Source organism: Shinella sp. OV683 (genome assembly GCF_057787725.1).
In genome coordinates this window covers 4,879,677-4,933,472 of the sequence record NZ_CM173543.1, presented here as the reverse complement: position 1 = coordinate 4,933,472, position 53,796 = coordinate 4,879,677, and the positions used below count along the sequence as shown (strand labels likewise).

Sequence of the window (53,796 nt, the reverse complement as noted above, 5' to 3'; positions counted from 1 at the left end):
GGATTTGCGCCAGGCACTCAGTGAGGTTACGCATCTCGTGCAGTCGATCTCGCCCGAGGCGGACGGCGACGGCTTTCTGAAGCTCGCACCCTCGCTGAAGGCACTGATGCCAAGGCTTGAATGGGGTGGCTATCTCTCGACCATCGGTGTTTACGGCAATCATGATGGTGCCTGGGTCGATGAAACCGCGCCGCCGACGCCGCTGTCTGCACGGTCGCGCGAACGAGTGGTGGCCGAAAACCAGTGGCTGGAGGCGGGAGAGCGGGAGAATATCCCCGTCGCGGTGCTGCGCCTTTCCGGTATTTACGGGCCTGGCCGCAATGCCTTCGTCAATCTGGAAAACGGCACCGCGCGCCGTTTGGTCAAGAAGGATCAGGTCTTCAGCCGCATCCGCGTCGAGGACATTGCCCGCGCCGCGCGGTTCCTGATCGAGCGCCAGTTGGGTGGCATATATAATGTCACCGACCATCGTCCCGCGCCCGCCCAGGATGTCATCGAATACGCCGCGGGGCTCATGGGTGTGCCGGTGCCGCCGGATGTGCCCTTCGAAACGGCCGACCTCAGCCCGATGGCGCGCTCCTTTTACGGCGAGAACAAGCGCGTCAAGAACGCCAAAATCCGCGCCCTCGGTTTTGACTTTTCCTACCCCGATTACGAGATGTCGCTGGACGAGATGTGGAAAGCCGGAAGCTGGAAAGGCTGAAATGTGGCATTTGTTGCCACATTTCAGCCACAAATGGTGAAAGGAATCCGAAAAATCCGGGTTAAGATGTGGTTAAAACGAAAATAATGAGCAAAATCCGTGAGGTCGGCTCGAATAAATTGAAAAGCCTCGACGTCTTGCGTTAATGGCTGATTCATAGGCATAAATAACTTACGGTTGTATTTTTGATAGCGCAGTAAAGTTCCATTTCCTCCGTTAATATTACATTTTTAACATTCCGTGATGGAACAAAGCACGTTTCTGCCATTTTTGACCCGAAATAACTCCTCCCTAGAAATAAACGTTCTAGGAAGTTCATATGTTTGTAAAAAAGTACCGCGTTGGCATCATGACCGTGTCGGCAATTCTCGCCTCCAGTTTCGTCTCTGACGTTGCGCTGGCAAAAAATGGTTGTGGAGGTGCCTCCTGGTACGCACTGCATTCGAAAACTGCTTCCGGTGAACGGATGAACCCGTCCAAGCTGACCGCCGCACACAAGTCGCTGCGCTTCGGTACCAAGCTTCGTGTTACCAACAACCGCAATGGCAAGGCCGTCATCGTGCGTGTCAATGACCGCGGTCCTTTCATCCGCGGCCGTGTGCTCGATCTCTCCCGTGCAGCCGCCACCCAGATCGGCATGGTTCGGTCGGGCACTGCCAAGGTCTGCTACGAGATCATCGGCTAATTTGGCCTCTGGCCTGCCCAAGCGCTTGCTCTTCAGGCCAATCGCGGCTACCACGCCCGAAGTGCTAATGAAGAGACAAAGCTAGATGCGGTTGGGCGGGCGACTATCCGGGGCGATCGAGGTCCTCAATGATATTGAGACACGCCGTCGCCCCGTCGCTGATGCGCTGAAGGACTGGGGACTGTCCCGGCGCTTCGCCGGCTCGGGCGACCGGGCCGCCGTCGGCAACATCGTCTACGACGCCCTGCGCATGAAACTTTCGCATGCCTGGCTGATGGACAGCGCGTCGGCTTCGGCGCTGGCCCACGCGGTGATGTTCCGCCAGTGGGGTTTTACCGCCGAAAGCCTCGCCGCTGAATTCGAGGGCGACAAGTTCGCGCCCGAACCGCTCGACGAGCAATGTCTTTCCGCTTTCAAGACCCGCAGGCTCGAAGACGCCGAGGATTACATCCGCGGCGATATCCCTGAATGGGTTGTTCCCAACTTCCAGCGAAACTTCCGTGATGCCTGGCTTGCCGAGGCCCAGGCACTTGCAGCCCGACCCTCGCTCGATCTCCGCGCCAATAGCTTGAAGGCAGACCGCGAAAAGGTCATCCGGGCGCTCGAGGATGCGCATGCGCAGGCCTCGTCCATCGCCCGCCAGGGCATTCGCATTCCTTCTGGCGAAGGCCCGTCGCGATTGCCGAATGTGACCGCAGAGCTTTCTTTTGCCAAGGGCTGGTTCGAGGTACAGGACGAGGGATCGCAGATCGTTGCCGATCTGGTCATGGCTGCCGAGGGCGAGCAGGTTCTCGATTACTGCGCCGGCGGTGGCGGCAAGACCCTGGCACTCGCCGCAACCATGGCCAACAAGGGCCAGGTGCATGCCTATGATTCCGACCGCAAGCGGCTGGCGCCGATCATCGAGCGGCTGCGGCGCGCCGGCACCCGCAATGTCCAGGTCCATGAGAGCGAGAAATCGCTGAAGCCGTTGCTGGCCAAGTTCGACCGCGTGCTCGTGGATGCACCCTGCACCGGCACCGGCACATGGCGCAGGCGCCCGGATACCAAATGGCGCCTGACAGAGAAGAACCTGCAGGAACGCATTGGCCAGCAGCGCGACGCGCTTGAAAAGGCCGCACAATATGTGCGCCCGGGCGGCACACTCTGCTATGTCACCTGTTCGGTTCTGCCGGATGAGAACCAGGACCAGATCGCCTCGTTTCTCGAGGCCGATCGTTCCTTTGAAATGGTCTCCGCCCTTGAGAGCTGGCAAAAGCTTTTCGGCCACCTCGAGATCAAGCCGCACAGTCCCGATGGACTATCCGTCACTTTGTCGCCGGCAGCCACCGACACCGACGGTTTTTATTTCGCCATGCTACGGAAAGCGTGACTGTCGGATACGCCGTAAATACTTGTAATCATTCTAAACTAGACCATTTGACACTAGTTTAATTCTGAGGCATGACACCCCCAACTGCACGCTGTTCTTTAGGGGAGTGACCATGATCAGCAGACCTTTCGCCCGCCTCACGCTAATCCTGGCTTCCGCCACCGCAATGCTCAGCGCGGGTTCGGCCTTTGCCGCCACTGATCCGGCCGCTGTCGTCAAGAACTACGTTGAGCTCGCGCATGCCAAATATGAAGATGCGCTGATTACCGCCAAGACCCTGGACAAGGCGATCAATGCCTTTCTAGCCAGCCCCTCCGACGAGACGCTGAAGGCTGCCAAGGACGCCTGGATCAAGGCGAGGGTGCCCTATCAGCAGACGGAAGCCTACCGCTTCGGCAATCCGATCGTTGACGACTGGGAAGGCAAGGTCAATTCCTGGCCGCTCGACGAAGGCCTCATCGACTATGTCGACAAGTCCTACGGCACGGAAAGCGACGAGAACGAGCAATATACGCTCAACGTCATCGCCAACCCGAAATTCACCATCGGCGGCAAGGAAATCGATGCCACCAAGATCACGCCCGAACTTCTGTCCAGCACGCTGCAGTCCGCTGGCGAGACCGATGCGAATGTCGCGACCGGCTACCACGCCATTGAATTCCTGCTCTGGGGCCAGGACCTTAACGGTACGGGCCCCGGAGCTGGCGCTCGACCCGTCAGCGACTACGATCTCAAGAATTGCACCAACGGCAATTGCGATCGTCGTGCCGAATATCTGAAGGTGGCATCCGGCCTGCTGGTCAGCGATCTCGAAGACATGGCCAAGGAATGGACGCCGGAAGGCGATGCCGCCAAGGCCGTGCTTGCCGACCCCAAGAAAGGCATCTCCACCATGCTGACCGGCATGGGCTCGCTTTCCTATGGCGAACTCGCCGGCGAGCGCATGAAGCTCGGCTTGCTGCTGCACGATCCCGAGGAAGAGCACGATTGCTTCTCCGACAACACCTACAATTCGCATCTCAATGACGCGATCGGCATCGCCGACACCTATTGGGGCAAGTACACGCGTGTTGACGGCACCAAGATTGAAGGCCCGTCGCTGTCCCAGCTCGTTGCCGAGAAGGATCCTGCCATCGACAAGGAAATGACCGCCAAGCTCAACATGACGCTCGACGCCATGCACGCCATGGCCAAGCGCGGCGAGACAATGGAGAAATACGACCAGATGATCGGTGAAGGCAATAAGGAAGGCAACGCCGTCGTCCAGGCAGCCATCGATGGTCTTGTCGATCAGACCAAGACTATCGAGCGCGTCATTACGGCGCTGGATCTCGGTGCGATTAAGCTTGAAGGTTCCGACAGCCTGGATAATCCTAACGCCGTGTTCAAATAATCAAGGCGGAAGGGCGCGAGCCCAAGGCGCGCGTCCCTTCGAACGGCTGATGACAACAAGGTCAAATCAAACGCTCCTGCTGGCGGCACTTCTGCTCGCCTGTTCGGGAGCGTTTGTAGTTTCGGCGGACAGCGAACCCGCCCGGCCGGATCTCGATGCCAAGACCCGGTTGCGTGTCGAAACTGTTACCCGGCCAACCAAGGATTTCACCAAGCCGGAAGCCTACGAGACGATGCAGGCCGGCGCCGCAACGTCGATCGAGGAACCCGACCGTAAAGCCTTCTCGCATTTCACTGCCAATCTCGATGCCGGCGACGAAATGAACTTCCGGCTGGGCAATGCGCTGTTTCGCAAGTTGTGGGTGCCGGCGCCGTCCTCCACGCAGGCGTCGGATGGCCTGGGACCTTTCTACAATGCCCGCTCCTGCGAGGAGTGCCACAAGGAGGATGGTCGCGGCCATCCGCCCGAAGGCAAGCCGGATGCGACCTCGATGTTCCTGCGGCTGGCGCGGACTGCGAACTCGGACGCCGATAAAAAGGCGCTGGCGGATCACTTTGGCCTCAACCTGCCCGATCCGGTCTATGGCAAGCAGCTACAGGACAAGGCGACGCCCGGCCTGATCGCTGAAGGACAGATGGCCATCTCCTACGCGGAGCAGCCGTTCAAGTTTCCCGATGGCTCGGTGACCACATTGCGAAAGCCAACCTACGCGGCTGCCGACCTGCGCTACGGGCCGCTCGACAGGCATACGACGCTCTCCGCCCGTGTGGCGCCCGCAATGATCGGGCTCGGGCTGATCGAGGCGATTGCCGACAGCGACATCCTCGTGCATGCCGACCCGGAGGATCGCAACGCAGACGGAATTTCGGGCCAGCCGCAGATGCTTCGCAACCCCAAGGGCGAAGTGCATGTCGGTCGCTTTGGCTGGAAGGCCGAGAATTTCTCCATCCGCGAGCAATCGGCGCAGGCGCTGGTGGGCGATGTCGGCATTTCCACGCCCGAACTTGAGTTTCCGCAAGGCGATTGCACCGCGGCGCAGGCGGATTGCCTTGCTCGCCCGAATGGTGAACAGGCTCGGCTCGGTAAAAGTGAAGCTCCGGATCCGATTCTATCGTTGATCACCTTCTATTCGCAAAATCTCGCCGTCCCGGCCCGCCGCAAGGCGAGTTTCGACGAAACACTTGCGGGCAAGAAGCTGTTCTACGAATCCGGCTGCATTTCCTGCCATCAGCCGAAATACGTCACGCGCAAGGATTGGCCGGAAAAGTCGCTACGCTTCCAGCTGATCTGGCCCTATTCCGATTTCCTGCTGCATGACATGGGCGATGGATTGGCAGATGGCCAGCAGGTCGGTGCGGCAACTGGAAAGGAGTGGCGGACGCCCCCGCTCTGGGGTATTGGCCTCACCAAGACGGTCAGCGGCCACACTTTCTTCCTGCATGACGGCCGGGCGCGATCGCTGGAGGAAGCCATCCTCTGGCATGGCGGCGAGGCGGCCAAGGCGCGGGACAATTATACGGCACTGCAAAAAGCCGACCGGCAAAAACTGATTTCATTCCTGGAGTCCCTTTGATGCGAATACTCCCCGCCTTTTCAGCGCTGGTCGTTCTTTTGGCGAGCAGCCTTCCGGCACTGGCGCTCGACAATGCGGCCGCCAAAGGCGTGATGGAACGGGCGGTCGATCTCTACATCAAACCCGGCTATGCGGATTTCCACCTCAAGGCCAAGGCATTGGCCGATCAGACCGAGAAGCTGTGCGCTGCGCCCTCGGACGAGCAGTTGCAGGTCGTCGCGGATCGCTTCGCCGATGCGATCCACAGCTGGTCGAAGATCGAAATCCTGCGCGATGGGCCAGTTATGCAGGAAAACCGCTTCGAGCGCGTGCTGTTCTATCCCGATCGCAAGGCCACCGGCCTCAAGCAGGTGCAGGCGCTGATCGCCGATCCGGATGAGGCGGCCACCGATCCCGTCGCACTCAAGGGCCGTAGCGTCGCCATGCAGGGGCTCGGTGCTTTTGAATATGTGTTCTTCGGCTCCTATCCGGAAAGCGTGGTCGGCGAGAAGGAGAGTTTCCGTTGCCGCTATGGCCTGGCGATCGCCCGCAATGTCGAAAGCATCGCCGGTGAGTTGGAGGCGGCGTGGAATGCGCCCGATGGCGTGCAGAAGGACTGGAAGAACCCGTCCGCAGACAATCCCGTCTACCGCGACGAGGCGGAAGCCATGCAGGCGCTGATCGGCCTGCATGTCCATGGCGCCGAGATGGTGCGCGATCAGCGCATCAAGCCGTTCTACAAGGGCCGTGATGCCAAGCTGTCTCCCAAGCTGGCCGTCTTCTGGCGGTCCGGCAACACCTCGAGAATGATATCAGGCAATATCGAGGGGCTTGAGACGCTCTGGAAGGTCTCGGAAATGGGCGCGCTGCTTGACAGCCAGTCGAGCGCGACGGCAAATTCGATTTTCTTCAAATACAAGTCGGCGCAGCTCGCCGCCGACAAGCTCACACAGCCAACCGCGGATGCGCTGAAGGACGAGGCCTATCTCAAGCACCTCGACTATATCGAGGTAACGCTGAAAGACGCGATCAACCACGTCAACGGCGACATAGGGGCAGCCGTCGGGCTTGAAGCCGGGTTTTCCTTTGCGGACGGAGATTGAGCCATGCTGTTTACCGCACCCATCAACAAGCGCTCGTTCCTGAAGGCCGCAGGCCTCACCTTCGCAGCCAGCCTGTTGCCGCGTGGAGCCGAAGCACTTGAGCGCTCCGAGGCCATCTTCGCCAGCGCCTTCATGGCCGAGGACAAAAGCTACGGCATCGCGCTGGTCACCGAGACCGGCAAGGAGATCTCGCGCGTGGCACTGCCCGATCGCGGCCATGACGTCTCGTTCGATCCGATGTCGCACCGCGCCGTAGCCTTTGCGCGCCGACCGGGCACGTTCGCGCTGGTCTTCGACACACGGAGCGGTGCGCCGATCAAGCTGATCGAGGCAGCCGAAGACCGCCATTTCTTCGGTCACGGCGCTTTCACTGCCGATGGCAAGATACTCTACATCGCCGAGAACGATTTCGACAACTATGCTGGCATGATCGGCATCTACGAGACCGGCGCCGGCTACCGTAAGGTCGGCGAATTTCCGGCCCATGGCATGGACACCCACGATATCCAGATGATCGAAGGCGGCCGCTATCTGGCCATCGCCAATGGCGGCATCAAGCAGCATCCCAATTCCGGTCGGGCCAAGCTCAATATCGATCACATGGAGCCGTCGCTGGTCATCGTCGATCTTCTGAACGGCCAGCTCATCGAAAAGCACGACATGCCCGCCGACATCCGCCAATTGTCAACCCGGCACATGGACATCGATGATAGAGGTCGTGTCTGGTTCGGCTGCCAGTTCGAGGGCGCACGCAACCGGCACCCGCAACTGCTCGGTAATTTCCGCCGTGGCGAAGGCGTCAACTTCATCGCAATGCCGGAAAATGTGCTCGACGGCTTCGACAATTACATCGGCTCGGTCACCGTCAATCAAAGCGCGGGCCTCGTCGCGGTCTCCTCTCCCAAAGGCGGCCAGTGGGCGGCCTTCGATGTCGAGAGTGGCAAGCTCGCCTATGAAGAAAAGATCGCCGGCGTCTGCGGCCTGGCGACGGAAAAGCAGCTTTTCAGCCGCTCGACGGAAAGCGGCTGGTTTGACAAACAGAAGTCCTCGCTCGCCTGGGACAATCACATAACGCGCCTGGGCTGAACGGCGACCAATCGGGAGGATATGATGTCGATCTACCAAACACTGGAAAAACCGCCCTTCCGTCTCGACACCAGAGCCATCGACTGGGTCCGCGAAAAGTTCGCCACCCTGTCACTGGATGAGAAGGTAAGCCAGCTTTTCGTGCTGATAATGATGGGCACGGACGAACAGGAATTTGCGCGCATCCGGGCATTGAAGCCGGGCGGCATCACGCGCTTTTACACCTCGGATCTGGATTTTGAGCGCCGCGTCCTACAGGAGATGATCGACGCCAATCCGGTGCCGCTGCTCATTACGGCGGATCTCGAAGGCAGCCGCCACTCCTTCTCCTTCGGCACGCCGGTGCTCGGCCAGCTCGGCCTTGCTGCGGTCGATGATCTCGAGGCAACCGAGAAATCGGCCGAAATCCTCGCCAAGGAAGGAAGGGCGATGGGGGTCACCTGGTCGTTCACGCCCGTCATCGATATCAACAAGGCCTTTCGCTCGGCAATCGTCGGTACGCGCTCGTATGGTTCCGATATCGATCGGGTTGAACGGCATGCCCTTGCCCATATAAGAGGCTTGCAGAACAATGGCGTCGCGGCCACCGTCAAGCACTGGCCGGGCGAAGGCTATGACGATCGCGACCAGCATCTGGTGACGACCATCAATCCGCTCGGCGTGGCCGAGTGGATGGCGACGTTCGGTCGGCTGTACAAACGGATGTTTGCGGAAGGCGTGATGTCCGTCATGTCTGCCCACATCGCCTTTCCGGCCTATGTCAGGTCGAAGATGGCGGATCCCGGCATCGAAGCCTTTCGTCCGGCGTCGGTCTCGCATCTTCTCAACACGGTGCTGCTGCGCGAAGAACTCGGCTTCAACGGTATCGTCGTCTCCGATGCGACTCCCATGGGCGGGCTGTCCGCCTGGGGCCATCACAGCGACACGATGCCGGAGCTGATCTCGTCGGGCTGCGATGTGATCCTGTTCAGCGATGCACCGGAGGCCGACATGGCATCGGTGAAGCAAGCCGTCCTTGATGGACGGATCAGCGAAACCCGGCTCGAAGAAGCCGTCGTCAGGATACTGGCACTGAAAGCCAAGCTCGGACTGTTCGACAAATCAGACGTGCTGCCCGACGCAGGCAGTGCCAGGGCAGCGCTCGCAACGCCCGAAAATGTCGCGGTTTCAAAGGATATGATCGATCGGTCCCCGACTTTGGTCAAGGACGTGGACGGCATCTTCCCGCTCGATCCGAAGAAGCATAAGCGCATCCTGTTCGTCGACGGCGGCATCAACCATCCGCTCATTCCGGCGCCGATGAAATTCATTCTGCCAGACCTGCTGCGCCAGGAAGGCTTCGGTGTCACTTTCGACACGCCCGAGATCGTTCCGGATCCGAAAGATTTCGACCTTGTTCTCTACGCAATGGGCGACGAGTCGCTGCTGGTGCGCGGCCGCATCTTCGTCGATTGGCACAAGATGGGTGGTGGCGGGCTGTTCAAGGCAATGTACCGGCCTTGGACGACAATCCCATCGGCAATGATCTCCTTCGGGCATCCCTATTATCTCTACGATGCGCCGCGCGTACCGGCCTATGTCAATGCCTATTCGACGATGGAGAGTGTGCAGCAAGCGGTCGTCGATTGCATGCTGGGACGCAAGCCCTTCAATCAAACAAGCCCAGTGGACCCGTTCTGTGAACTGGAGGATGCGAAGTATTAGGCGGGCGCGCCGATCCGCTTGATCGAGTCCAGCAATGCCTCTGCATGCAGCAGCGCCGTGCCTGTGGCATTCAGCATTTGCGGCAGGATCAGCCATTCCAGCGTCCAAGCGGCACCCGAGCGCTCCTGCTCGTGGACGAGCGACTGATGAAGACCGGACAGCTGAACCGCATTGAAGCGGGCGAGCGAGACGAGCACCTCGGCACGCACCGGGTTCTGCTTGTGGGCCATGGCCGAAGAAGTCCCGGCGCCGGAGAGCTCAATTTCAGCGATCTCGTTCTGGGCCATTAACGCCACATCCTGGCCGATCTTCCCGAGGGCACCCGTAACCTGACTCAGCCAGCTGCCCAAGGCGGCGATACGGTCACGGGCGGCATGGGGCACGTAATCGGGTACAGTAAGCCCCAGTGAGCCGGCTAATGAATGCCGAACCGCATCGATCCTGTCACCGAACTTTTCTGACGTACCTGCAGCGCCCGCAAGCGACACGACCAGCATATGGGACCGCACCGGCCCGAGCGCCGCATGTGCGCGGCTGACCAGTCCACGCCACACGGCGAGCCGATCAGCAACCGTGATCGGAATGGCTGCCTGCATGCGTGTCCGGCCCATCAGCGTGGCTTTGCCGTGCTCGTCCGTCAGACGATCCAGTGTGTCCAGAAGACCGGCTAACCGCTGGTCAAAGAGATCAAACACGGTCCGCAGTTTCATCGCCAGTGCAGTGTCGATCACATCCTGGCTGGTGGCGCCGAAATGCACCGACTCGTTCTGTGGCGCGCCGATATGCGCCTTGAGTTGCTTGACGAAATTGGGGGCAGCCACCCCGTCCCTCAACGTCGCTTCGGCCAATTCACCGAGATCAGGCTGAAAACCGTGCCCGACCCTGACGATTTCGGAAGCGGCTTCCCTGCTGATCACGCCACACTCCGCTTCGGCTTCGGCAAGGCCGATCTCGAAGCTCAGCATGGCTTGCAGTTCGACCTTGGTGCCGATCAGCTCAAGCATAGCATGATCGGTCAGCAGCGGATCGAGGAACTCAGCAAGGAAAGCGGCCATTTCAAACCCGTTCGAGCGCGATTGAAATCCCCTGACCGACACCGATGCACATTGTGGAGACGGCGTATCTGCCTCCGGTCAGCGACAGTTCCAAGGCCGCCGTGCCGGCAATGCGGGCGCCGGACATGCCGAGGGGATGACCGAGCGAGATCGCACCGCCATTCCTGTTGACCCGCGCGTCGTCGTCGGCGATGCCCAGATCGCGAAGTGTTGCAAGGCCTTGGCTGGCAAAAGCTTCGTTGAGTTCGATCACGTCAAGCTGCTCCTGTTTCAAGCCGAGGCGAGCCAGCAATTTCTTGGTGGCCGGCGCCGGGCCGATACCCATGATCCGTGGCGGCACGCCGGCGGTCGCACCGCCCAGCACGCGGGCGATTGGCGTAAGCCCATGCTTCTTGGCGGCCGCTTCCGAGGCCACGATCAGGGCGGCGGCACCGTCATTGACGCCCGAGGCATTGCCGGCCGTCACCGTGCCGTCGGCGCGGACGATCGGCTTGAGCTTGGCAAGCGCCTCCATATTGGTCGCGCGCGGATGCTCGTCTTTGTCGACAACGATCGGGTCACCCTTGCGCTGCGGGATCGTGACTGGCGTGATTTCCTTGCCAAGCCGGCCGTTTGCCTGCGCGGCAGCAGCCTTGGCTTGCGAGCGAACCGCGAAAGCGTCCTGGTCTTCGCGGGAGACCTTGAACTCGTCGGCGACATTCTCGCCGGTTTCCGGCATCGAGTCGACACCATACTGCTTCTTCATCAGCGGGTTGATGAAGCGCCAGCCGATTGTCGTGTCGTGGATCTCTGCATTGCGCGAAAACGCGCTTTCCGCCTTGGGAATGACGAAGGGCGCGCGGCTCATGCTTTCGACGCCGCCGGCAATCATCAGCTCGGCTTCACCGGCCTTGATGGCGCGCGCAGCCGCAATCACGGCGTCCATGCCCGAGCCGCAGAGGCGGTTCATCGTGGTGCCGGTAACGCCAACCGGCAGCCCGGCCAACAGCGCCGACATGCGCGCGACATTGCGATTGTCTTCGCCAGCCTGGTTGGCGCAGCCGAAGATAACGTCTTCGACCGCCTCGAAATCCACCGATGGATTGGCCGCCATCAGCGCTTTGAGAGGAATGGCGCCGAGGTCGTCGGTGCGGACCGCGGCGAGCGATCCGCCAAAACGGCCGATGGGAGTTCTGATGTAAGCGCAGATATAGGCCTCGGCCATCCCTAGATTCCTCTTCTCGTCGATACCTTACTGACCCTTGTGGGCGGCATCGGTGCGGGCCTTGAGGTCCCGCAATGTTGTCAGTTCGAGCTCGTCCGGCGCCGGCGTTTCCTCGAGCGTGTCGGCGAATTTCACCGGCCAGCCGCAGGTCTCCTGCACCTTCTCCCGCGTCACGCCCGGATGGAGCGAAACCACGGTGAATTCCTTGGTTACCGGATCAGGCTTCCAGATGGCAAGGTCGGTGACCAGCAAAGTCGGCCCTTTGGTTGATATGCCGAGCCGCTGGCGATGGTCGCCGCCCTCGCCGTGACCGAAGGAGGTGACGAAATCGATCTTCTCGACCATGCCGCGGGTGGATTGCGCCATGGTGATGAAGATCTCGCCGCAGGACGAGGCGATCTCCGGAGCGCCACCACCACCGGGCAGGCGGGTCTTCGGCTTGTCGTAGCTGCCGATCACCGTCGTGTTGATATTGCCGAATTTGTCGAGCTGGGCAGCGCCCAGAAAGCCGACGGTCACGCGGCCGCCTTGTAGCCAGTAGCGGAACATCTCCGGCACCGAAACCGTCGTTACCGAGGTCTCGCTCAGTTCACCGTCGCCGATCGACAGTGGCAACACGGTCGGCGCCGTGCCGATCGTGCCCGATTCATAGATCAGCGTGATCTCGGGCGCATGCGTCAGCCGCGCGACGTTGCAAGCAGCGGACGGCGCACCGATGCCGACAAAGCAGACGTCGGAATTCGACAGAGCACGCGAGGCGGCGATGGTCATCATTTCATTGGGGGTAAAGTTCTGGCTCATTTGGAAGGCCTCAGATGCGCGACCCGGCGGGCAAAATCCTCGGGAGTGGCGTCAAGCACGTTTTCTTTCATCCAGGTCTGGAATTTCTCCCGGTCTGCCGAGATGTCGTCCCATTCGAGATAGGAGGCATTGTCCCGGGCATAGTAGCCCTGCGCATAAGAGGGATGAGCGCCGCCGGGCACGACGGCGATGTTGGTGATCGTCCAACCGGGAATGATGCAGGCATTGACGCTGATATCGTCAAAATTATCGACGATCTCCTCGACCGTCACCACGGCACGCTTGGCCGCCAGCACCGCTTCCTTCTGGATACCGATAATCCCTTCGACCAGCACGTCGCCCTTCTTGTTGGCCTTCTGGGCGTGAATAAAGGACACGTCGGGGCGCACGGCGGGCACCGCTGCCAGCTTCTCGCCGGTAAACGGGCAGATCACCGACTTGATGTTCGGATTGACGCGCGCAAGCTCGGCTCCGAGATAGCCGCGAAAGATCGCGCAGGGGAGGCCAGCGGCGCCCGCTTCGTAGGCATTGGCCATCGCCGCGTGACTGTGCTCCTCGAGCTCCAGCTTGTGCGGATAGTGGTTCTCCACGGCATCGCGAAAGCGACGGAGCAAGCCGACACCGGGATTGCCGGCATAGGAAAAGATTACCTTCCTGACCATGCCGAGCCCGATCATCTGGTCGTAGATGCCGTCGGGCGTCATGCGGATCAGGGTGAGATCCTTGAACCCCTGCCGGATCGCCTCGTGGGCGGCAGCATGCGGAATGAGATGGGTAAACCCTTCGAAGGCGGCCGTATCCCCATCGTGGAGATTGTTTGCCACGGCCTCCTTCAGCGTCACTATCTTGGCCACGTCTGGACCTCGCGTTCGTCGTTGTAAATCATGGGTGGAGCACCATCGCTCACATGTCGAAGAAGATGGTTTCGTTTTCGCCCTGGAGATGGATGTTGAACGTCACCGTATCGCCCTCGCGCTTGCCGATCAGGGTCGGCACGCGGACGCGATGCTCGATCCGGCTCAGGATCGGGTCTTCCGCGTTGGCGGCTTCCTCGTCGGAGAAATACATTCGCGTCTGCAGGCCGATATTGATGCCGCGCGCCACGATCCAGAACAGGATATGCGGGGCCATCAAGCGCGGGTCGCTGTCACGAAATGGCGCTCGTCCTGGCTTGATCGTCTCGAAGGCGAATTCTCCTGTGTTCATGTCGCCGGGCTGGCGGCCCCAGCCGATGAAGTTGGGATCAGACTTACCCCGCGTTTCCGACGGACTGTTGTAGAAGCCATCCGCATCGGCCTGCCAGATTTCGACCATCGCGTCCTTGAGTGGCGTGCCGGTGCCGTCAAACACGAAGCCGCGCACCACGATCCGCTCGCCCTTGGCATTGTCGTTATAGAGCGGGCCGGAACCGAGATCGACAGGGAAAACACCCTCGATGCCGACGAAATTCGGCGTGCAGCCAATGTGGACATAGGGGCCTGCTGTCTGCGAGGCGGTTTCCTTGAGATAATTGAGCGGTTGCACCATGGTCAGTTGCCCTCCTTGCGGTTCTCGAAGAAGGTCGACCGGCGGCCGCGCAGCACGATGTCGAACTTGTAGGCGCGCATATCCATGGGGATCGTCGCGTTCCAGTCGAGCGGCGCGATCAACTGGTCGATCGCTGCCTGATCGGGGATCGTCTTGACGATGGGACATTTGGCAATCATCGGATCGCCCTCGAAATACATCTGGGTGATCAGCCGTTGGGCGAAGCCGTAGCCAAACACCGAGAAATGAATATGCGCCGGTCGCCAGTCGTTGGTCCAGTTCATCCACGGATAGGCGCCGGGCTTGACGGTCTTGAACCAGTAATAGCCGTCCTCGTCGGTGATCGTCCGGCCGACGCCACCGAAATTGGGGTCGACGGCCGCGAGATACATCTCCTTCTTGTGGCGATAGCGGCCGCCGGCATTGGCCTGCCAGAATTCGACCAGCGTGTTGCTTACACCACGGCCGCGCTCGTCCAGTATGCGCCCGTGCACGAGAATGCGCTGGCCGATGGCCATCTCGCCGGGCCTGGCATAGTTGACGATCAGGTCGTTATCGAGCGGGCCGAGAATGTTGTGGCCGAAGACAGGCCCGGTGATCTCCGTCTTCGTGCCCTCGAAGGACAGCAAAGCCCGTTGTGGCGAACGCGCCACCGAAGTCTTGTATATTGGCGTCAGCGCCGGCGGATGCATGGCGCGGTCGCGCGCGAAAAACGCGCCGGTTTCGGGCGGTGTATTCTTCATGCCTTTCCTCCCGCGGTCTGCGCCGCCGCGTCCATCTGCTCGTAGGTCTGCTTGATGATCTTGATGGCGTGATTGGCGGCCGGCACGCCGGCATAGATTGCCACATGCAGCATCGCTTCCCGCAGGTCCTCGGCGGTCGCGCCGGTATTGGCGGTGGCGCGCACGTGCATCGCCACCTCCTCGTCGTGGCCGAGTGCGGCCAGCAGCGCGATGGTGACGATCGAGCGCTGCCGATGGCTCCATTCCGGCCGCGACCAGACATGGCCCCAGGCCGCCTCGGTGATCAGCGCCTGGAATGGCTCGTCGAACGCCGTCTTGGCTGCTTCCGCAGCATCGACATGTGGCCCGCCGAGCACCTCCCGGCGGGTCTGCATGCCTTGTTCAAGACGGCTCGTCGGCACCTCGTCTGCCATGTTAATCCTCGTTGATGAATCCGGCTAACAATTCAGCCAGCGCCGCAGGCTGCTCGACGCAGGGAATGTGTCCCGCGCCCTTGATGACCTCGAATTCCGAGCCCGGAATGAGATCGGCGGTCGACTTGACGAGTTCGGGTGGCGTGGACCCGTCCTGGTCGCCGACGATGCACAGGACCGGAACCTTGATCTTCGGCGCATGCGCGGTGAAATCGGCATCGCGTATGGCCGCGCAGGTATTGGCGTAACCCTCGGGCGATTGCCGGCTCAGCATATTGCGATAGCCGGCGAGATCGGCCTTGCGCCTGTCATGGAAATCCCTTGTGAACCAGCGTTCGAGAATGGCATCCGCCATCGAGCCAATGCCGGACGTCTTCGCGGTCTCGATGCGGCCGTTCCAAAAGTCTGGAGTACCGATTTTGTGCGCTGTATCGCAGAGCACGATCTTCTCGACCAGGCCGGGCTTTTTCACATAGAGGCTCTGGACGATCAACCCGCCGACGGAGAGGCCGCAAAAGATCGCCTTCTTGATGCCGAGATGGGCAAGCAGGGCGATGAGGTCGTCCGCGTGATCCTCGATCGTCGATGACGCCTGGCCGATATCGGACAGACCGTGGCCACGCTTGTCATAGAGCAGCATAGACCAATTGTCGGTGAGTTCATCGATCAGCGGCAACCAGATACGGAAATCGGTGCCCAGCGAGTTGGAAAACACCACGACCGGTTCGTCTTCGAATTCCGTCAGATATTCATAGTGCAGATTGATGCCGTTGATTTCAGCAAATGCCATGGTCATTTCCTCTTAAGTCACAATTACAGGATGATTTTCGTCTGTTATAATGATATTTTCGTCCAAATTCATAACGAAATGGATATGTATCTGGATAGCAGGATCAAATTTCGCCATCTCGAGACGTTCATCGAAGTTGCCCGCCAGAGAAGCGTCGGCCGCGCGGCTGACGTGCTTGCGCTCACCCAGCCGGCGGTGACGCGGACGATCCGCGAGCTTGAGGACTATCTTGGCGTCGATCTCTTCGAAAGGGAAGGCCGCGGCATCCGCATCACGCGTTTTGGCGAGGTGTTTCTCCGGCATGCGGGCGAAAGCATCGCCGCCGTTAATCGCGGTGTCGACTCGATTGCCCAAGCGCGGAATTCCATGGGGCCACCACTCAGGATCGGTGCATTGCCCACCGCATCGGCGACCTTCCTGCCTGATGTCGTGGCTGAATTTCTTCAGGCGGGCACCGGCAGTCTGGTCACCATCGTCACCGGTGAGAACCGCTGGCTGCTGGATGCGTTGAGGCTCGGCGACCTCGATCTCGTCGTCGGGCGGCTGGCGGCGCCGGAGCGCATGGTGGGGCTGCATTTCGAGCCGCTTTATTCCGAAGAGATAGGATTTGCGGTGCGCACCGGCCACCCCTTGTTGTCGCGTCGCAATTTCTCGCTGGGCGAACTCGCCAACTACACGGTTCTGATGCCGACCCAGGGAGCAGTGATCCGCCCCTTCGTCGACCGGCTGTTGCTGACCAACGGCATCGCCGAACTGACCAACATAATAGAGACGGTGTCCGACAGTTTCGGCCGAGCTTATATCCAGCGCCATGATGCGATCTGGATCATTTCGCGCGGGGTGGTCTATCCCGAGGTGCAGGCGGGTCGCGTCGCGCTGCTCGATGTCGAAACGTCGGAGACGCGGGGCGCTGTCGGCTTGACAACACGGGCCGACGCCATACCCAGTCTGTCGCTGTCGATCATGATGACAACGATCCGCGAACGTCTGAAGACGAGCGGTCGGGTGCTCTAATCGAGACGAGCGTCTACCGATAGCAATCCGGCGCCGTTCGCCGCGACGTAGAACAAGCCGCCGGCAATCGCGATATCCTTCATGAAGGCCTGGAATTGCATGAGGTCGGCAAAATTGGAATGGCCGATGAAGGCCGCCGCAATGGAAAATAACGCAAGTATCGTGGCGGCAATCCGCGTCTTGAATCCGGTAAGAATTGCCAGGCCGCCGACAATTTCAATCAGGATCACCAGCCATGTCGTCTCTGCCGGCATAGGCAAGCCAACGGATTCGAAGTAGCCGGACGTGCCGCTGATATCGACAAGTTTCGAATATCCCGCCTGGAGAAAGATCGCCGACATCAATAGTCGGCCCAAGAGCATGGCCATACTTGGCATATTCGCCGTCCCGCCTGTAAAAAGATTATGGGCATAACCCGGTAATAACGGAAATATAGACAGTCAATGCGTAATTTTATACCCAATCCTCGGAATTGATAGATCTTTGCTGCACGTGCGATCTTAAAGGCCTGAAACCTTCCAGGCGATGTAGACCAGCGCGACAGCGATGACCCACAGCGCTACTCGTCCCGAACGCGAGTGCCGCGCTTCGGACCTGCCGATCGCTTCGGCCGTCTCGGCATCGAATCGCAGCCCGTTTTCACTCATGGCGGTCACCTGCTGGGCGAACTTTTCGGTCTTCATGGCGATCTCCGGCGCTGCCTCCGCAAGCCGGAAGGCTGCCTTCATGGCGTCGCGGATGTCGCCGACGATGCGCTTCGGTCCAAGATTGTCGCGGATCCAGCCCTCGACCACCGGCGCCGACGCCTTCCACATGTTGAAATGCGGATTGAGCGATCGCGCCACGCCCTCGACCACGACCATGGTCTTCTGCAGCATGATCAGCTCCGGCCGCGTTTCCATGTCGAACAGTTGCGTGACTTCAAACAGCAGCGTCAGCAGCTTGGCCATCGAGATCGTGTCGGCCGGCTGACCATGGATCGGTTCGCCGATCGCCCGGATCGCCTGGGCAAACGAGGCATGGTCGTGATGGGACGGCACGTAGCCAGCTTCGAAATGTACATCGGCGACGCGCTGGTAATCGCGGGTGATGAAGCCGAACAGGATCTCGGCGAGGAAGCGCCGTTCCTTTTTACCGAGGCGACCGACAATGCCCATATCGACGGCCACGACGATTCCCTGGGGATCGACGAACAGATTGCCCTGGTGCATATCTGCATGGAAGAAGCCGTCGCGGAGCGTGTGGCGCAGGAACGACTGCATCAGGTGCTCGGCGAGCATATTGAGATCGTGTCCGGCTGCCCGCAACCCTTCGATATCCGACATCTTGATGCCGTCGATCCATTCCATGGTCACGACATCGCGGCCAGTACGTTCCCAATCCACTTTCGGCACACGGAAACCGGGATCACCAATGGTGTTTTCTCCGAGTTCGGAGAGAGCCGCAGCCTCAAGGCGGAGGTCCATCTCGACCTTGGTCGTCTGCTCCAGCGTCTTGGTAACCTCGACCGGTCTCAGGCGGCGTGACGGCGGATGGAATTTCTCCTGCAGATGTGACACCAGATATTGGGCCTCGAGGTCACGCGCGAAGCGCTCGCGCACGCCGGGGCGGATCACCTTGACGGCGACCTTCTGCGGCACGCCGTCCTTGATGATCACGGCGGGGTGCACCTGCGCAATCGACGCCGCAGCCACCGGCTCGTCGAATTCCACATAGAGCTCGGCGATGCTGCGGCCGAGCGATGCTTCGATCTGCGCCTTCGCCAGCGCCATCGGAAACATCGACATCCGGTCTTGCAGCGTCGACAGGTCAGCGGCGAAATCGGCGCCCACGACATCCGGCCGCGTCGCCAGGAATTGGCCGATCTTCACATAGGAGGGGCCAAGGCGCTCGACGGCGCGCGACAGATTATCGGACTGCGTCGAGGACTTTGCGCGGTTGCGGGCAAACAGCCCGGCGATCGAATGGCCGAAACGAAGAGACAGCGGCAGGTCGTGGGCGGGAAGGGCGGACACAACCCCTTCGCGAACCAGCACCCAGCCGAGATTCATCAGGCGAAAATAGGCTCCAACGGCACTCATAAATTTAGAGTTTCCAGCCGGAATGCAGCGCCGCAACGCCACCGGTGAAATTGGTGAAGGTCGGCCGCGAGAACCCGGCATGGCCGATCATGTCGGCAAAGTCGCGCTGGTTGGGGAACTTGCGGATCGATTCCACCAGATACTGGTAGGGCTCGGCCTCACCGGTCACCGCCTTGCCGATGCGCGGGATCGCATTGAACGACCAGGCATCGTAGAACCGATCGAGCAACGGCATTTCGACTTCGGAGAACTCCAGCACCAGCAGTCGGCCGCCGCGCTTGAGCACCCGATAGGCTTCCGACAGCGCCACATCGATGCGCGGCACGTTGCGAATGCCGAAGGCGATCGTATAGGCGTCGAACGTATTGTTGTCGAAGGGCAGTTCCTCGGCATTGGCCTCGACAAAGGTAAGGTTCGGCGTCAGTCCTTTCTTTTCAGCGCGTTCGGCACCGACAGCCAGCATCGAGCCGTTGATGTCCAGTACCGTCGAATGCGCCTTACGGTCGGAGGCCTCGACGATGCGGAAGGCAATATCGCCTGTGCCGCCAGCCACGTCGAGCGTCCGGTAATCGGCGCTCTTGCGCGGGTTAAGCGCCGAGATCAGCGCGTCCTTCCAGGCGCGATGCATGCCGGCCGACATCAGGTCGTTCATGATGTCGTAGCGCTTGGCGACCTTGTGGAAGACCTCGTTGACCATGGTCTGCTTCTCGCCCGCACCGACGTCGCGAAAACCGTAGGATGTTTCCATCCCGCCTTCGGCCTTGGTGCGTGCTGTCGTCATGTCCGGTACTCCACTCAACGTCTTAATCTTATATGTATTCTTATGTGCGGCGCGACAATAACGGATCGCTCGGCAGGATGCCAGCCGGGTGCGCTGCAAAATGCTGCGTCACTTTGGTTGATCCTTTCGCCAAAGTCCTTATCTTCCCGCCGTTAACAGATCGCCACCCCGCCACCCAATCGAGATCGCCCTGATGCCTGAATTGCCCGAAGTGGAAACCGTTCGCCGTGGCCTTGCGCCGTTCATGGAAGGCGGGCGGATCAACAAGCTGATGCTACGGCGTGGCGACCTGCGCTTTCCGTTTCCAGAGCAGTTCGCCGAGCGGGTCGAAAACAAGGCGATCGTGGCGCTCGGCCGGCGGGCGAAATGCCTGCTGATCAATCTGGAGAGCGATCTCTCCATTATTGCTCATCTCGGCATGTCGGGCTCGTTCCGGATCGAGGCGGAGAAGGACAAGATGCCAGGCGACTTTCACCATCCGCGTTCCAAGGACGAGGCGCATGACCATGTGATTTTCGAGATCGAACGGACGAATGGGCAGGTACGGATTATCTACAACGATCCCCGTCGCTTCGGCTTCATGCATCTGATGGCGACCTCGGAACTCGACACCTATCCGGCCTTTGCCGGCCTGGGTCCGGAACCCACCGGAAATTTTCTCTCGGCCGATTATCTCGCCGCTCGCTTCGAAGGCCGCAAGCAACCGCTCAAAAGCGCGTTGCTTGACCAGAAGGTCATTGCCGGGCTCGGCAACATCTATGTCTGCGAGGCGCTCTATCGCGCTCACCTGCTGCCGACACGGGCAGCTTCGACCATCGTCAAGGCCAACGGCAAGCCGGCCAAGGCACTGGAGCAGCTGACGGGGGATATTCGCGAGGTGATCGCCGAGGCGATCGAGGCCGGCGGCTCGTCCCTACGTGACCATATCCAGACGGATGGCTCGCTCGGCTATTTCCAGCATCGCTTCAAGGTCTACGACCGCGAGGGCCAGCCATGCCAGACACCCGGATGCACGGGAACGATCGAGCGGATTGCCCAAGCTGGCCGGTCGACTTTCTTTTGCCGCACCTGCCAGAAGTAGTCTATAAGTCTGCTGCAGGTGTTCGGCACCCGCGGCGCAGATTCTTTTGCTGAACTGATTGACGTGCAGGCACATAGGGGTTATACGCCGCCCACAGTTTGAAGAGCCGAGACAACAAGGCTTTTCTGAATGCTCCCCTCATTGCCCGGCATTGAGGCCGCCCGCCAAAGGGCTAGCGGCTAGCAGGGGCATGTTGGACAGATCGTTTAAGAGAGGCATACATGGCCAATACACAATCGGCGAAAAAAGCGACCCGCAAGATCGCCCGCCAGACCGAGGTTAACAAGGCTCGTCGTTCGCGCATGCGTTCTTTCATCCGCAAGGTTGAAGAAGCCATTGCATCCGGCGACAAGACTGCAGCCGAAGCCGCATTGAAGGCTGCCCAGCCGGAATTGCAGCGCGCTGCCACCAAGGGCGTGCTTCATCGTAACACCGCATCCCGCAAGGTCTCCCGCCTTGCCAATCGCGTGAATTCGATCGGCGCCTGATCTTATTGAGAAATTTTGCATTGAGCCTGGCGTTTCGCCGGGCTTTTTGCGTTTACTAAAAATGACAGTTTTTTTATAAGAAAATTTAGATTACCGCAAAATAGTATGACAAGAAAAATTTATATTTTTCAATGGTTTACCAAAGGTTTCGTCACATTCCCCGATCTCACCTTACGGCAGTTCGCCTATAAATCGAGTCAAGTGAATTTTTTATTTTTTATTTTCCGAGCGTGTGTTTTTGGTGGAAAAAGGGAATCTCGTTGATTTCCAAGCGATTCTTTTTCGGAAACCTCTTCCCTTTTAGTCGCGTCAGAATTGTCAATGGCTTTCTCTTAAGAATGCGTAAAAAAGGCCATTGATCTTGCCCTCCGATCTTGCCTAAATGCTTTCCACGAGGAACGGGCAAGCGGCCTTTCAATCCTGCCGGAGGGCAGGTAAGAGAGCCGGCCAGCCAAGACTTCGGACTGAAATTTCGGTTTCTTCAATCCCAGTTTGATTGGATTGTGTATGGGATGCCCTTGGCTCCCATCGGGGACGCTTTGTCCTCCAATCCAGCCTGACAATGAAAAGGGAGGAAAGCCGCAAGGAAGGGGCGAGAGCCGAAATGCCAGGGGACAAGTTGGCAGTTCGGAACAAGCAAGGCCAGACGACGTTGGATTTTGATGACGGGGCGACGAGGCCCTCCGTGTGTACTGCTTTTGCAGATGAAGCGGAGGACGTCCCGAGTATCCGGATCCAGCTGATGTGCCGTGGAGCTCAAATGGGCTTCTCACACACAGTACTATTGGAAGATTGCGCGAGGCTTGCGTCATTATGGCAAGCGGCGCGCAAAGCGGGTCGGGTGAATGAATTTGCCCGTGCTCTAAAAGACTGAGATGCAAAGGCGGCGACATGCACATGGCAATAACAGAAAAAGGCGCGTTTTCCGGATTGGAAGCGGCGCAGACCGTTGCGGCAGGCGGTATAAAGACAGATACAGGGGAAACCGGCATGAAACACGACGCCTTGTTCGAGCGCTTTTCCGCGCGACTTAAGGCGAAGGTTGGGCCGGATGTGTTCGCGAGCTGGTTTGGCCGGCTGAAGCTTCATTCGATATCCAAGAGCGTCGTGCGGCTTTCCGTGCCGACGACGTTCCTGAAATCGTGGATCAACAATCGCTATCTCGACATGATGACCGGTCTCTTGCAGGAAGAGGATGCCGATATCCTCAAGGTCGAAATCCTCGTTCGCACCGCTGTGCGGCCAACCCGGCCCGGCGTGGTCGAGGACGCTCCCGTTGCCTTCATTGAAAACACGGTCCAGCAGCCCGCCCGCAAGGCCGGGACACCGTTCTTTGCAACCACCCAGCAGACGCAGCATAGCCAGCCACAGCGGCCCACCGGCAACTCCACGCTATTTGGCTCGCCGCTCGACAGCCGCTACACATTCGCAAGCTTCATTGAAGGTCCGTCGAACCGTGTCGCATTGGCAGCGGCCCGTACGATCGCCGAATCCGGCGCCGGCTCCGTCCGCTTCAATCCGCTCTTCATTCATTCGAGCGTCGGCCTCGGCAAGACGCATCTTTTGCAGGCAATTGCCGCCGCCGCGCTTTCCAATCCGCGCAATCCGCGCGTCGTCTATCTGACGGCTGAATATTTCATGTGGCGCTTTGCCACTGCGATCCGCGACAATGATGCACTGACGCTGAAGGAATCGCTGCGCCACATCGACATCCTGGTGATCGACGACATGCAGTTCCTGCAGGGCAAGCTGATCCAGAACGAGTTCTGTCACCTCCTCAACATGCTGCTCGACAGCGCCAAGCAGGTCGTGGTCGCAGCCGACCGTGCCCCTTGGGAGCTGGAATCGCTCGACCCGCGGGTGCGCTCGCGCCTGCAGGGCGGCGTTGCCATCGAAATGGATGCACCGGATTTCGACATGCGGCTTGAAATGCTCAAGCTTCGCCTCGACCAGGCCCGCGTGGAAGATCCCGGTCTTGATATCCCGCAGGCGATTCTCGAACATGTGGCGACCAACATCACCGCATCGGGCCGCGAGCTCGAAGGCGCGTTCAACCAGCTGATGTTCCGCAAGTCCTTCGAGCCCGATCTGTCGATCGACCGGGTGGACGAACTTCTCGCCCATCTCGTCGGCGCCGGTGAACCCAAGCGGGTGCGCATCGAAGACATCCAGCGTGTCGTGGCGCGTCATTATAATGTCTCGCGGCAGGAGCTGGTCTCCAATCGCCGCACAAGGGTCATCGTCAAGCCGCGCCAGATCGCCATGTATCTTTCCAAGACCATGACGCCGCGCTCCTTCCCCGAAATCGGCCGCAGATTCGGCGGGCGTGATCACACGACGGTTCTGCATGCGGTGCGCAAGATCGAGGAACTGATCTCTGGCGATCAGAAGCTCTCGCATGAAATCGAACTGTTGCGCCGCCTGATCAACGAGTAGCCATGCCGCGTTCAAGCCTTGCAATGTACGATATGCTGGCGCCGGTTCAGGCAGCAAACGATTTGCTGTGGACCGGCATCCGCGACCGGCTTCGGGTTGCCGGCCTTTCGGCGCCCGATTCTCTCGACCGCGACATCAGCTATAGCGGCATCTGGCTGCAGCCGGACCTGATGCTGGCGCAAACCTGCGGCTACCCCTTCATCAGGGAGTTGCAGGGCAAGGTGCGGCTGGTGGCGACTCCCATTTATGACTTTGCCGGCGGCACCGGCACCGAGCGGGCAAGCTTCCTGGTTGCCAGCGACCAGAACGAATTTGCCGATCTCGAGGCGTTCCGTGGCAGCCGTGCCGCGGTCAACGACCATATGTCCAATTCCGGCATGAACCTGTTCCGGGCGGCGCTTGCTCCGATCGCCGGAGGCAAGCCGTTCTTCTCCGAAGTCGTCGTCACCGGCGGCCACCTGCCGTCGATGAAGGCCGTACAGGATGGCATCGCCGACATCGCCTCGATCGATACGGTGTCCTGGGGAATGCTGGCACGCCACGCGCCCGAAATGCTCGACGGTCTGCGAATCGTCGGCGAGACACCGCGTGGACCGGGACTGCCCTATATCACCAGCCTTGCAACTTCAGATGCCGATCTGAAGATCCTGCAGACGGCCATCAAGGATGCGATCGCCGACAAGGATCTGGCCGGGGCCACCCGCGCGCTCGGGCTCATCGGCGTAGAAATCCTCGACGAGGATGATTATGCGCGGCTCGCACAGCTCGGCACGGATGCCGAGCGTCTGGGTTATCCGATCATCGCCTGATCGTTCTGGATCTCGGGCAGATCGGTGCCGGTCACTGTTTCGGGATGCTGCGGATGCACCGGCTCGTGGTGTGGCTTGAAGAAGAAGCGTCGGGCCACTTCCAGATAGCCGTTATAGACCAATCCGCCATTCAGCTTGATGAAGGCATCGCGATTCGCCTTGTAGAGCGCCGGGATCTTGTACCACGGCATCTGCGGACGCGAATGATGGACGATATGCAGGTTGTTGTAGAGAAACAGCAGGCCGAAGGCCGGGGTGTTCTCGACGATGGCCGTCCGTTCTTCCTTCTCGCCGGCATATTGATGCTCGGCAAACGACCTCAATCGCGAAAAGGCGATGCCGGCATAGACAAAGGCCGTAAGATAGATCCATAGCGGCATGTCGCAGACCGCCAGCACCCAGGTCAGCACAAGTGCCGCGCCGATCAGATGCGCGCCCCATATGCCGGCATTGCGGAAATCGCCACGCACGACATGCGTCACTTCATGGCCAAGGAATGTCGCGAGCGACACCAGCGGCCCGATGATCAGCCGGCCGGCCAGCGTGTTGTCGACCCTGGTGATCAGGCGCCCGAGGGCACCGGTGCGTTCCCAGGCGTCGCCGGTGAGATAATAGGATTCCGGATCCTCGATGGGATCGGTCAACCATTCGTCGTTGTGGTGTTTGAGATGGGCGCGTTTGTAAAGCTGGTAGGGCAACCAGAGCGCCAGCGGTGGCCAGCCAACGGCATCATTGATCCGGCGAAACCGGGTGGGGTGTCCATGCAGCACTTCATGCTGCAAGGAGCCATGCCAGGCGAGCAACCAGCCGCCGGCGATGAACAGCAGCACATAGGGGATAGAGGCCCAGAAATAGGTGAGCAGGAACCACGCTGTGTAAATAAATGTCGCAAGGGCAAGGGTGGGCCATTCAATGGTGAAACGGGACTTTTTGAGCCGGTTCACACTTGAACGAGGGTCATCGAAATTAATCGTGGCCATGGTATTCCGCGAATTTCAAAAATCAGGTTCTGAACGCGGAGAGCGGATCGTCCTGGCGCTACCTTATCTTATGTATAGATATATGGCGCCAACCTTGCGCGGACGTCAAGAGGCTTGATCCGGCAAGCGAAAAAATAATCTACGGATTTGGTAGAATTCACTCAGGACGCGAGATCGGCGACCACTGCGTCGAGAATCAGCATGCCCTGCGGCGTGCAGCGGATGCGGGCATTGCCAAGCCGCTCGAGGAAGCCGTGGCCGATCAGGAACTCTTCCTTTTCAGGATCGAGCATGCGGCCGGATTGCTCGCTCCAGCGCACGAGGTCGAGACCCTCGCGCAGCCGCAGGCCCATCAGCAGCATCTCGTCGGCCTGCTCCTCGTGCTCGAGGCTGTCATTGTCGATCATGCCGTGACCTTGAGCGCGCACCGCTTCAAGCCAGGCCTCGGGATTGCGCTCGGTTGATGTGGCATATTTGCGTCCGCCAGACGTCAGCCGTCCATGGGCGCCCGGGCCGATGCCGGCATAGTCGCCATAGCGCCAATAGGTCAGGTTGTGGCGGCTCTCGGCGCCCGGCACGGAATGATTGGACACCTCGTAAGCCGGCATGCCCGCGGCTGATGTCACGTCCTGGGTGATCTCGTAGAGCCGGGCCGAGTCTTCCTGGCTGGGCAGCACGATCTTGCCGTTCTTGTGCAGGCCGTAGAAGGGCGTGCCCTCCTCGATTGTCAGCTGATAGAGCGACAGATGATCGACGGCATAGGAGATCGCCTCGTTGAGTTCATCGATCCAGTCCTGCTCCTGCTGGCCGGGCCGCGCATAGATCAGGTCAAACGACATGCGTGGAAAAATGTCGCGCGCCAGCTTCACGGCTTTGAGCGCATCCTCGACGTTATGCAGCCGCCCGAGGAAACGCAAATCCTTGTCATTAAGCGCCTGCACGCCGAGCGAAACGCGATTGACCCCGGCGGCGCGATAGCCGCGGAACCGCTCCGCCTCGACGCTGGAGGGGTTGGCTTCCATGGTGATTTCGATGCCATCGGGCACATGCCAGTGCCGGGCAATGCCATTGAGGATCGCGTCCACCGTCTGAGGCTTCATCAGCGATGGCGTGCCGCCGCCCATGAAGATCGAGGTGACGGTGCGCGAGCCGCTAATCGCCCGCATTGCCGTCATTTCCTTGAGGAAAGCATCAACGAAGGCGTCCTGGTCGACGGCGACGTGACGCACATGGCTGTTGAAATCGCAATAAGGACACTTGGCCGCGCAGAACGGCCAATGGATGTAGACGCCGAAGCCCGGTTCACCTGTATCCGGAAGCAGTGGGGCTTGGCGGTCCATGGTCTAGAGTTCCAGTCCGGTCTCGACCAGCAGCTTGAAGGCGCGGGCGCGGTGCGACAAAGCCTGCTCGTCGCCCGGCTTCCAGCCATGCTTCTGCTCGGCGCTCATCTCACCGAAGGTGGTGTCGTAGCCCAGGGGCTGGAACACCGGATCGTATCCAAAACCGCTGGTGCCGCGCGGCGGCCAGACGATATGGCCCTCGACATCGCCGCGAAAGATTTCCGTATGGCCATCCGGCCAGGCCAGGCAAAGCACGCTGACGAAGCGGCCCGTCCGCTGCTCGGGTGTTGTGGCGCCCTTCTCAACCAGCGCCTCTTCGACCTTTTCCATCGCCATCTGGAAATCGCGGCTGCCGTCTTCGCGCTCGGCCCAGTTGGCGGTGTAGACACCGGGCGCGCCATCAAGTGCGTCGACGGCGAGGCCCGAATCGTCGGAAAGCGCGGGCAGGCCGGAAGACATCGCCGAGGCCAGCGCCTTGATGCGGGCATTTTCCTCGTAAGTCGTGCCGGTTTCATCCGGCTCGACGAATTTAAGGTCGGCAGCCGACTTCGCGGTAAAACCCAGCGGACCGATCAGGTCGCGGATCTCGGCGATCTTGCCTGAGTTGTGGCTGGCGACGACGATCGTCTTGGTATCAAGCTTGCGCATTCAGAACCTCTTAGATGCCCCAGATCCGCGCTTCGGCAAATTCAAGCGAATTGCCGGCCGGATCGCGGAAATAAATCGAGCGGCCACCACGCGGCCATTCGACGACGGCTTCGATGCCGACGCCGGCATTGGAAAGCCGCTGCGCCCAATCGTCGATCTCGCCGGCAGTGGCCTGGAAACAGAGATGGCCCGGTCCGCGCGAACCATGCGGCGGCACGGCCAGTTGATCTCCGGTCGGCGGCACTTCCGTTTCATCCGGGTTGAAGATCAACAGTACCATTTGGCCACAACGGTAGAAGATGTGGCGGTTGCCGGCACGCATGATTTTCGTCAGGCCGAGCACCTTGCTGTAGAAGATCTCGGCGGCGTCGAGATCATGCGCATAGAGCGACGATTCAAGAATCTGCATGTCCGGTCCTGCCTTTCGGGCTGCTTAGGCGATCGCCTGCTTTTGAAGCTCGACGAGTTCGGCAACGCCGTTCTTGGCTAGGCCCATCAATGTCAGCAACTCTTCCTCGCTGAAGGGTGCGCCCTCCGCAGTGCCCTGGATCTCGACGAAGCCGCCCTTGCCGGTCATGACGAAGTTGGCGTCGGTCTCGGCCGAGGAATCCTCGAGATAATCGAGGTCGATCACCGGCTGGCTGGCGAAGATGCCGCAGGAGATCGCCGCCACATGATCCTTGAGAACCTTCTCAAGGCTCAGCATCTTGCGGTTTTCCATCCACTTCAGGCAATCGTAGAGCGCGATCCAGCCGCCGGTGATGGATGCCGTGCGGGTGCCGCCATCGGCCTGGATGACGTCGCAGTCGACGGTGATCTGGCGTTCGCCGAGCGATTCAAGGCTGACCACGGCGCGCAGCGAGCGGCCGATCAGCCGCTGGATTTCCTGGGTGCGACCGCCCTGCTTGCCGGATGCTGCTTCGCGACGCATGCGGTCGCCGGTGGAGCGCGGCAGCATGCCGTATTCGGCGGTGACCCAACCCTTGCCGCTGTTGCGCAGCCATGCCGGCGGCTTTTCCTCGACGCTTGCGGTGCACAGCACGTGGGTGTCGCCAAACTTCACCAGGCAGGAGCCTTCGGCATGCTTGGAATAGCCGCGCTCGAAACTCACCTTGCGCATTTGGTCGGTTTTCCGTCCGGATGGCCGCATTTTCAAACTCCTTGATCTCGATTGCTGCGTCTTAAGCGGCGCGGCAGCATTTTGCAAAGGAAAAGGGGCGATTTTCCTTTTGCTTAGTCCCATCAAATCCCTATATTTCAGCTTGATCGTCATTTTCGGCGTGTGGATTGCGTACCGATGGGAAGAGCTGCATGAAAGGTCTTGATGACCGCTCGGGAGAAATTTTTCGACGCATTGTCGAAAGCTATCTCGGCAGCGGCGAACCCTTGGGCTCTCGCTCGCTGTCGCGGCTTTTGCCGATGTCGCTGTCGCCGGCTTCCGTGCGCAATGTGATGAGCGATCTCGAGGATCTCGGCCTCATCTATTCGCCGCATGTCTCCGCCGGCCGCCTGCCCACCCAGCAGGGCCTTCGCTTTTTCGTCGATGCCTTCATGCAGGTGGGCTCGCTGTCGGACGAGGAACGCCGCGACATCGACCGGCAGATCCGCCCCGACAATCGTGATGTCCCCGTTGAGACCGCGCTGAATGGCGCAAGCCAGATGCTGTCCTCTGCTTCGCGTGGTGCGGGCCTCGTCATCACCACCAAGAGCGACACGCTGCTCAAGCACGTCGAATTCGTGCGTCTGTCGCCGGAAAAGGCGCTGGTGGTGCTGGTGGGCGAGCGCGACGAGGTCGAAAACCGCATCATTGCCTTGCCGGCGGGGACGACGTCCTCGCAGCTTGTGGCGGCGGCAAATTTCCTCAACGCCCATATGTCCGGCCTGACGCTGAGCGAAGCCAGCGATCGCATCGAGAAACTCAAGGAAACCATCCGCACCGAGCTCGACGCACTCTCCAGCGACCTCGTCGAGCGCGGCCTTGCGACATGGTCGGGTGCCGAGGAAGGCCGGCCGGCGCGTTTGATCGTCCGGGGCCGTTCCAACCTGCTCGATGGCGTTGACGACATGGGCGATCTCGACCGGATACGCATGCTGTTCGACGACCTGGAGAAGAAGGAATCGCTTTCCGACATTCTCGATCTCGCCGAAGGCGGCCAGGGCGTGCGCATCTTCATCGGTTCGGAAAACACGCTGTTTTCGCTGTCCGGCTCCTCGCTGATCGTGGCACCTTACAAGAACAGCGAGGACCGGATCATCGGCGCCGTCGGCGTCATCGGCCCGACGCGGCTCAATTATTCGCGCATTGTGCCGATGGTGGACTATACAGCGCAGCTGATGTCAAAACTCGCCGGCAGCGGCCGATAAGCTGATATTCAGGCAGTTGCGAACACTCAGTATACGGTGCGATGCGCAGAATCTTGACGCAAAGTCTTGATTTTTCCGCTGCAAACCTCGATATCGGCTGCAAATCACGAGAAATTCAGGAATTGCGGAGACCGCCATGACGGATGACAACAAGAACGCGTATCAGACGGACGCCGATGAAAACGCAGCCAATCCGGAAAACGTAGCCGCCGACCAGGCCGATTCTGCCCGGGAACCGGATCCGGTCGAGCTGCTGAAGGCCGAGAACAACGAGATGAAGGACAAGTTCCTGCGGCTGGCCGCCGAGATGGACAATCTGCGCCGTCGTACCGAGCGCGAGATTAAGGACGCCAAGGTCTATTCGGCTGCCGGCTTTGCCCGCGACATGCTATCGGTGTCCGACAACCTGCGCCGCGCGATCGATGCCATCCCGGACGAGGTGCGTGCTGCGGGCGAGGCTGGCCTCATGGCGCTGATCGAAGGTGTTGAGATGACCGAACGCGCAATGCTCGGCGCGCTCGAGCGCCACGGCGTCAAGAAGATCGACCCGAACGGCCAGAAATTCGACCCGAACTTCCACCAGGCGATGTTCGAGGTCCCCAATCCGGAAATTCCGGCAAACACCGTCATCCAGGTGGTACAGGACGGCTATACGATCGGCGATCGCGTGCTGCGCCCGGCCATGGTCGGCGTTTCCAAGGGCGGCCCGAAGGCCGATGCCACCAATCCGGAAACCGCTTCCTGATCGGGCCGCCCGATCATACTGATAGGGCTGACTTGATCATGCAACGACGGCGGCGATGATTGCATTCGCCGCCTTTGCTGCATCTGCAGGCGCAAGATGTACCTGCAGTCCACGCTGGCCACCATTCATGTAGACGCGCTCATGCGCCATCGCTTCTGCTTCGAAGACGGTCGGCACCTGTTTCTTCTGGCCAAACGGCGAGATGCCGCCGACGACATAGCCGGTGGCCTTTTCCGCCAGCGCTGGCTTCATCATATTGGCCGATTTGCCCTTGAAGGCCGCCGCCAGCTTCTTCATGCTGACTTCACGATCCGAAGGCACCACCACGCAGACGGCCTTGCCGTCGACCTCCGCCATCAGCGTCTTGAGCACCATGGACGCCGAAACCCCGATCGCCTCGGCCGCTTGCATGCCGATGCGGTCCGCATCCGGGTCGTAATCATAGGTCAGGACGTCGAACGTGACCTTGGCGGCTGCAAGCGCGAGCGTCGCGCGGGTGGATTTGGACATAGTCTCTCAGTCCTGAAAGGTTGCCGCATAGAGATCCGGCTTGAAGCCGGCCATGGTGGTCTCGTCGGTCACCAGCATCGGCCGCTTGATCATCGTGGGATTGCGCACCATCAGCGCGATCGCCTTTACCTCGTCAAGATCCGCCTTCTCCTCATCCGGCAGTTCCTTGAAGGTCGTGCTCGCCTTGTTGAGCACCTTCTCCCAGCCGAGGATATTGATCCAGGTCTTCACACTCTTGGCGTCGATGCCTTCGGCGCGATAATCATGGAAATTGTAGGCAACGCCGTGGGTGTCAAGCCAGGTGAAGGCCTTCTTCATCGTGTCGCAGTTCTTGATGCCATAGATGGTAACCGGCATGAATTCCGTTCCTCGGATGCGCGTCTTCAGGTTCGTGTATCAAGCCCGTCGCGGATTTGGAATATGTCGCTTTGACACCCCTCCTCGCTCTCCGACGAAATCGGGTGGAAAAACACCGTTTCAGCTGCTTTGCTGTATGACCCAATCGATCTCCAACGAATGATTTCCAATGACCGCATCGCAGCTTTCACTCTACCGAGTAGAAGAACGACACCCAATCGGGCCGATCCTGATCGTCACTAAAAAACGTACACTCGTGGCGCTTGATTTTGGAACGCCGGACGGCCGCTTGTCGCGCCTGCTGCGGACCCGCTTCGGCGATCATGTCTTGCGGGAGGAGCGTGACGACATCAATGACATAGCGCTGGCGCTGCGGGCCTATCTCGAAGGCGATTTCGACACCTTGAATTCGATCCCGGTCGATGGCGGCGGCACGGAATTCCAGCGTCGAGCCTGGGCGGCGCTGCGAACGATCCCGGCTGGCGAGACGCGTACCTATGGGCAGATGACCGATATTCTCGGCAAGCCCAATGCGGCGCGCGCGGTCGGGTTGGCAAATGCGCTCAATCCCATCAGCTTGTTCGTGCCCTGTCATCGGCTGGTCGGCAGCACAGGCGCGCTGACCGGCTATGGCGGTGGCATCGGACGCAAGCGATGGCTGCTCGAACATGAACGCCACTCGCGGTGATGCGCTTTACTGGATATGCGGTTGCTCCGGCCAGAGAATCAGATGCTTCCTTTTGCCGACAAGGCTGCGAATGAGGCAGGCCTCGTTGACGATCCATCGAACCGGCACGTCAAGCATCTGCTCCGCGACGATTTGATCGTCCCACAGCAATGTCATATGCGGGTTGAATGGTCCCTTGATGTCCGTCCCGAGGTCCTTGGCGATCTGACGCGTGAGCTCAAAAAGCGCCTCGTTTGCATTCTTGCCGGCGCAGAGCACCAGCGGCTTGCGTTCTTTGCCTTTGAAACTCACAGCGCGGTCAAACACCAGTTCGAACGGCTCGAACGTGATATGTTCAAGCACCCATCTGACACGCGAAACGATTTCGTCGAAGCGCACGCCGCGGAGGTCAAATCGCAGCATCGACACGTGCAACAAATCTTCCCGCTGAGGATTCGCCAAAAGGTCGTATCGCCGCGCCATGTCGAAGGCGATCTCCATCGCCTGCCGAATAGCCTTTAGATCTGGCCGAGCCGCCACGAAGAGATTGTCTTCCGGAACGAAACGTCGTGTCCGCGGCCGAAGCCCCAGGTCGCCCTCGAATGGAAAGCTGAGTTGTTCACCAATCATAAGCGCCTCCATCAGGTAAATTCGACGGAGGACCATGCAATATGAACGTGAACAAATCAAGAACATTGATTCATTTTTGCTGGTGTGGCAAGTTGGAGTGAAGTGGCCTGAGCGGAAGGGCTGCGGCAAAGTGGGAGACGGCGGGAGGCCAAGGTGAACGATCGGATTGAGGACACCATGGCAAGCGCTTGACCCTGTCTCGTGCAGGGCTCACGACTACCACTTTCCATTGCTTGCCGGAGGAGTGTGTGATCGCCAACAATTCTGACGGCATTTCCATCGACCAGCGAGCCCATGCCGTCATCGCGGCCCTCAAAGCGGACGCCGACGGCAAGGTGCTGGCGGACATGGGACCGCGCTACGGGATCCATACGACAAAGGCGCTTGGCGTCTCGATGGCCGCAATGCAACGGATCGCCAAACCGCTGGCACCGGACCATGACTTGGCCGAAGCGCTGTGGGGCACCGGCTGGTATGAAGCGCGCATCGTTGCCTGCCTCATCGACGATCCCACACGCGTCACATCGGAGCAGATGGACCGCTGGCGGGCCGATTTCGACAATTGGGCGATTGCCGATACGGTCTGTTTCAAGCTGTTCGACCAGGTTCCAGGCGCATTCGCCAAGGTCGAGCAATGGGCCGACTTGAACGACGAGTTCGGGCGGCGGGCCGGGTTCGCGCTGCTGGCCTCGATGGCGCTGCACGGCCGTGGCTCGACCGCCGAGATGGAGCGCGGTCTTCAGCTGATCGAGCAGGCATCGGGTGACGAGCGCAACTTTGTCAGGAAGGCGGTCAATTGGGCGCTGCGGGCCATTGGCAGCCGCAAGGATAGTGCGCTGAAGACGGCCACCCGCGCCCTTGCTGCACGCCTCTCGCAGACGACCGACAAGACTGCGCGCTGGATCGGCAAGGACGCGGCAAAGGCCTTTGCCAAGGCCGACGCGGGAACGAACGCCGCACAAGATTGACTGAGGTTCCTGCTGCCCGGAAATTGTCAGCAACTCGGCCCTGTGCAAGAAACGGGTTGAATTCGGGCTCGACAAGCACGATTTTCATGGCATGAGATATGCAGAGGCAAAGTCATGACCACGATGCATCATTATCAGATCTTCGAAACCGCCGGCGGCTTCTGCGGCATTGCCTGGAGCAAGGCCGGCATCACCCGTTTCCAGCTGCCGACAAAAAGTGCCGGAGAGACCGGGAGGCTGTTGGGGCGGCGTCTGCCGGAGGCCGAGCCCGCTGTTCCGCCGGAAGATGTTGCCGAGGCGATCGCTGCCGTAAAACGCTATTTCGACGGCGAAGAAGTGGATTTTTCCGGATTCCGGGTCGACCTCGGTCATCAGGATGCATTCTTCGAGCAGATCTATGCAGCAGCGCGGCAGATTGGCTGGGGTCATACAACAACCTATGGCGCACTGGCGAAAACACTGGGAGCGGGTCCCGAAGCCGCACGCGATGTTGGCCAGGCGATGGCCAAAAACCCGGTGGCGCTGATCATCCCCTGCCACCGCGTGCTGGCGGCTGGCAACAAGATCGGCGGCTTTTCAGCTCCGGGCGGTTCGATCGCCAAGCAGCATATGCTGGAGTTGGAAGGCGTACATGTCACGCCGCCAAAGCCCGTGCAGCAATCGCTGAATTTCTGACAGGGCGCCGCTGCCGTCAGGTCGCAAACTGAAAGGCCGTAAAGGCCTCGAGGGCATTTTCGATGGCTTGACGCTGCGCAGCGCCACCATCAAAGAATGTCGTCGATTTGTTGATCAACAGCCGCTTGGCCTGCCTGTCGGCCTTGATGTCCAGTGCCGCCACCATGCGGCCATCGTACAGCACCGGCAGTGCGAAATAGCCCAGCACTCGCTTTTCGGCCGGCACGTAGGCCTCAAACCGGTGGACATAGCCAAAGAACAGCTCCAGGCGCTTTCTCTGGATCACCAATGGATCGAATGGCGACAGGATATGGGCCTTGGGCGTAGCACGCGATGATGCCTTGTCGAGCAATTGCGGCGCCAGCCAATGCTCCGTCTTGTCGCCCTTTAGCATCACCGCCACAAGCTGGCCGGCGGCCACACGCTTTTCAATCAGCGCGCGGATGACGGGCTTCCTGCCGGCTTCGAGATGGCAGGTGGAATCGAGGCTGATGATACCCTGTGACCGCAGCGCCCGGTCAAGCACATAGGCGTTCACCTCATCCGTCGAAGCGGGTTCCGGCGGCCGTTCCCATCCGAAATGTCGATCGGTGAGGTCGTAGGCTTTCAGCATGCCCGACCGCGACGAGATCGTCAGCGTTCCGTCGTAGAAGCCCTTCGACAGCACGCGACGGCTGGGTTTCCGGCTCGCCCAGGCGTGGTCCTTCTCGATCAGCACATCGTCATCAATGTCACGCAGCGAGATCGGTCCTTCTTGCTCGATTCGCCTGAGCAGCCGTTCGGTATCCTCCGCAGTCACTTTGGCAAATCCTGCATGCGGGTTGGCGCGGTGGTCTTCCATGGCCGGGACGAAATATCGATAATCCTCCGTGGCGATATAGGCCAGCGCATGCGTCCAATGTTCGAAGACGCTCTTCTTGGCCGACTGCGCCTTGTGAAGATCGCTGCGCTTGTAGTGGGGAAGCCGGGTATAGAGAATGTGGTGATGGCAACGCTCGATAACGTTGATCGTGTCGATCTGTACATAGCCGAGATGATGGACGACATCAGCAACGGCATTCGGGCCGCGACCTGAGGCGATACGGGCGGTAAAGCCCTGTGCGGCAAGCCAGATCTGTCTGGCGCGATGCGGCGTGATGATGCGGATGTCGGTCCTGCTCGTCGCTATCCTTTTCTCTGCTTTCATAATGCCCTTCGTAATGAACCCAGTCGCTCGAATGATCGTCTATCGGGGTAGACTATCCGCACTGTGAAGCGAAACCCGAAAACAAACATGGCCCGCGATGCTTTTGTAATAGCGATGCTGCTGCCAAACAATTGTCAGCAGCGGACGAAAGCGCATGCATGAAAAAGCCCGGAGCAGACGCCCCGGGCTTAGTGGATTCTGATGGGCCAGGCGTGAATGCTCGCCCGACTTAAGTTGGCGGCATCCTGTCGAATTTCGGCAGTGCCGGATCGAGGTGATCCCAGGCATGTCCGGCTGCGGTCCAGGACACCAGTTGCGGTTTATAGCGGCTTGGGTCGTCGAGGCTTGCGGGGGTGACGATGAACACATCCGGCATGTCGGGAAATGTCAGGTGGACGGACGAACCGCATATCGGGCAGAAGCCACGCCGCTTCACGGTTCCGCCATCACCGACGGTCTGCCAATGCGATACTTCTCCCTCGACCTTCACCTCCGCCGCAACAAAAGTCAGGTGCGATTGATGTCCAGTGCCGCTGTCGCGCTGACACTGGCGACACTGGCAATCAATCATGACAACCGGTTCGGCCGAAATCTTGTAGCGAATCGCGCCACATGCGCACCCGCCGGTAAAAGCCTTGCTCATCTCTCATCTCCTCTCGCGATGCGCCATCGGGCATCAGTTCTGTTCGCCAGTGATCGCACCAATGCGTGGGACAATCGTTTTCCAACCGTTGCTCATATTGTTGAAGGCCGTATCGTTCCGGGGCGTGATGAAACCGGAATGAACGAGGCGAAGGCGCGTTCCGGTCTCAACCCTGGAAAGGGTCCATGTGACGACCGTGTCCAGCGGCGAGCCGTAGCCGAAATTTGCCTGGTCTCCGCCTTTCCAGGCATAGGCGAAGCGCTCGTTCGGCATCACCTCCAGCACCTGGCAGCGAATAACGCCGTCCCACGCCCCGGCAGGCGTCGTCTGAAAGGTGAAGTGCTTGCCTTCCACAGGCTCAAATCCTGTTGGAGGCATCAGCCAGCGGCCCATCAGTTCGCCCGAGACGAGCGTTTTCCAGATCGTCTCGGGTGCATACGGAAAGATTTCGTCGACGACAATCTCTTGCGTCTCAGCTTTCAAAGCGGCGTCGTTCATGGGTCGATCTCCTTCAGGAGGGTACGGAGGTTTGCGAACTTGTCGCGCCAGAAGGTGCCGTAATGGCTCATCCAGTCGACAAGCGGCTCGAGGCCTTCAGGCTGGGCGCGATAATAGACATTGCGGCCTTCGGGGCGTTCGGCGACCAGGCCGGCCTGTTTCAATGACTTGAGGTGCTGGGAAATGGCACCCTGTGTCACACCGCTGCCTCGCGTCAACTCGACCACGGTGATCTCGTCGGACAGGACGATCCGTTCGAAGACTGCCCGACGGGTGGGGTCGGCAAGGGTGCGCATGACGGCGGTGATTGTGGCGGTTTCGATCATGCATATTCAATAGTGGATACTAATTGATAAGTCAACACTAATCATTTTCATAATTGGCTGCAGCAAATTGGCCGGCAACGCTGCGTAAGAAAAAGGCGGGAGCGGCGGCCACTACGCAGTCCTGCTGCGGACAGCGAACGTCGAGGCAAATTGAGTCTGTCGAAAAAATTTCAACAACCGCGATGCATAAGCAGGCGTCGCGTCGTCTCACTCCACGTCACCAAAATGGAGAACCTCGCAATGGCTGATCTTCTTTCCCGTACACCCGTTACCGTCATCGGTGCTAGCCGCGGCCTTGGCCGCGTCCTGGCCGAAACCTTTCATCGTCTTGGCGCGCAGGTGCTGGTCGTGGCTCGGGGGCAAAGCGGCCTCGATGCTGTGGCTCGCGACCTGCCTGGCGTGGCGGTGCTTGCATGCGATGCGTCGGCCGACGACGCACCGGAGCGCGTGTTTGCCGTCCAGGCGCCGCGCATTCTGGTCCTCTGCGGCGGCGCCATGCCGCCGTGCCGCCCGTTCACGGAGGTCGACTGGGAGGATTTCAGCGCCAACTGGAACAACGATGTGCGCATGAGCTTCCATTTCCTGCAGGCCGCGCTGAAGGGGCACCTGCCGGCGGGCACTGTTATCGTCACCATCAGCAGCGGGGCCGTGCGCCAGGGCTCGCCGATTTCAGGTGGCTATGCCGGCGCCAAGCAGATGCAGATCTTCATGACCGGCTATGCCCAGAAGGCGGCCGATCGTGCCGGCCTCGATCTGCGGTTCATGTCGCTGGCACCGGCGCGCCTCATGCCGCAGACGGATATCGGCGCGGCAGGGGTCAAGGGATACGCCGCCTACAACGGCACCAGCGAAGCCGCCTTCCTCGACGCGATGGGCTTGGGGCAGACGCCGCAGCAGGTCGCCGACGCAGTGCTCGACCTGATCGCGGAGCCAAAGCCGGGCGGCAACTTTATCGTTTCCTCTGACGGCGTGGCGGCGCTAAGCTGATGCTCATGGAGAATTCGATCACTGCTCCTGACATGTTGAACGCGCCGGATCCGTCGGGCGTGTTTGCCGCCATGGCCGATGCCATGCATGGCGAGTTGAAGCGGCATTGCTATCGCATGATGGGCGGTGTGCAGGATGCCGAGGACTGCGTCCAGGAAGCGCTGTTGCGCGGCTGGCGAGAATTCGCCGGTCTCCGCGATGGCACGGCGGCGCGGTCATGGCTTTATAGCATCGCCACCCGCGTCTGCCTCGACGCGTTGCGCACGCGGCGCAGGCGGCAGATCCTGTTTGGACCCAGTCTGGATGAAGTCGCGCCGGGAACGGAGCCCTGGGTCGAGCCCTGGCCGGGCGGGGTTCCGTCATCCGGGCCGGAACGTAGCCAACACATCCGGCTGGCCTTTGTCTCGCTGCTGCACGGGCTGTCGCCGCGCGCCCGCGCAGTGCTGCTGCTGCACGATGGTGTTGGCATGACAGCGGCCGAAGCAGCGGAAGCACTCGGTATCAGCGTGGCTGCGGCGCGCAGTGCCCTGCAAAGGGCGCGAGCCGCCCTACCGCCACAGGATGCGGTGGCTCCGAGCGGCGCGCCAATAGAAGCTTATGTCGACGCCTGGAATGCCGGCGATGTCGGTGCGCTGATCGGCCTTTTGCGGCGGGATATCGTTCTGACCATGCCGCCGTGGCATCGCACGTTCATGGGCCGCGACGAGGTGGAGCGCTTCATGACCAGCGTCTGGCCGCGCTATGACAGCTTCCGCGCCGTGGCCCTCATCGCCAACGGGCAGCCGACGGCAGCTGTCTATGCCCGCCGCGGTGACGCTGCTTATCTGCCGCATTCGCTGCATATCGTTGCAGGCAGCAGCGAGATCGGCGAAATCGTCCTCTACGCGCCGCCGCTTGGCCCAAGCCTGTTTGCGGCCTTCGGCCTGCCACCAACGGTTTGATGAAGGGCGCGGCGCTATACTTATCGTGCCGCGCTCATCAGCGTCATTCCCACCCGATTGTACCTCCGCTCGATAACCAACTGAATTTTCAAGCGATAAAGTATTCGCGCCGATAAGCTATCGTCAGCAAGACCGTCAAAAAAATACGCTCTTGAATTCGCTGCAGAATTTTCATCGACATGCCTGGCTCATCTATCGAATGCTATCGGCGGTTTTGCATCGGTAGGCGACACGAATTTCGGCTTGCCGTGCCGCTAGCCGACAGCACCATCTGCGAGATGGAGAAGCGCGCCAAGATTGCAGCCGGCTGACCGCGGTCTCCCCTTGCATGCCGCCAATCGGTGCGCTATATACTGAACCAAATGGTTCAGTATTCTAGGCCCCATCTCGATGCCTCATTCGCCGCGCTGTCGGACGCCACCCGGCGCGGCGTTCTCGAGCAGCTCGGACGTGCAGATGCTTCGATCACGGAGCTTGCCGAGAAGTTCCACATGACCCTCACGGGCATGAAGAAGCACGTCGGTGTCTTGGAGCAGGCGGGGCTCGTCACCACCGAGAAGGTCGGGCGCGTGCGGACCTGCAAGCTCGGCCTACGCGGACTGGAGGAAGAGGCGGCATGGATCGAGAGGCATCGCCAGATCTGGGACGCACGCTTCAACGAGTTGGATAAGGTTGTCGAGGAATTGAAACGGAAGGAGAAAGTCGATGGACAAAAGAAGTGATGGCGAATCCACCCCCATGAATAACCGCACGACGATCGAACGGAAATCCGAGCGTGAGTTCGTCGTGACGCGAACCTTCAACGGCCCGGTGCACATCGTGTTCGAGGCGTGGACCAAGCCTGAGCTGTTCATGCGGTGGTGGGCACCGAAGTCAATGGGCGTGCCCATGCTTTCCTGCGAGATGGATGTTCGTACCGGAGGCGGGTACCGTGTTGAGTTTGGTCACGATCCCTCAGAGGCTTGGGCATTCTTCGGCAAGTACATCGAAGTGATCCCGAACGCGCGTCTCGTCTGGACGAATGAGGAAAGTGAAGACGCTGCCGTGACCACGGTGACTTTCGAAGAACAAGACGGCAGGACGCTGCTGGTCCTGCACGAACTCTATCCCTCGAAAGAAGCTCTCGAAGCCAACGCCGGGGGGGAGGATGGGTTGCCCGAGCAGTTCGAGCAGTTGGACGAGCTTCTTGTCACCCTGGGCGTGGGTGCGGGAGGGGCATGAAGTCGTCGATCCCGCGGTCGGCCGCCTGGCTCTTCGCTACTTCGCGTTTCTGCACGCTACGCTACGCCAAGCCGCTCCGGCTCGTCGAAGCGACTTTACATCATTCCGAATGCGGGCGCAGATCGGTGCTTTCGCGTAATGCGAGCAGGAAATAAGAAGCTAAGCGCGTTGTTCTCGATTTGCCACCGCAGCGTTTGGACGGTCGGCCGCCTCTGGGGCCGGGAGCAGTAGGTTCGCACGTGGTGCAGCAAAGGACGATAGCGGCCGGTCAACGCCGGCGACCAACGCCAGTGCGGATCTACTCGATGAGCTTCAGAAGCGTTTCATAGCGCGGATGGTTGCGGATGGGATCGAAATCAGAATCGTTCTTGAACCAAGATTTCATGTGGCTCCCCACCAGCCGCAAGTAGGGCTCCAGCAGGTCGATGGCACGGTCGGCCTCGCCAAGTAGCGAATAGACACAGGCAACATTGTACACGGCATGGCTGTCTTCCTGATCGATAGCAAGAGCGCGCTCCGCCCATTCCTTGGCCGCAACGAGGTGCAGCACTTCATGACTAGTGTCTGGCCGCGCTACGACAGCTTCAAAGCGATTGGTTTGATCGCCAACGAGCAGCCTGCGACAGCGCTTTACGCACGACGTGGCGATGCGCCCTATCTGCCGCATTCGCTGCATGTGCTGGCAGGTAGCGGTGATATCGAGGAAATCGTCCTCTATGCCCCACCGCTTGGTGGCAGCCTGTTTGCGGCCTTCGGCCTGCCGCCGACGGCTTGACAAAGGGCGCGGCGCCATAGCCGTAGCGCAGCGCTCGAAAACGTCCTTCCCATTCGATCGTCCGACGGCGGCTCGGATGTCCATCACGCGCGATGCGGCGGATGCCGTCAGCTTTTATCGCAGGCACAGTCCAACCTGCGATGCTGCGCGGCCAAGATTGACTCCACCCACAAGATGAGAAATACTTCGCTACATGGTGAAGTATAAGGCATCAGATATGGACCGCACGTTCTCCGCGCTTGCCGACCCTACGCGGCGAAACGTCCTGCTACGGCTGAGGGAGGAGCCGGGGCTGTCGGTGAGCGAACTCGCCCGGCCCCTGTCGCTAAAGCTTCCGGGACTGATGAAGCATCTAGATGTCTTGTCTGATGCGGGCTTGATCACGCGGACCAAAACCGGCCGCACCGTATCGGTTCACCTTTCGGTCGGGCCGATGCAGGAGGCAATGGAGTGGCTCAGACGGTACGAACGCCTCTGGACAGTCAGCATCGATCGACTTGTTGCGCTTGTAGAAGAGGATGACGACCGATGACGAAGAGCCTTCCGAGCGTGACCATCGTGCGCAGAATCAAGGCGGCGCCGGCCAAGGTTTATGCGGCGATTACGGAGCCCAGGCAAATGATGCAGTGGTGGGGACCTGATGCCGGGCCGACGCTTCGCGCCGAGGCGGACGTGCGACCGGGCGGCCGCTTCAGCGTCGTATTCCGACTGCTGAACGGCGAGGAGCACAATCCCACTGGGATTTATCAGGAAGTGGTTCCTGACAAGAAGCTCGTTTTCACCTGGGAATGGCCTGGAATGCCAGAACGAGAGTCGCTAGTCACGTTTCTGCTCGAGCCGTTTGATGGTGGCACCACATTAACGCTGATTCACGAAGGCCTGCCCGACGAAGAGGCGCGCAAAAGTCACGAGGCAGGTTGGAGTGGCCTCCTCGATAAGCTGCCGGTTTTCCTTGGAGATGCCGAATGACCGACCTGATTCTCACCACCTACGACTGGGTTCCCGAAACGCCGCGCGGCTATGTGCGTGACATACGCGTGCGTTGGGCGCTGGAGGAAGCCGGGTTACCCTACCGCGTCGAGAGCACGCCCTTTCGCGACCGGAAGGCCGAGCACTTCGCGCATCAACCCTTCGGGCAGGCGCCGTGGCTGACCGACGGCGACCTCTCGATCTTTGAGAGCGGCGCGATCCTGCTGCACCTCGGCGAGCGTAGCGATGCGCTGCTGCCCGCCGATCCGCTCGGTCGCAGTGACGCCAAGGAATGGCTGTTCGCTGCACTGAATTCGGTCGAGGCGGCGAGCCTGCCCTGGTCCATATTGGTGTTCTCGGGGGAGAGCCACGATACGGAGGCCTGGAAGATTTTGGACGGGTTCCTCAAGGTTCACCGCCTCCAGCATATGGAAGCGGTATTGGCGGGACGCGAATGGCTGGCCGGAACCTTTTCCGTAGCCGACATCCTCATGGCGGATGTGCTGCGCCTCATCGATCGGTTCGACGGGCTGGCGAATTATCCCACTTGTCGCGGCTACGTCGCGCGCGCCACGGCTCGCCCATCCTTCGTCAAAGCGTACGCGGACCAGATGGAGCATTTTGCTGCGGCAGATGCGGCCTGAATCATTCCCACTCGATCGTGCCGGGCGGCTTGCTGGTCACATCATAGACGACGCGGTTGATGCCGCGGACTTCGTTGATGATGCGGGTCGCGGCGCGGCCGAGGAAATTCATGTCGTAGTGATAGAAATCCGCCGTCATGCCGTCGACCGAGGTGACGGCGCGGAGCGCGCAGACGAATTCGTAGGTGCGGCCATCGCCCATGACGCCGACGGTCTGCACCGGCAGCAGCACGGCGAAGGCCTGCCAGATCTTGTCGTAGAGGCCGGCCTTGCGGATCTCGTCGAGATAGACGGCGTCGGCTTCGCGCAGGATATCGAGCTTTTCGCGGGTAATGCCGCCCGGGCAGCGGATGGCGAGCCCCGGGCCGGGGAAGGGGTGGCGGCCGATGAAGGAGTCGGGCAGGCCGAGTTCCTTGCCAAGCACACGCACTTCATCCTTGAAGAGCTCACGCAATGGCTCGACCAGCTGCATGTTCATGCGAGCCGGCAGGCCACCGACATTGTGGTGCGACTTGATGGTCACCGACGGGCCGCCGGTGAAGGAGACGCTTTCGATGACATCGGGGTAAAGTGTGCCCTGGGCAAGGAATTCGGCGCCGCCGAGCTTCTTTGCTTCTTCCTCGAACACTTCGATGAACAGGCGGCCGATGGTCTTGCGCTTGGTTTCCGGGTCGCTCTCGCCCTCCAGCGCATTGACGAACATATCGACGGCATCGACATGGATGAGGTGGAGATTGTAATGCTCGCGAAACATCTCGACGACATCGCGCGCTTCGTTCTTGCGCATCAGGCCGTGGTCGACGAGGATGCAGGTCAGCTGGTCGCCAACCGCCTCATGGATCAGCAGGGCCGCAACCGAGGAATCGACGCCGCCGGAAAGGGCGCAGATGACGCGCTTGTCGCCGACCTGCTTGCGGATCGCATCGACGGCGCGCGCGCGATAGGCCGACATCGACCAGTCGCTCTTGATGCCGGCAATCTTGTGGACGAAATTCGACAGCAGCTTGGCGCCATCGGGCGTATGCACCACTTCGGGGTGGAACATCGTCGTGTAGTAACGACGGCCTTCGTTGACGGCGATTGCAAATGGCGCGTTTTCCGAAGTGCCGATGATCTCGAAGCCTTCGGGCGCCTGTGTGACGCGGTCGCCATGGCTCATCCAGACCGGATATTTCTTGCCGACCTCCCAGAAATCTTCAAACAGCGGGCTGGGCTTGAGGATCTCGACATCGGCGCGGCCGAATTCCCGGGCATGGCCTCCTTCGACCTTGCCGCCGAGCTGCGTTGCCATCGTCTGCTGGCCATAGCAGATCGCCAGGATTGGTAGGCCGGAGTCGAACACTGCTTGTGGTGCGCGGGGGCTGCCCTCATCCAGCACCGATGCAGGACCACCGGAAAAGATGATCGCCTTGGGGCGAAGCCGGTTGAAGGCCTCTTCGGCGGACTGGAAGGGAACGATCTCGCAATAGACGCCCGCCTCGCGGACGCGCCGGCCGATGAGCTGGGTCACCTGGCTGCCGAAATCGATAATGAGAACGGTGTCGGAAGGAGCTATCTGGGTCATGTCGAGCCTTTAATGAAAATGGCCCGTTTGCGCAAGGCGCTTTACGCATAGCTGCCAGTCAAATTGCGAGGGCGCCGCCTTCGATGGCGGCTTCGAGTTTCAGCACGGCTTCGGCGAGCTTCTCATCGATGATATGCAGGTATTCCGTCCAGTCATTGATGTGGCTGACTTCGACCACGCCATCGGAAATGCCGCGCAGGCCGATCAGCGGAATATCGAAGGCCATGCAGGCGCGCAGCACCGCATAGGTCTCCATCTCCACCATGTCGGCGTCGATCGTGCCATAGGCATCGCCGGAGACGACATTGGCCCCAGTCGACAACGTTGCCTGCTTTACGCCGGGAATTACGAGCGGCAGCGGCAGCACGGCGGGCAGGCCGAGGAATGGAGTCGTTCCTTTCTCGAACCCGAAGGCCGAAGCATCCATGTCGCGATAGGCCACTGACGTCGCCTGATAAATCTCGGCCTGTTCAAGCTTCGCAGCACCCGCCGATCCCAGCGAGACGACCAGATCGGGCCTGCGCCCATCCAGAGCCAGGCTGGTCAAAGCCTTTGTCAGTTCGACCGCGGCCTCGACCGGACCGACGCCGGTCATCACGGGCTGGAACAGCGCCTGCAGGTGCGGACCATATTCCGCGTCGGCGGCCATGACGAACAGGATGGATTTGCCGCCCACCGATTTCAGACGATCGCTCATCCCCGGATATCCTCGCGGCCGCGCAGGGCCATCTTCGTGCCGGTCATCGAGGCGATCAGCTTGGCCGGGCCGTCACCGATCGCATAGGCTCGGCCGTCGGCGACGATGATGTTGGAACCGGGTTTGGTGATTTCGCCGCGAAACAGGAAGCGATCACCCTTGCCGGGTGACATCAGGTTGACCTTGAATTCGATGGTCAGGATCGAGACATCGGGGTCGATCATCGTGTAGGCGGCGTAGGTACAGGCCGAATCCAGCGCCGCCGCAATCACGCCGGCATGCAGGAAGCCATGCTGCTGGGTGAGTGTTGCATTGAAAGGCAGTTCGATCTCGACGATACCCTGCTGAATCAGCGTCAGTTCCGCGCCGATCAAGGCCATCGCGCCCTGCTTGGCAAAGGATGCCTCGATACGCTCGCGGAAATCGCCAGCCTGAAATTCGTTCATGAATGCTCCTGTTCGCAGGTGCGAAATTGCCACTACCGCCAAGGCGAGACAAGCACCAATGCTGGTCGTGAAACATTATTTTCGGCGAACGCAATTGCCGGGAACTGCCCTTGCCACGGCCTGTGATCGGCGTATGAGGCCCTTATACCTCGATCTGGGCTTTGAAATGATATCCACTGCCGAAAATGTGTTGCCGGTCTTCCTGATGATCTTTGCCGGATGGCTGATCGTTGCCTCCGGATATTTGCGCTCGGAAGCCGGCGATGCGCTCTCGGATTTCGTCTTTAAGGTCGCGGTGCCGGTGCTGCTGTTCAAGACTATCGCCGAGGCTGATTTCCATGGCGCCTTTCCGGTCCGGCTGTGGATCGCCTATTTCGCCGGCGTTGGCGTCACCTGGACGATCGCCTACCAGCTTGCCAATCGTCTGTTCAAGACTGACCATCGCACGGCGACGGTCACCGGCGTGTCATCGGCATTTGCCAACACCGTATTCATCGGCCTGCCGCTGGTCGATCGCACCGTGGGGGCCGAGGGGCTGGTGGCGGTGTCGATCCTGATCGCCGTGCATCTGCCTGTGATGATGATCGTCTCGACGCTGCTGATCGAGCGGGCGGAGCAGCATGACATCGGCAAGAAGCCCGGAACCTGGTGGCATCTGGCTGGCTCGCTCGCCCGCAACCTCCGCCGCAATCCGCTGGTTTTCGGTATTGTCGGCGGCGGGCTCTGGCATCTCTTCGATCTGAAATTGTCGGGCGTGCCGAAGGTGCTGGCCGAACAGCTCTCGGCGATCGCCGGGCCGGCCGCGCTGATATCGCTCGGCATGGCGATGCGGCGCTATGGCTTTTCGGGCAATGGCGTGCTGCCGCTGGTCGCGTCCGCACTTAAACTGCTGATAATGCCGGCCTGTGTCTATGTCTTTTCGACGCTTCTGGGCCTTTCGCCGGATTGGCGCGCGGCCCTGGTGCTGATCGCGGCGGTTCCCACCGGCGTCAATGCCTGGCTGATTTCAGTGCAGTTTCGAACCGCCGAGGCACTTGCAGCCTCGGCCATCACCCTGACGACAGCACTCGGTGTGCTTTCCGTCACTTTCTGGGCTTGGGTCGTCAGCTAAAGCGGACAGCGTCAGCTAGAGCGGACATCGTCCGCGCCAGCGATTACTCAGGCAGCGTTGGAGGCCTGCTCCTGGTTGAGGCAGGCATCGAGCGCCGATACCGATTCCGATGCGCGCAGGCGTGCAACGAGATCTTGGTCGCGCAGTACGCGTGCAATCCGCGACAGTGCCTTGAGATGGTCGGCGCCAGCACCTTCCGGGGCCAGAAGCATGAACACGATGTCCACGGGCTGGTCGTCGAGCGCTTCGAAATCCACGGGCGTTTCCAGGCGTGCGAACACGCCGGTGATCCGGTTCAACGACTTCAGCTTGCCGTGCGGGATCGCGATGCCGCCACCGACTCCCGTCGAGCCCAGCTTTTCGCGCTGGAGCACCACTTCGAAAATTTCACGCTCGGAAATTCCGGTGAGTTTGGATGCACATGCCGCAAGTTCCATCAGAAGCTGCTTCTTGGACTGCACGCGAAGAGCCGGAAGAATCCCTTCCGGATGCAAAATATCCGCCAAAGCCATTCATATTGTCCTTTTTGGGCCCGGTATTCGTCAGGCCGGCACCGCCGCCAGCCTGACCCTCGTTGATCATCGTCCCGCCTCAGCCCTTGATATTGGCCGAGTCAATCCATCCGATGTTGCCGTCGTTGCGGCGATACACAATATTGAGGTCCGCCGAGCCAGGCTTGCGGAACATCATTACCGGTTCGTCTGTCATGTCGAGCGCCATCACGGCCGTCGCCACCGACATCGTTGCCAGGCGCCGCGTGGTTTCGGCGATGATCACGGGTGCGAAATCCTCGGCGATCTCATCGTCGCCGCCTTCCGGAGTATCAAACACCGCATAGGCCACTTCGGTTCCATTGCGGCTTTCGCCATGGTGATGATCGCGCAATTTGCGCTTATAGCGGCGCAGGCGCTTCTCAATGCGCTCAAGGGCAGAATCGAAGGCGACCTGCGGATCGTTGGCCTTGCCTTCGGCGTGGAGATTGGCACCGGAATCCAGATGGATCTTGCAGTCGGCATTGAATCTGGCGCCCTCTTTCTCAACAAGGACCTGACTCGAAAAACCGCCGTCGAAGTATTTTGCGATGGCGTCGTTGATATTCCCCGTGATGCGGGTCCTGAACGAATCGCCGATATCCATTTGCTTGCCGGTCACACGCACACTCATGGTGTTTTCCTTCCTGCACACAACGTTTCGAAGCCCGCTTGCTTACTTGCTATTCCGAGGCGGGCCTCTGCCCCCGAAAAAGCTCCGCTACTGCGTCAGCAGGGATCGGTCTTCCGGGCCAGGATACCATTTTTGGCGGCCGTGTCCGGAAATCCCCCGACGCAATCGCAAACTATCAAAATGCAGCTTATGCCAAACCCGCTCATTGATCCAAGCATTTCTGTGAGGATACCTCGCCTTGTCGGTCGAAAATCCTCAGGAACTTTGGTGTTCAGAGTGCGCTCATGGCGGCGGGCTTCTAGCTGCGACACCCATGCGAGTCAAGGGGTGGCGCGAGAGGCTCTGTGCATAACCAATAAATAGTACAAATATAGATTGTTATCGGAACGCCCGGATATCAGGCCTCGCAGAGTCCCGAGACTTTCGAGAGCACGCGCTTTTCGCGTCTTCGTTGCACTGAGGAGGGGATATTCATTGCTCCGCGATACTTGGCGACCGTGCGGCGGGCAATGTCGATGCCGCCGGTTTTCAGATTGTCGACGATATCGTCGTCGGAGAGAACCTTGTCGCCCGTTTCGCCGGAGATCATCGCCCGGATTTTGTGGCGAACGGATTCCGCCGAATGCGCATCGCCACCCACCGAGGACGACGCGATCGACACGGTGAAGAAGTATTTGAGTTCGAACAGGCCGCGCGGCGTCAGCATGTATTTGTTCGAGGTGACACGGCTGACGGTCGATTCATGCATCTTGATCGCCTCGGCCACGGTCTTCAGGTTGAGCGGGCGAAGATGTGCGATCCCCTGGTCAAAGAAGCCATCCTGCTGGCGGACGATCTCGGTCGCCACCTTCATGATCGTGCGCGCCCGCTGGTCGAGGCTGCGTGTCAGCCAGCCGGCACTCTGCATGCAATCGGAAAGGAACGCCTGATCCTCGGATTGCTTGGGCAGGGTGCGGGAAATCCTCTCGTAATATTGGTGATTGACCAGCACGCGCGGCAGCGTTTCTGGATTGAGCTCGACCGACCAGCCGCCATCCGGCGCCGCCTTGACGATGACATCCGGAATGATCGATTCCGACAGCGAGGACTCAAAGCCGCCGCCCGGCTTGGGATCGAGCGCGCGGATTTCTCCCAGCATATCGAGCAGGTCTTCCTCGTCGACACCGCAGATCTTCTTGAGGCTGGCAAAATCACGCTTGGCCAGAAGATCGAGATTGGCCAGCAGCGCCTGCATGGCGGGATCGAGGCGGTTCTTCAGCCTGAGCTGGATCGAAAGGCATTCGCTGAGCGACCGCGCATAAACGCCGGGCGGGTCAAGTTCCTGCAGCCTGAGAAGCACATTTTCAAGCTCTACGGCATCGGTGCCCAGCCGCTCGGCAAGCTCGTCCAGTCCGTGGTGGATATAGCCGGACTCATCGAGCAGATCGGTCAGGTAGCGTGCGATCAGCAGCTCACGATTATCCGGAAACGCGAAGGGGACCTGCTGGCCGAGATGATCCTTCAGCGAAATCTGGCCGGCGACGAACTCGTCGAGGTCGTAGGATTCTCCGCTCTCGCCGAGGCCGCCCGGCATGGATTTCCACTGCTGCAACAACTCGGGCGCATCGGCGCGGCGCGGCGCGCCATCGTCCTGGAACACATTTTCGAAACCGGTGTCGAGCGCTTCATTTAGGCGCTCGGCATGCCGCTCAGAGAAGTCCGCACCATCAAAAGCGCCAGCATTTTCCGACTGGCCGTCAATGGCTTCGCCGTGCTCGGCGGGCATATCAGACACATCTATCTCGCGGGAGAATTCCGGTTCGGTCTGCTCGGGATGCGTGGCAAGCTCGAGCAGCGGATTTTTTTCGACTTCCTGGGCGATGAACTGGTTGAGTTCGAGAAACGTCATCTGCAGCAGCTGGATGGATTGCATCAGCTGCGGGGTCATGACCAACGACTGGGACTGTCGCAAAAAGAGGCTGGCAGACAAGGCCATGGCGGACGCTATACTCCCCTCACAGGACATAAATCCAGTTTTCGAACCCGATCAGAAGATCAGGTTTTCCAAACTGGCCCAAAAATTGCTTATTAATCCGATCCGGTCAAGCATTCTTTATTTGCGACGTTAAAATCGTCGAAATCCGCCCAAAACCATCAAAAGCATCGTAAAAAACACGCTACAAGCTGAAATTGTCGCCAAGATACAGGCGGCGCACATCGGCATTGCTGACGATGTCGGCGGCGCGGCCATGGGTCAGTACCTCGCCGGCGTGGATAATGTAGGCCCGGTCGATCAGGCCAAGCGTCTCGCGGACATTGTGGTCGGTGATCAAGACGCCGATACCGCGGCGCGTCAGGTGCCGCACCAGGTTCTGGATGTCGGCGACCGAGATCGGATCAACGCCGGCAAACGGCTCGTCAAGTAGCATGAAGGCAGGGTCGCTCGCCAGCGCCCGGGCGATTTCCAGCCGGCGCCGTTCGCCACCGGACAGCGCCACCGCCGGCGATTTCTTCAAATGGTTGATGGCAAACTCGGCCAGTAGCGATTCCAGCTTCTCCTCGAGCGCCTTCTTGTCCTTGATGGCTACCTCGAGCACGGCACGCAGATTTTCCTCGACTGTCAGGCCACGGAAAATCGACGCCTCCTGCGGCAGGTAGCCGACGCCGAGACGGGCGCGCTGGTACATCGGCATCCAGGTCACGTCGTTGCCGTCGATCTCGATGCGGCCCTGGTCGACCGGCACGAGGCCGGTGATCATGTAGAAGCATGTGGTCTTGCCGGCACCGTTAGGCCCAAGCAGGCCGACGGCCTCGCCACGCCGGACGACGAGCGAGACGCCATTGACGACCCGGCGCGAGCGATAGGATTTGGTGATGCCACGCGCAATCAGCGTGCCTTCATAGCGCGCCTTCTGCTCCGGATCCTGCGGATCGGTGCCTTTGCGGCCCTGTTTGCCCGCAGATGTGAGAAACGGTATTTTCAACGGAGTGCCGGCACTAATTTGTCTTGCGGGATTTGGGGTCGATCAGGATCTTCACCCGGGTACCGCAACTGTCGAGCTTGGCGAGCCCATTCTTCATTTGCACCGTCAGCTTGCAGCCGGTGAAAACGTTCGGCCCGTCGGCAAGCACCACTTGCTTGCCTTCGAGGGTGAGCAATTCGGTGCGCATGTCGAATGAACCCGTTTCGCCGGTGGCGCTCTGGGTGCCGGAAACGACGGACACGGCGCCGGAGACTTCGATACGATCGATGTCGGAACCGCCTGACGAGATGCCGCCGCCGCCTTCCTTGTAGAACACGATCATATGGTTGGATTTGAGCGTCATCGTGCCCTGCACGACGCTGACATTGCCATCGAAGAAGGCCTTCTTCTCCTGCTCATGAATCTCGAGCTTGTCGCTCTCGATCTGGATCGGCTTGTCGTTGGACAGCGACAGGCCCTTGATCTGGCTTGTCTGCGCCAAAACTGCGATCGGCGAGAGCGATGCGGCCAACAGACCGGCCGCGGCCAGGCATACGGAAAGACGAATAAGCCTCATGGTTGCCCCTGATTTTCCTTGGTGCGATAGGCGGCCGGATTGACCACAACCTTAACATTGCCGTCGAATGTAATGACCCTGCCCTTATCGGTTATCTTCAGGCTCTTCGCAACCAGGGTGGAATCTTTTGCTTCCACGGAGACTGGGTCCTTGGTGTTCATCTTGCCTGCATGAACGTCGAGATGGGCGGATTGGAAATGCACCGTCACACCGGACGACAGCGTGACGATGAAGGGCGCCGTCATGTCGAGAAGGTCGGTCGAACGGTCGAAATCCGCACCCTTCGCCTTGACGCGCGCAACCAGATCTCCGCGTATCGGTACCGCCGCGTCGATGTCCTCGAGCGAGATCAGGTTGGGGTTGATGATATCCTGCAGCGCGCGTTGCGCATTCATGAAATAGCTGATGCCCTCGTCATTGCGGCCTGAGATTGCCGGCTTTTCCATGACGATCTTGCCGTTCTCGATCTTGGCCCCGCCGATCGACAGATTGTCCGGAAACATGGTGCGAACCCAGGAGACGGCCACGAAGCAGAGGGAAATGATCAGCGCCGCGATCGGCAGCAGGATCTTCCAGCGCCGCACGCGCGCCGAATGCGACTGCGCCCGCTTGTAGGCGGTCGCAGCCGGAGCCGGTAGTATGCTGCTGGCGCGGATATCCATAATCTGTCCTGGTGGGCGATCTTACGGTCTGACACATAGGTAAATCATGGCGGAAATACAATGTGCTTACACTATTTGCAGAGAATTTGCTGCATGCCCGGTGCATTTGGCGCCATGGTGTTTCCTTCTGGCGCGTCACGCGCTATCTCTAGCGCAAATTTCAATTTGGATCCAAGACGATGAGTATCAACGAGATAGCCGAACGCAGGCGCATCCGGCGCAAGCTGTCCTTCTGGCGGATTTTCTCCTTTCTGCTGATTGCGGCCGCGATCGTGTTGTTCTGGTTTGTCGCCAATGGCGGGCAATTTTCGTCTCCAATGGAGAAGGATCATGTCGCCCGGATCACCATTTCAGGTGTCATCCAGGACGATAAAGAGCTTCTCGATCGTCTTGATAGGATCGCCAAGAAGGATTCGGTCAAGGCTTTGATCGTCTCGATTTCTTCGCCGGGTGGCACGACCTATGGCGGTGAGATGATCTACAAGGCGATTCGCCGCGTGGCCGAGAAAAAGCCTGTCGTCTCCGATGTCAGGACGCTTGCGGCATCGGCCGGCTACATGATCGCCATTGCCGGCGACCGGATCGTGGCAGGGGACACATCGATCACAGGCTCGATCGGTGTTATCTTCCAGTACCCGCAGCTCAAGAACCTGCTCGACAAGATCGGCGTGTCGCTTGAGGAGATCAAGTCCGCACCGCTGAAAGCCGAGCCGTCGCCATTCCACGACGCCAGCGAGGAGTCCAAGACGGTGATGCGCGAGATGGTGATGGATTCCTACGACTGGTTCGTCAATCTCGTTGCCGAGCGCCGCAAGCTTTCCAAAGCCGATGCACTGAAGGTGGCCGATGGCCGCGTCTTCACCGGCCGCATGGCGCTCAAGTCCAAGCTCGTCGACGATATCGGCGGCATGGATCAGATCCGCGCCTTCCTCGAAACCCGCAAGGTCGGCAAGGACCTGCCGGTGGTCGATTGGATGGCGCCGAAGACCGGTTCGCCCTTCCTGTTCGGCAGCATGGTGCGGCAGGTTCTGCAATGGTCGGGTTTTGCCTGGCTGGACCAGAACAATTCCCTTGGAAACCTGAGTGATGACAAGTTGTTACTTGACGGTCTTGTCTCCGTTTGGCAGTTTGAAAGATAATGAGAATAGGTCGAAAAGATCGTCAGAGGGGGCGCTTGTGATCAAGTCTGAATTGGTACAAATCGTCGCAGCGAAAAATCCGCATCTGTACCATCGGGACGTCGAGAACATCGTGAATGCTGTTCTTGACGAAATCACCGATGCGCTGGCTGGCGGCAACCGCGTCGAACTGCGCGGGTTCGGTGCATTCTCCGTCAAGAACCGACCGTCTCGATCCGGCCGAAACCCCCGCACGGGTGATGCCGTCTTCGTCGAGGAGAAGTGGGTTCCCTTCTTCAAGACCGGCAAGGAATTGCGCGAGCGGCTCAACCCCGACCTCGCCGATGAGGATGACGACGAAGAATAAGAGGTTTTTGCCTCGACGTTCCGGCAAATCAGAAGCGTTGAGATGGATGGCATTCCGTCCTGAATTCCATGTGTGCCTTGATTTCCCCGTCAGGGCGGGTCAGAAAGCGATGCCGCATGTGCTGCGGGCAGATTTTATCGCAGGGAGAACCGTTCCATGATCACACGCATCCTCAAATTCGTTGTTATCGTGCCGGTCGCCATCATCCTGATCGTGTTGTCGGTCGCCAATCGTCACCTCGTGACCCTGGCCC

General features: G+C 60.0%; 63 protein-coding genes (2 of these 63 running past the window's edge). 30 read left to right on the top strand and 33 right to left on the bottom strand.

The genetic code is table 11. The annotated features are described in order from the left end of the window. The 8 genes from ACXHRN_RS23900 to ACXHRN_RS23865 all read left to right on the top strand — a co-directional run. Positions 1-703, top strand: partial view of an SDR family oxidoreductase gene (locus ACXHRN_RS23900; RefSeq protein WP_488638771.1) — the 3' portion only. 167 nt of this gene lie to the left of the window's left edge; 703 of the gene's 870 nt are visible here — the last part of the coding sequence; its start codon lies off the left edge, out of view; its stop codon occupies positions 701-703. A 349-nt stretch (positions 704-1,052) separates the two neighbouring features. Continuing rightward, positions 1,053-1,388: a septal ring lytic transglycosylase RlpA family protein gene (locus tag ACXHRN_RS23895; protein WP_488642003.1), complete on the top strand. Its 336-nt coding sequence runs from the start codon at positions 1,053-1,055 to the stop codon at positions 1,386-1,388. A gap of 85 nt (positions 1,389-1,473) precedes the next feature. Then, on the top strand, positions 1,474-2,760 hold the full coding sequence (locus ACXHRN_RS23890) for an RsmB/NOP family class I SAM-dependent RNA methyltransferase (protein WP_488638770.1): 1,287 nt from the start codon (positions 1,474-1,476) through the stop codon (positions 2,758-2,760). A gap of 166 nt (positions 2,761-2,926) precedes the next feature. Then, a complete protein-coding gene (locus tag ACXHRN_RS23885) occupies positions 2,927-4,153 on the top strand; it encodes an imelysin family protein (RefSeq protein ID WP_488642002.1) in 1,227 nt (408 codons plus the stop codon). Between the two features lie 49 nt (positions 4,154-4,202). After that, positions 4,203-5,726 carry a di-heme oxidoreductase family protein gene (locus ACXHRN_RS23880; RefSeq protein ID WP_488638769.1) on the top strand — a complete coding sequence of 508 codons (1,524 nt, stop codon included), beginning with the start codon at positions 4,203-4,205 and terminating at the stop codon, positions 5,724-5,726. Further along, a complete protein-coding gene (locus ACXHRN_RS23875) occupies positions 5,726-6,808 on the top strand; it encodes an imelysin family protein (protein ID WP_488638768.1) in 1,083 nt (360 codons plus the stop codon). The genes ACXHRN_RS23880 and ACXHRN_RS23875 overlap by 1 nt, the downstream gene beginning before the upstream one ends. A gap of 3 nt (positions 6,809-6,811) precedes the next feature. Next, entirely contained in the window at positions 6,812-7,894 is a 1,083-nt protein-coding gene (locus tag ACXHRN_RS23870; RefSeq protein WP_488638767.1) for a DUF1513 domain-containing protein, read from the top strand. Positions 7,895-7,918: 24 nt separating this feature from the next. Next, positions 7,919-9,598 (top strand): glycoside hydrolase family 3 protein, encoded by a 1,680-nt coding sequence (locus ACXHRN_RS23865; protein WP_488642001.1) that lies wholly within the window; start codon positions 7,919-7,921, stop codon positions 9,596-9,598. Here ACXHRN_RS23865 and ACXHRN_RS23860 read toward each other — a convergent pair. The 8 genes from ACXHRN_RS23860 to pcaD are packed head-to-tail and all read right to left on the bottom strand — an operon-like array spanning position 9,595 to position 16,131. Continuing rightward, on the bottom strand, positions 9,595-10,653 hold the full coding sequence (locus ACXHRN_RS23860) for a 3-carboxy-cis,cis-muconate cycloisomerase (RefSeq protein WP_488638766.1): 1,059 nt from the start codon (positions 10,651-10,653) through the stop codon (positions 9,595-9,597). The genes ACXHRN_RS23865 and ACXHRN_RS23860 overlap by 4 nt on opposite strands. Position 10,654: 1 nt before the next feature. Then, a complete protein-coding gene (gene pcaF, locus ACXHRN_RS23855) occupies positions 10,655-11,857 on the bottom strand; it encodes a 3-oxoadipyl-CoA thiolase (protein ID WP_488638765.1) in 1,203 nt (400 codons plus the stop codon). Between the two features lie 27 nt (positions 11,858-11,884). Continuing rightward, positions 11,885-12,658: a CoA-transferase subunit beta gene (locus ACXHRN_RS23850; RefSeq protein WP_488638764.1), complete on the bottom strand. Its 774-nt coding sequence runs from the start codon at positions 12,656-12,658 to the stop codon at positions 11,885-11,887. Then, positions 12,655-13,512, bottom strand: a complete 858-nt coding sequence (locus tag ACXHRN_RS23845) for a CoA transferase subunit A (protein WP_488638763.1) — start codon at positions 13,510-13,512, stop codon at positions 12,655-12,657. The genes ACXHRN_RS23850 and ACXHRN_RS23845 overlap by 4 nt, the downstream gene beginning before the upstream one ends. 49 nt (positions 13,513-13,561) lie before the next feature. After that, entirely contained in the window at positions 13,562-14,185 is a 624-nt protein-coding gene (pcaG, locus tag ACXHRN_RS23840) for a protocatechuate 3,4-dioxygenase subunit alpha (protein ID WP_488638762.1), read from the bottom strand. Positions 14,186-14,187: 2 nt separating this feature from the next. Beyond that, a complete protein-coding gene (gene pcaH / locus ACXHRN_RS23835; RefSeq protein ID WP_488638761.1) occupies positions 14,188-14,928 on the bottom strand; it encodes a protocatechuate 3,4-dioxygenase subunit beta in 741 nt (246 codons plus the stop codon). Next, on the bottom strand, positions 14,925-15,341 hold the full coding sequence (gene pcaC / locus ACXHRN_RS23830) for a 4-carboxymuconolactone decarboxylase (RefSeq protein WP_488638760.1): 417 nt from the start codon (positions 15,339-15,341) through the stop codon (positions 14,925-14,927). The genes pcaH and pcaC overlap by 4 nt, the downstream gene beginning before the upstream one ends. A gap of 1 nt (position 15,342) precedes the next feature. Continuing rightward, positions 15,343-16,131: a 3-oxoadipate enol-lactonase gene (gene pcaD / locus ACXHRN_RS23825; RefSeq protein WP_488638759.1), complete on the bottom strand. Its 789-nt coding sequence runs from the start codon at positions 16,129-16,131 to the stop codon at positions 15,343-15,345. Between the two features lie 84 nt (positions 16,132-16,215). Between pcaD and pcaQ the strand changes: the two genes are divergently transcribed. Further along, positions 16,216-17,145 carry a pca operon transcription factor PcaQ gene (gene pcaQ, locus ACXHRN_RS23820; RefSeq protein WP_488638758.1) on the top strand — a complete coding sequence of 310 codons (930 nt, stop codon included), beginning with the start codon at positions 16,216-16,218 and terminating at the stop codon, positions 17,143-17,145. On the opposite strand, the gene ACXHRN_RS23815 is transcribed toward pcaQ, so the two are convergent. From ACXHRN_RS23815 to ubiE, 3 genes are all read right to left on the bottom strand, one after another. Further along, positions 17,142-17,513, bottom strand: coding sequence for a DoxX family protein (locus ACXHRN_RS23815; protein ID WP_488638757.1), 372 nt, complete (start codon positions 17,511-17,513; stop codon positions 17,142-17,144). The two genes, pcaQ and ACXHRN_RS23815, sit on opposite strands and share 4 nt — an antisense overlap. Before the next feature lie 132 nt (positions 17,514-17,645). Next, entirely contained in the window at positions 17,646-19,226 is a 1,581-nt protein-coding gene (ubiB, locus tag ACXHRN_RS23810; protein ID WP_488638756.1) for a 2-polyprenylphenol 6-hydroxylase, read from the bottom strand. Between the two features lie 4 nt (positions 19,227-19,230). After that, positions 19,231-20,007: a bifunctional demethylmenaquinone methyltransferase/2-methoxy-6-polyprenyl-1,4-benzoquinol methylase UbiE gene (gene ubiE, locus ACXHRN_RS23805; protein ID WP_488638755.1), complete on the bottom strand. Its 777-nt coding sequence runs from the start codon at positions 20,005-20,007 to the stop codon at positions 19,231-19,233. Positions 20,008-20,200: 193 nt separating this feature from the next. On the opposite strand from ubiE, the gene mutM reads away from it, so the two are divergent. From mutM to ACXHRN_RS23785, 4 genes are all read left to right on the top strand, one after another. Further along, positions 20,201-21,088 (top strand): bifunctional DNA-formamidopyrimidine glycosylase/DNA-(apurinic or apyrimidinic site) lyase, encoded by an 888-nt coding sequence (gene mutM, locus ACXHRN_RS23800; RefSeq protein ID WP_488638754.1) that lies wholly within the window; start codon positions 20,201-20,203, stop codon positions 21,086-21,088. A 221-nt stretch (positions 21,089-21,309) separates the two neighbouring features. Beyond that, positions 21,310-21,576 (top strand): 30S ribosomal protein S20, encoded by a 267-nt coding sequence (rpsT, locus tag ACXHRN_RS23795; RefSeq protein ID WP_488638753.1) that lies wholly within the window; start codon positions 21,310-21,312, stop codon positions 21,574-21,576. Between the two features lie 891 nt (positions 21,577-22,467). Continuing rightward, positions 22,468-24,012 carry a chromosomal replication initiator protein DnaA gene (dnaA, locus tag ACXHRN_RS23790; protein ID WP_488638752.1) on the top strand — a complete coding sequence of 515 codons (1,545 nt, stop codon included), beginning with the start codon at positions 22,468-22,470 and terminating at the stop codon, positions 24,010-24,012. A 2-nt stretch (positions 24,013-24,014) separates the two neighbouring features. Next, positions 24,015-24,821 (top strand): phosphate/phosphite/phosphonate ABC transporter substrate-binding protein, encoded by an 807-nt coding sequence (locus ACXHRN_RS23785; protein ID WP_488638751.1) that lies wholly within the window; start codon positions 24,015-24,017, stop codon positions 24,819-24,821. On the opposite strand, the gene ACXHRN_RS23780 is transcribed toward ACXHRN_RS23785, so the two are convergent. The 5 genes from ACXHRN_RS23780 to rph form a co-directional block, all read right to left on the bottom strand. After that, a complete protein-coding gene (locus ACXHRN_RS23780; RefSeq protein ID WP_488638750.1) occupies positions 24,803-25,801 on the bottom strand; it encodes a fatty acid desaturase in 999 nt (332 codons plus the stop codon). The two genes, ACXHRN_RS23785 and ACXHRN_RS23780, sit on opposite strands and share 19 nt — an antisense overlap. A 161-nt stretch (positions 25,802-25,962) precedes the next feature. Further along, positions 25,963-27,141 (bottom strand): radical SAM family heme chaperone HemW, encoded by a 1,179-nt coding sequence (gene hemW, locus ACXHRN_RS23775; RefSeq protein WP_488638749.1) that lies wholly within the window; start codon positions 27,139-27,141, stop codon positions 25,963-25,965. A 3-nt stretch (positions 27,142-27,144) separates the two neighbouring features. Further along, positions 27,145-27,789, bottom strand: a complete 645-nt coding sequence (locus ACXHRN_RS23770; RefSeq protein ID WP_488638748.1) for a non-canonical purine NTP pyrophosphatase — start codon at positions 27,787-27,789, stop codon at positions 27,145-27,147. Positions 27,790-27,799: 10 nt separating this feature from the next. Then, entirely contained in the window at positions 27,800-28,198 is a 399-nt protein-coding gene (locus ACXHRN_RS23765; RefSeq protein ID WP_488638747.1) for a VOC family protein, read from the bottom strand. A gap of 24 nt (positions 28,199-28,222) precedes the next feature. Beyond that, positions 28,223-28,939 (bottom strand): ribonuclease PH, encoded by a 717-nt coding sequence (rph, locus tag ACXHRN_RS23760; RefSeq protein WP_488638746.1) that lies wholly within the window; start codon positions 28,937-28,939, stop codon positions 28,223-28,225. 161 nt (positions 28,940-29,100) lie between these two features. Between rph and hrcA the strand changes: the two genes are divergently transcribed. Together hrcA and grpE are read left to right on the top strand one after the other, a co-directional pair. Continuing rightward, complete coding sequence (gene hrcA / locus ACXHRN_RS23755) at positions 29,101-30,153, top strand: heat-inducible transcriptional repressor HrcA (RefSeq protein ID WP_488638745.1); 1,053 nt, start codon at positions 29,101-29,103, stop codon at positions 30,151-30,153. Positions 30,154-30,289: 136 nt separating this feature from the next. After that, positions 30,290-30,898 (top strand): nucleotide exchange factor GrpE, encoded by a 609-nt coding sequence (grpE, locus tag ACXHRN_RS23750; RefSeq protein WP_488638744.1) that lies wholly within the window; start codon positions 30,290-30,292, stop codon positions 30,896-30,898. Between the two features lie 36 nt (positions 30,899-30,934). Here the strand turns inward: grpE and ybaK are convergent, their stop codons facing one another. Beyond that, positions 30,935-31,408, bottom strand: a complete 474-nt coding sequence (gene ybaK / locus ACXHRN_RS23745; RefSeq protein WP_488638743.1) for a Cys-tRNA(Pro) deacylase — start codon at positions 31,406-31,408, stop codon at positions 30,935-30,937. Between the two features lie 6 nt (positions 31,409-31,414). Beyond that, positions 31,415-31,765, bottom strand: a complete 351-nt coding sequence (locus ACXHRN_RS23740) for an ArsC family reductase (RefSeq protein ID WP_488638742.1) — start codon at positions 31,763-31,765, stop codon at positions 31,415-31,417. 169 nt (positions 31,766-31,934) lie between these two features. Here ACXHRN_RS23740 and ACXHRN_RS23735 point away from each other — a divergent pair, with 169 nt between their 5' ends. After that, the gene (locus ACXHRN_RS23735) at positions 31,935-32,453 is read left to right on the top strand and encodes a methylated-DNA--[protein]-cysteine S-methyltransferase (protein WP_488638741.1); all 519 of its coding nucleotides are present in this window, start codon (positions 31,935-31,937) and stop codon (positions 32,451-32,453) included. Between the two features lie 6 nt (positions 32,454-32,459). Here ACXHRN_RS23735 and ACXHRN_RS23730 read toward each other — a convergent pair whose 3' ends face one another. Beyond that, positions 32,460-32,933, bottom strand: coding sequence for a 2'-5' RNA ligase family protein (locus ACXHRN_RS23730; protein ID WP_488638740.1), 474 nt, complete (start codon positions 32,931-32,933; stop codon positions 32,460-32,462). A 377-nt stretch (positions 32,934-33,310) separates the two neighbouring features. Here ACXHRN_RS23730 and ACXHRN_RS23725 point away from each other — a divergent pair, with 377 nt between their 5' ends. Together ACXHRN_RS23725 and ACXHRN_RS23720 are read left to right on the top strand one after the other, a co-directional pair. Continuing rightward, a complete protein-coding gene (locus ACXHRN_RS23725; protein WP_488638739.1) occupies positions 33,311-34,030 on the top strand; it encodes a DNA alkylation repair protein in 720 nt (239 codons plus the stop codon). 114 nt (positions 34,031-34,144) lie between these two features. Then, on the top strand, positions 34,145-34,705 hold the full coding sequence (locus ACXHRN_RS23720) for a methylated-DNA--[protein]-cysteine S-methyltransferase (protein ID WP_488638738.1): 561 nt from the start codon (positions 34,145-34,147) through the stop codon (positions 34,703-34,705). 16 nt (positions 34,706-34,721) lie between these two features. Here ACXHRN_RS23720 and ACXHRN_RS23715 read toward each other — a convergent pair whose 3' ends face one another. From ACXHRN_RS23715 to ACXHRN_RS23700, 4 genes are all read right to left on the bottom strand, one after another. Further along, positions 34,722-35,891 carry a winged helix-turn-helix domain-containing protein gene (locus ACXHRN_RS23715; RefSeq protein WP_488638737.1) on the bottom strand — a complete coding sequence of 390 codons (1,170 nt, stop codon included), beginning with the start codon at positions 35,889-35,891 and terminating at the stop codon, positions 34,722-34,724. 229 nt (positions 35,892-36,120) lie between these two features. Continuing rightward, the gene (locus ACXHRN_RS23710) at positions 36,121-36,534 is read right to left on the bottom strand and encodes a GFA family protein (RefSeq protein WP_488638736.1); all 414 of its coding nucleotides are present in this window, start codon (positions 36,532-36,534) and stop codon (positions 36,121-36,123) included. A 33-nt stretch (positions 36,535-36,567) separates the two neighbouring features. Beyond that, positions 36,568-37,032 (bottom strand): SRPBCC family protein, encoded by a 465-nt coding sequence (locus tag ACXHRN_RS23705; RefSeq protein WP_488638735.1) that lies wholly within the window; start codon positions 37,030-37,032, stop codon positions 36,568-36,570. Next, entirely contained in the window at positions 37,029-37,358 is a 330-nt protein-coding gene (locus tag ACXHRN_RS23700) for an ArsR/SmtB family transcription factor (RefSeq protein WP_488638734.1), read from the bottom strand. The genes ACXHRN_RS23705 and ACXHRN_RS23700 overlap by 4 nt, the downstream gene beginning before the upstream one ends. 240 nt (positions 37,359-37,598) lie before the next feature. Here ACXHRN_RS23700 and ACXHRN_RS23695 point away from each other — a divergent pair, with 240 nt between their 5' ends. The 4 genes from ACXHRN_RS23695 (at position 37,599) to ACXHRN_RS23680 (ending at position 40,507) form a co-directional block, all read left to right on the top strand. Next, positions 37,599-38,345 (top strand): SDR family NAD(P)-dependent oxidoreductase, encoded by a 747-nt coding sequence (locus tag ACXHRN_RS23695; RefSeq protein ID WP_488638733.1) that lies wholly within the window; start codon positions 37,599-37,601, stop codon positions 38,343-38,345. Then, positions 38,345-39,286 (top strand): RNA polymerase subunit sigma-70, encoded by a 942-nt coding sequence (locus ACXHRN_RS23690; protein WP_488638732.1) that lies wholly within the window; start codon positions 38,345-38,347, stop codon positions 39,284-39,286. Before ACXHRN_RS23695 ends, ACXHRN_RS23690 begins: the two co-directional genes overlap by 1 nt. A gap of 362 nt (positions 39,287-39,648) precedes the next feature. Continuing rightward, entirely contained in the window at positions 39,649-40,008 is a 360-nt protein-coding gene (locus ACXHRN_RS23685; RefSeq protein ID WP_488638731.1) for an ArsR/SmtB family transcription factor, read from the top strand. Then, a complete protein-coding gene (locus ACXHRN_RS23680) occupies positions 39,992-40,507 on the top strand; it encodes an SRPBCC family protein (RefSeq protein WP_488638730.1) in 516 nt (171 codons plus the stop codon). The genes ACXHRN_RS23685 and ACXHRN_RS23680 overlap by 17 nt, the downstream gene beginning before the upstream one ends. A gap of 298 nt (positions 40,508-40,805) precedes the next feature. Here ACXHRN_RS23680 and ACXHRN_RS23675 read toward each other — a convergent pair whose 3' ends face one another. Next, entirely contained in the window at positions 40,806-41,057 is a 252-nt protein-coding gene (locus ACXHRN_RS23675; RefSeq protein ID WP_488638729.1) for a TPR end-of-group domain-containing protein, read from the bottom strand. A 3-nt stretch (positions 41,058-41,060) separates the two neighbouring features. On the opposite strand from ACXHRN_RS23675, the gene ACXHRN_RS23670 reads away from it, so the two are divergent. From ACXHRN_RS23670 to ACXHRN_RS23655, 4 genes are all read left to right on the top strand, one after another. Further along, the gene (locus tag ACXHRN_RS23670) at positions 41,061-41,282 is read left to right on the top strand and encodes a hypothetical protein (protein ID WP_488638728.1); all 222 of its coding nucleotides are present in this window, start codon (positions 41,061-41,063) and stop codon (positions 41,280-41,282) included. Between the two features lie 217 nt (positions 41,283-41,499). Then, positions 41,500-41,814: an ArsR/SmtB family transcription factor gene (locus ACXHRN_RS23665; RefSeq protein WP_488638727.1), complete on the top strand. Its 315-nt coding sequence runs from the start codon at positions 41,500-41,502 to the stop codon at positions 41,812-41,814. Beyond that, a complete protein-coding gene (locus ACXHRN_RS23660; RefSeq protein WP_488638726.1) occupies positions 41,811-42,251 on the top strand; it encodes an SRPBCC family protein in 441 nt (146 codons plus the stop codon). Before ACXHRN_RS23665 ends, ACXHRN_RS23660 begins: the two co-directional genes overlap by 4 nt. Continuing rightward, complete coding sequence (locus ACXHRN_RS23655; protein ID WP_488638725.1) at positions 42,248-42,895, top strand: glutathione S-transferase family protein; 648 nt, start codon at positions 42,248-42,250, stop codon at positions 42,893-42,895. The genes ACXHRN_RS23660 and ACXHRN_RS23655 overlap by 4 nt, the downstream gene beginning before the upstream one ends. 1 nt (position 42,896) lies before the next feature. Here ACXHRN_RS23655 and guaA read toward each other — a convergent pair whose 3' ends face one another. Genes guaA through ACXHRN_RS23640 form a run of 3 tightly spaced genes read right to left on the bottom strand, consistent with a single transcriptional unit; the run spans position 42,897 to position 45,602 of the window. Next, positions 42,897-44,459, bottom strand: coding sequence for a glutamine-hydrolyzing GMP synthase (gene guaA / locus ACXHRN_RS23650; RefSeq protein ID WP_488638724.1), 1,563 nt, complete (start codon positions 44,457-44,459; stop codon positions 42,897-42,899). A 58-nt stretch (positions 44,460-44,517) separates the two neighbouring features. Next, positions 44,518-45,156, bottom strand: a complete 639-nt coding sequence (locus tag ACXHRN_RS23645) for a 5'-methylthioadenosine/S-adenosylhomocysteine nucleosidase (protein ID WP_488638723.1) — start codon at positions 45,154-45,156, stop codon at positions 44,518-44,520. Beyond that, positions 45,153-45,602 carry a PaaI family thioesterase gene (locus ACXHRN_RS23640; RefSeq protein ID WP_488638722.1) on the bottom strand — a complete coding sequence of 150 codons (450 nt, stop codon included), beginning with the start codon at positions 45,600-45,602 and terminating at the stop codon, positions 45,153-45,155. Before ACXHRN_RS23640 ends, ACXHRN_RS23645 begins: the two co-directional genes overlap by 4 nt. Before the next feature lie 166 nt (positions 45,603-45,768). Between ACXHRN_RS23640 and ACXHRN_RS23635 the strand changes: the two genes are divergently transcribed. Then, entirely contained in the window at positions 45,769-46,713 is a 945-nt protein-coding gene (locus ACXHRN_RS23635; RefSeq protein WP_488642000.1) for an AEC family transporter, read from the top strand. Between the two features lie 47 nt (positions 46,714-46,760). Here ACXHRN_RS23635 and ptsN read toward each other — a convergent pair whose 3' ends face one another. The 6 genes from ptsN to lptC all read right to left on the bottom strand — a co-directional run bounded on the left by ptsN (position 46,761) and on the right by lptC (position 52,058). Next, positions 46,761-47,225 carry a PTS IIA-like nitrogen regulatory protein PtsN gene (ptsN, locus tag ACXHRN_RS23630; protein WP_488638721.1) on the bottom strand — a complete coding sequence of 155 codons (465 nt, stop codon included), beginning with the start codon at positions 47,223-47,225 and terminating at the stop codon, positions 46,761-46,763. Positions 47,226-47,304: 79 nt separating this feature from the next. Next, positions 47,305-47,877, bottom strand: coding sequence for a ribosome hibernation-promoting factor, HPF/YfiA family (hpf, locus tag ACXHRN_RS23625; protein ID WP_488638720.1), 573 nt, complete (start codon positions 47,875-47,877; stop codon positions 47,305-47,307). Positions 47,878-48,274: 397 nt separating this feature from the next. After that, positions 48,275-49,852 (bottom strand): RNA polymerase factor sigma-54, encoded by a 1,578-nt coding sequence (gene rpoN / locus ACXHRN_RS23620; protein ID WP_488638719.1) that lies wholly within the window; start codon positions 49,850-49,852, stop codon positions 48,275-48,277. A 181-nt stretch (positions 49,853-50,033) separates the two neighbouring features. Then, positions 50,034-50,840 carry an LPS export ABC transporter ATP-binding protein gene (lptB, locus tag ACXHRN_RS23615; RefSeq protein WP_488638718.1) on the bottom strand — a complete coding sequence of 269 codons (807 nt, stop codon included), beginning with the start codon at positions 50,838-50,840 and terminating at the stop codon, positions 50,034-50,036. A gap of 13 nt (positions 50,841-50,853) precedes the next feature. Beyond that, positions 50,854-51,396 (bottom strand): LptA/OstA family protein, encoded by a 543-nt coding sequence (locus ACXHRN_RS23610; protein ID WP_488638717.1) that lies wholly within the window; start codon positions 51,394-51,396, stop codon positions 50,854-50,856. After that, the gene (gene lptC, locus ACXHRN_RS23605; protein WP_488638716.1) at positions 51,393-52,058 is read right to left on the bottom strand and encodes an LPS export ABC transporter periplasmic protein LptC; all 666 of its coding nucleotides are present in this window, start codon (positions 52,056-52,058) and stop codon (positions 51,393-51,395) included. The genes ACXHRN_RS23610 and lptC overlap by 4 nt, the downstream gene beginning before the upstream one ends. Before the next feature lie 179 nt (positions 52,059-52,237). On the opposite strand from lptC, the gene sppA reads away from it, so the two are divergent. The 3 genes from sppA to ACXHRN_RS23590 all read left to right on the top strand — a co-directional run. Next, a complete protein-coding gene (gene sppA / locus ACXHRN_RS23600; protein ID WP_488638715.1) occupies positions 52,238-53,197 on the top strand; it encodes a signal peptide peptidase SppA in 960 nt (319 codons plus the stop codon). A 37-nt stretch (positions 53,198-53,234) separates the two neighbouring features. Continuing rightward, the gene (locus tag ACXHRN_RS23595) at positions 53,235-53,543 is read left to right on the top strand and encodes an integration host factor subunit beta (protein WP_488638714.1); all 309 of its coding nucleotides are present in this window, start codon (positions 53,235-53,237) and stop codon (positions 53,541-53,543) included. A gap of 156 nt (positions 53,544-53,699) precedes the next feature. Beyond that, positions 53,700-53,796, top strand: partial view of a DUF1049 domain-containing protein gene (locus ACXHRN_RS23590; RefSeq protein WP_488638713.1) — the 5' portion only. Its footprint extends 245 nt past the window's final position; 97 of the gene's 342 nt are visible here — the first part of the coding sequence; the start codon lies at positions 53,700-53,702; its stop codon lies off the right edge, out of view.

Bases quoted from the DNA above. Each gene is read 5' to 3' on its own strand.
- rpsT (WP_488638753.1), top strand. From the start codon at position 21,310: ATGGCCAATACACAATCGGCGAAAAAAGCGACCCGCAAGATCGCCCGC.
- ACXHRN_RS23645 (WP_488638723.1), bottom strand. From the start codon at position 45,156: ATGAGCGATCGTCTGAAATCGGTGGGCGGCAAATCCATCCTGTTCGTC.
- ACXHRN_RS23870 (WP_488638767.1), top strand. From the start codon at position 6,812: ATGCTGTTTACCGCACCCATCAACAAGCGCTCGTTCCTGAAGGCCGCA.
- ACXHRN_RS23890 (WP_488638770.1), top strand. From the start codon at position 1,474: ATGCGGTTGGGCGGGCGACTATCCGGGGCGATCGAGGTCCTCAATGAT.
- ACXHRN_RS23685 (WP_488638731.1), top strand. From the start codon at position 39,649: ATGGTTCAGTATTCTAGGCCCCATCTCGATGCCTCATTCGCCGCGCTG.
- ACXHRN_RS23785 (WP_488638751.1), top strand. From the start codon at position 24,015: ATGCCGCGTTCAAGCCTTGCAATGTACGATATGCTGGCGCCGGTTCAG.
- ACXHRN_RS23715 (WP_488638737.1), bottom strand. From the start codon at position 35,891: ATGAAAGCAGAGAAAAGGATAGCGACGAGCAGGACCGACATCCGCATC.
- ubiB (WP_488638756.1), bottom strand. From the start codon at position 19,226: ATGAGTGCCGTTGGAGCCTATTTTCGCCTGATGAATCTCGGCTGGGTG.
- pcaQ (WP_488638758.1), top strand. From the start codon at position 16,216: ATGTATCTGGATAGCAGGATCAAATTTCGCCATCTCGAGACGTTCATC.
- ACXHRN_RS23885 (WP_488642002.1), top strand. From the start codon at position 2,927: ATGCTCAGCGCGGGTTCGGCCTTTGCCGCCACTGATCCGGCCGCTGTC.
- lptC (WP_488638716.1), bottom strand. From the start codon at position 52,058: ATGGATATCCGCGCCAGCAGCATACTACCGGCTCCGGCTGCGACCGCC.
- ACXHRN_RS23710 (WP_488638736.1), bottom strand. From the start codon at position 36,534: ATGAGCAAGGCTTTTACCGGCGGGTGCGCATGTGGCGCGATTCGCTAC.
- mutM (WP_488638754.1), top strand. From the start codon at position 20,201: ATGCCTGAATTGCCCGAAGTGGAAACCGTTCGCCGTGGCCTTGCGCCG.
- ACXHRN_RS23665 (WP_488638727.1), top strand. From the start codon at position 41,500: ATGGACCGCACGTTCTCCGCGCTTGCCGACCCTACGCGGCGAAACGTC.
- ACXHRN_RS23690 (WP_488638732.1), top strand. From the start codon at position 38,345: ATGCTCATGGAGAATTCGATCACTGCTCCTGACATGTTGAACGCGCCG.
- ACXHRN_RS23660 (WP_488638726.1), top strand. From the start codon at position 41,811: ATGACGAAGAGCCTTCCGAGCGTGACCATCGTGCGCAGAATCAAGGCG.
- ACXHRN_RS23670 (WP_488638728.1), top strand. From the start codon at position 41,061: ATGACTAGTGTCTGGCCGCGCTACGACAGCTTCAAAGCGATTGGTTTG.
- hrcA (WP_488638745.1), top strand. From the start codon at position 29,101: ATGAAAGGTCTTGATGACCGCTCGGGAGAAATTTTTCGACGCATTGTC.
- rpoN (WP_488638719.1), bottom strand. From the start codon at position 49,852: ATGGCCTTGTCTGCCAGCCTCTTTTTGCGACAGTCCCAGTCGTTGGTC.
- ACXHRN_RS23680 (WP_488638730.1), top strand. From the start codon at position 39,992: ATGGACAAAAGAAGTGATGGCGAATCCACCCCCATGAATAACCGCACG.
- pcaH (WP_488638761.1), bottom strand. From the start codon at position 14,928: ATGAAGAATACACCGCCCGAAACCGGCGCGTTTTTCGCGCGCGACCGC.
- ACXHRN_RS23780 (WP_488638750.1), bottom strand. From the start codon at position 25,801: ATGGCCACGATTAATTTCGATGACCCTCGTTCAAGTGTGAACCGGCTC.
- ACXHRN_RS23740 (WP_488638742.1), bottom strand. From the start codon at position 31,765: ATGCCGGTTACCATCTATGGCATCAAGAACTGCGACACGATGAAGAAG.
- ACXHRN_RS23705 (WP_488638735.1), bottom strand. From the start codon at position 37,032: ATGAACGACGCCGCTTTGAAAGCTGAGACGCAAGAGATTGTCGTCGAC.
- pcaD (WP_488638759.1), bottom strand. From the start codon at position 16,131: ATGGCATTTGCTGAAATCAACGGCATCAATCTGCACTATGAATATCTG.
- hemW (WP_488638749.1), bottom strand. From the start codon at position 27,141: ATGGACCGCCAAGCCCCACTGCTTCCGGATACAGGTGAACCGGGCTTC.
- grpE (WP_488638744.1), top strand. From the start codon at position 30,290: ATGACGGATGACAACAAGAACGCGTATCAGACGGACGCCGATGAAAAC.
- ACXHRN_RS23700 (WP_488638734.1), bottom strand. From the start codon at position 37,358: ATGATCGAAACCGCCACAATCACCGCCGTCATGCGCACCCTTGCCGAC.
- ACXHRN_RS23865 (WP_488642001.1), top strand. From the start codon at position 7,919: ATGTCGATCTACCAAACACTGGAAAAACCGCCCTTCCGTCTCGACACC.
- pcaC (WP_488638760.1), bottom strand. From the start codon at position 15,341: ATGGCAGACGAGGTGCCGACGAGCCGTCTTGAACAAGGCATGCAGACC.
- pcaF (WP_488638765.1), bottom strand. From the start codon at position 11,857: ATGGCCGAGGCCTATATCTGCGCTTACATCAGAACTCCCATCGGCCGT.
- ACXHRN_RS23895 (WP_488642003.1), top strand. From the start codon at position 1,053: ATGACCGTGTCGGCAATTCTCGCCTCCAGTTTCGTCTCTGACGTTGCG.
- dnaA (WP_488638752.1), top strand. From the start codon at position 22,468: ATGCACATGGCAATAACAGAAAAAGGCGCGTTTTCCGGATTGGAAGCG.
- ACXHRN_RS23815 (WP_488638757.1), bottom strand. From the start codon at position 17,513: ATGGCCATGCTCTTGGGCCGACTATTGATGTCGGCGATCTTTCTCCAG.
- ACXHRN_RS23635 (WP_488642000.1), top strand. From the start codon at position 45,769: ATGATATCCACTGCCGAAAATGTGTTGCCGGTCTTCCTGATGATCTTT.
- ybaK (WP_488638743.1), bottom strand. From the start codon at position 31,408: ATGTCCAAATCCACCCGCGCGACGCTCGCGCTTGCAGCCGCCAAGGTC.
- ptsN (WP_488638721.1), bottom strand. From the start codon at position 47,225: ATGGCTTTGGCGGATATTTTGCATCCGGAAGGGATTCTTCCGGCTCTT.
- ACXHRN_RS23765 (WP_488638747.1), bottom strand. From the start codon at position 28,198: ATGCAGATTCTTGAATCGTCGCTCTATGCGCATGATCTCGACGCCGCC.
- rph (WP_488638746.1), bottom strand. From the start codon at position 28,939: ATGCGGCCATCCGGACGGAAAACCGACCAAATGCGCAAGGTGAGTTTC.
- ACXHRN_RS23860 (WP_488638766.1), bottom strand. From the start codon at position 10,653: ATGGCCGCTTTCCTTGCTGAGTTCCTCGATCCGCTGCTGACCGATCAT.
- ACXHRN_RS23850 (WP_488638764.1), bottom strand. From the start codon at position 12,658: ATGAGCCAGAACTTTACCCCCAATGAAATGATGACCATCGCCGCCTCG.
- ACXHRN_RS23610 (WP_488638717.1), bottom strand. From the start codon at position 51,396: ATGAGGCTTATTCGTCTTTCCGTATGCCTGGCCGCGGCCGGTCTGTTG.
- ACXHRN_RS23735 (WP_488638741.1), top strand. From the start codon at position 31,935: ATGACCGCATCGCAGCTTTCACTCTACCGAGTAGAAGAACGACACCCA.
- pcaG (WP_488638762.1), bottom strand. From the start codon at position 14,185: ATGGTGCAACCGCTCAATTATCTCAAGGAAACCGCCTCGCAGACAGCA.
- ACXHRN_RS23875 (WP_488638768.1), top strand. From the start codon at position 5,726: ATGCGAATACTCCCCGCCTTTTCAGCGCTGGTCGTTCTTTTGGCGAGC.
- ACXHRN_RS23640 (WP_488638722.1), bottom strand. From the start codon at position 45,602: ATGAACGAATTTCAGGCTGGCGATTTCCGCGAGCGTATCGAGGCATCC.
- ACXHRN_RS23770 (WP_488638748.1), bottom strand. From the start codon at position 27,789: ATGCGCAAGCTTGATACCAAGACGATCGTCGTCGCCAGCCACAACTCA.
- ACXHRN_RS23730 (WP_488638740.1), bottom strand. From the start codon at position 32,933: ATGGAGATCGCCTTCGACATGGCGCGGCGATACGACCTTTTGGCGAAT.
- ubiE (WP_488638755.1), bottom strand. From the start codon at position 20,007: ATGACGACAGCACGCACCAAGGCCGAAGGCGGGATGGAAACATCCTAC.
- ACXHRN_RS23720 (WP_488638738.1), top strand. From the start codon at position 34,145: ATGACCACGATGCATCATTATCAGATCTTCGAAACCGCCGGCGGCTTC.
- ACXHRN_RS23655 (WP_488638725.1), top strand. From the start codon at position 42,248: ATGACCGACCTGATTCTCACCACCTACGACTGGGTTCCCGAAACGCCG.
- ACXHRN_RS23880 (WP_488638769.1), top strand. From the start codon at position 4,203: ATGACAACAAGGTCAAATCAAACGCTCCTGCTGGCGGCACTTCTGCTC.
- sppA (WP_488638715.1), top strand. From the start codon at position 52,238: ATGAGTATCAACGAGATAGCCGAACGCAGGCGCATCCGGCGCAAGCTG.
- guaA (WP_488638724.1), bottom strand. From the start codon at position 44,459: ATGACCCAGATAGCTCCTTCCGACACCGTTCTCATTATCGATTTCGGC.
- ACXHRN_RS23695 (WP_488638733.1), top strand. From the start codon at position 37,599: ATGGCTGATCTTCTTTCCCGTACACCCGTTACCGTCATCGGTGCTAGC.
- hpf (WP_488638720.1), bottom strand. From the start codon at position 47,877: ATGAGTGTGCGTGTGACCGGCAAGCAAATGGATATCGGCGATTCGTTC.